This window comes from Stenotrophomonas sp. YJH_SMC_37, from assembly GCF_059370035.1.
The window spans coordinates 1-57360 of sequence record NZ_JCAFTG010000017.1; the positions used below are offsets into that span (position 1 = coordinate 1).

Sequence of the window (57360 nt, forward strand, 5' to 3'; positions counted from 1 at the left end):
GCTGCTTACATCCACGGCTTCTACAATCCAGCCCGGCTACACTCGGCGCTGGGCTACCACTCGCCTAACAACTACGCCCGGCAGCTCCGGGCTGCCGCCTGAAACGGCTTCATGGCGTCCGTTTTCAGGGGGCCAGATCAGTCAGCCGCATGGATGCGGCTGCCAAGCCTACAGGGACGTACTTGCGGCGTCCCCGCGCTGCGACACCGCCCCGCCAACCCACGGAATGCCGCTTTGGCTGTTGCTGTTGCCGGCCAGCGGCCGGCACTACCGCGGGTGCAGGGCCGCAGGCCCTGCCGAACCACCCTCACTCCGCGACGTGCTCGACCTGCCGTGGCTCCGGCTTGGTATCCGGCAGCTGCCAGAAGATCATCGTCGAGGTCAGGGTGATCGCGCCCACACAAAGGAACGTGGCATGCAGCGCGGCGGTCGCGCTGTTGCTGTCCAGGTGGTTGCCGAACGCGGCCAGCAGGCTGCCGGCCGCCGCAGCACCGAAACCGGCGGCGAGCATCATCACCATCGACAGCAGGCTGTTGCCGGAACTGGCGAACTCGCGGTCCAGGTCGCGCAGGGTTACGGTGTTCATCACGGTGAACTGCAGCGAATTGACCGCACCGAAGAACGCCAGCTGCAGCAGGCGCCAGGCCAGGTGCTGGCCCGGTGTCATCAGGATGAAGCTGGCCATCGCCAGGCCCACCAGCACGGTGTTGACCATCAGTACGCGGCGGTAGCCGTAGCGCTCGACCAGCTTTACCGCCAGCTTCTTCGACACCATGCCGGCCGCCGCCACCGGCACCATCATCAGGCCGGCGTTCATCGGGCCCAGGCCCAGGCCGACCTGCAACAGCAACGGGATCAGCATCGGCATGGCGCTGCTGCCGATGCGCGAGAACAGGTTGCCGAGGATGCCGATGCGGTAGCTGGGCACGCGGAACAGGGCCAGCGAGAACAACGGCGCGGTGGAGTTGGCGGCGTGCAGCCAGTAACCCACCAGCGCAGCCAGGCCGGCCACGGTCATCAGCATCACCAGCGCATGTGGCGTACCCAGGCCGGAGATGCCGTCCAGCGCCAGCGACAGCACCACCATCGCGAAGGCCAGCATGATGTAGCCACGCAGGTCGAAGCGGGTGCGATGGCTGGCGTAGTGGTCGGGCATGATCTTCATCGCGGCGATGAAACCGATCACGCCGATCGGCAGGTTGATCAGGAACACCCAGTGCCATGAGGCGATCTCGACCAGCCAGCCGCCCAGCGTGGGGCCGATCAGCGGGCCAACCAGCGCGGGGATGGCGATGAAGCTCATCGCGCGCAGGAAATCCTCGCGTGGCACCGACCGCATCACCGCCAGCCGGCCGACCGGCAGCAGCATCGCACCGCCGATGCCCTGCAGCACGCGCGCACCGACCAGCTGGTGCAGGTGCTGGGCCAACGCGCAGGCCAGCGAGCCGAGGGTGAACAGGATGATCGCCACCAGGAAGGTGCGCCGGGTGCCATAGCGGTCGGCAATCCAGCCCGAGGCGGGAATGAAGGTGGCCACCGCCAGCGCATAGCTGAACACCACCGACTGCATCTGCAGCGGGCTCTCGCCCAGGCTGGCCGCCATCGCCGGCAACGCCGTGTTGACGATGGTCGAGTCCAGCATCTGCATGAAGATCGCCAGGGACACCAGCCACAGCAGGGGACGGTGGCGGTTGTAGGTCGATGACGATGTAGGCATGGCGTGCGGCCGGTGCAGCGTGGGGGCCGCCATGATCGCGCACTGCGGGTCACGGCGCGATCAAGGTCGCGCCGTGATGGCCTGCGGAATGCTCAGCGCTGGCTGTGCGCGTGCACCGCGTCGACCAGCACCTGGACGTGTGCCGGGTCCATGTCCGGCGACATGCCGTGGCCAAGGTTGAACACATGGCCCTCGCGCGAGCCGCCGTTGCCGGCGGCATAGGTGTCGAGCACGCGTGCGGCGGCCGCGGCGATCGCATCCGGCGAGGCGTACAGCGTGGTCGGGTCGAGGTTGCCCTGCAGGGCGACGCGGCCACCAGTGCGGCGCAGTGCCTCGTCCAGGTCCAGCGTCCAGTCCAGGCCCAGCGCATCGGCACCGGTGTGCGACAGCGCTTCCAGGTGCAGGCCGGTGCCTTTGCCGAACAGGATCAGCGGCGTGCGCTCGCTGCCTTCGCCGCGCTCCAGCTCCTCGGCGATGCGCTGCAGGTAGCGCAGCGAGAACTCGCGGTACATCGACGGCGACAGTACGCCACCCCAGGTGTCGAACACCTGCAGCGCCTGTGCACCGGCCGCGCGCTGCGCGCCGAGATAGGCGATCACGGCGTCGGTGGTGACCTCCAGCAGGCGGTGCAGGGCCTGCGGGTGGTTCAGTGCCATGGCCTTGATGCGCGCAAAGTCCTTGCTGCCACCGCCTTCCACCATGTAGCAGGCCAGTGTCCACGGGCTGCCGGAGAAGCCGATCAGCGGCACCTGGCCGTCCAGTTCGCGGCGGATCAGCCGTACCGCATCCATCACGTAGCCCAGGTCCTGTTCCATGTCCGGCACCGCCAGCCGGGCGATGGCGGCTTCGTCGCGCACCGGGTGCCGGAACTTCGGGCCTTCGCCTTCGACGAAGTACAGCTCCAGGCCCATCGCATCGGGAATGGTGAGGATGTCCGAGAACAGGATGGCCGCATCCAGCGGGAAGCGGCGCAGCGGCTGCAGGGTGACTTCGCAGGCAATCTCCGGGGTCTTGGCCATGGCCAGGAAGCTGCCGGCCTTGGCCCGGGTCGCGCGGTACTCCGGCAGGTAGCGGCCGGCCTGGCGCATCAGCCAGACAGGGGTGCAGTCCACCGGTTCGCGGCGCAGGGCGCGCAGCAGGCGATCGTTGCGGAGAGGGCTGGTCACGATGGGCATTCCTTGGACGAAAGTTGGCAGCGGCGTCAGTCGCCGTGCGAGAGGATCTGGAAACCGCGATGCAGTTCGGCATCGCGGGCCTTCTCGAAGGCATGGCGGGCTTCGTCGGCCTGCAGGAACAGCTCGCGCCGCAGCTGCGAGCGGCCACCGACGCGACCGCTCTCGCGCAACAGTTCCCAGCCGCCGAACAGGTCCGGCTGCAGGCTCAGGCGCAGGAAGCGCGGTGCCTGCGCGCCGGCGTCGGGATGTTGCAGGTAGACGTGCATGCCGACGATTGTAGCGGGGCCAGAGTGACCCCGGCCGCAACGCGGCCGTGCCGGCCGCTGGCCGGCAATCCTGCCGCGCAGCCCGGTCGTGCCGGCTGCTGGCCGGCAATCCTGCCGCGCAGCCCGGTCGTGCCGGCTGCTGGCTGGCAATCCTCCCGCGCATCCCGGTAGTGCCGGCCGCTGGCCGGCAATCCCCTCGCGCATCTCGGCTCTACCGGCCCGACAGCACCTTCAGCACCGCCGCCTCATCCACGTCCGGCACCACTTCGGCACGCCCCATACCGCGCCACAGCACCAGGCGCAGGCGGCCGGCCACGTTCTTCTTGTCCAGGCGCATGCGGCCGAGCAGGGCCTGCGGGTCGAGCCCGGCCGGGATTGCCACCGGCAGGCCCAGGCGTTCCAGCAGTGCCTGCAGGCGCACGCGGTCGGCATCGTCGGCCAGGCCCAGCTCGGTGGACAGCTTCGCCGCCAGCACCATGCCCACCGCTACTGCCTCGCCATGGTTCAGCGCATCGCGGCCGGGCGCGGAGTAGCCCTGCTCGGTTTCGATGGCATGGCCGAAGGTGTGGCCGAGGTTGAGCAGGGCACGTTCGCCCTTCTCGAACGGATCGCGCTCGACGATGGCGGCCTTGTGCCGGCAGCTGCGCGCGATGGCTTCGGCCAGAGAAGCATCCTCGCCGGCCAGCAGCGCATCGGCATGCTGCTGCAGCCATTCGAAGAACACGGCATCACCCAGCGCGCCGTACTTCACCACTTCGGCCAGGCCCGCACGCAGCTCGCGCGGCGGCAGGGTGGCCAGTACGCGGGTATCGGCGATGACCGCGCGTGGCGGATGGAAGGCGCCGACCAGGTTCTTGCCGGCCGGAATGTCGACCGCAGTCTTGCCACCGACTGACGAATCGACCATCGCCAGCAGGGTGGTGGGCAGCTGCACGCAGTCCACGCCACGCATCCAGCAGGCCGCGGCGAAGCCGGCGAGATCACCGACCACGCCGCCGCCCAGCGCGAACACGCAGGCATCGCGGGTGGCGCCGAGCGCAGCCAGCGCTTCGATCGCACGGCCGAATTCGGCCAGCGTCTTGGAGGCTTCGCCGGCGGCCAGCACGTGCTCGCCGACGATCAGGTCGGGGCGTGCGGCCAACAGCGTCTGCTTGGCCGACGCCAGATAGCGCGGAGCCACTTCGCTGTCGCTGAGCAGCAGCACATGGCGGCCGCGCACGTGTGAAACCAGTGCAGCGCCATCGGCCAGGGCACCGGCGCCGATGGTGATGGAGTAGGGGCGATCGCCGCCAACGGCGACCTGCAGCAGGGCGGGGGAAGTCATGTGGTCATGTCCTGGCGCTGCCATTGCGTGGCCAGCTTGACTACCAGTTGGGCAGTCGCGTCGGCAGCGGTATACGGGTCGGTATCGAGCGTGAGGTCGGCCAGTTCTCGGTACAGCGGGTCGCGCTGTGCGGCCAGATCATGCAGCACCTGCTCGCGGTCCGGGCGCTGCAGCAGCGGCCGGCCCTTGTCGCGGGCCAGGCGTTCCAGCTGCGCGGCCACGCCGACCCGCAGGTAGACCACGAAGCCGCGCCGGGCAATCAATGCGCGGTTGTCCGGATCCAGCACCGCTCCGCCGCCGGTGGAGACCAGTTGGCCGCGGCCTTCCAGCACACGGGCCAGGGCCTGGCGTTCATGGTGGCGGAAGCCGGCTTCGCCGGCGTGCTCGAAAATGGTCGGGATGCTGGCGCCGGCGGCGTCGACGATGGCCTGGTCGACATCGACGAAGTCCAGCGTGAAGCGCTCGGCCAGGCGGCGGCCGATGCAGGTTTTGCCGGCGCCCATCGGGCCGATCAGGATCAGGTTCGGAGCAGGATTCATGCCCTCTGATGCTAACACCTCCGTGCCCCGGCCTTTACGTCCTTCACGTCAGGGTAGGCGTTCCTGCGGGGTTTCCCGCGCCAACCGGAGTACAGGCCATGACGGTCGCCAAGGTCATCGAAATCACCGCCTCCTCGCCGAAGAGCGTGGAGGACGCCGTGCGCAGCGGTCTGAAGAAGGTCTCCGAGACGGTCAAGGGCATCCAGGGCGCCTGGGTGAACGAGACCAAGGTGGTGACCAATGGCAGCGGCGAAATCACCGAATGGCGGGTCAACCTGCGGGTGACCTTCCTGGTGGAATAGGCGCGCTCAGCGCACGTCCTGCACCTGTCGCTGGCCGTCCAGCACCACCACGTGGTCGGCCAGGGCGGGCAGGGCATGCAGCGCCTGGCGGCTGACCCGCTCGTAGTACTGCACGAAGCGCTCCAGCTGTGGCCGGCTCATGCCGTGCCGGCCCGGCTGCGCGGCCTGCAGGTTCTGCTCCTGCTGCCAGCGCCAGCGCGGTACCACCGAGAAATCCGGCGGCTGCAGGAACCACAGGCGGTCGCAGCGCTGCCACAGCGCCGGGTAGTCGCGGGCCAGCACCTGGTTGCACCAGCGCCGCCAGCGACCATCGGCGTCGGCTTCGCGCTCCAGTGCGTTCAACGGGCTGTCCAGCGCGGCGTCATCCTGCGCCGGCGTGCCCAGGAACCAGCCTTCGAACACCAGCAGGTCGAGGGGCTGCTCGATACGCGGCCATTGCGCTTCGTGCACGCGTTCGTCGGCCAGCTTGTCGAAGCGGGGCATCGCCAAAGGCTGGCGTGCGGTTACGGCGTCGAGCACCGCGTGGGCCAGCGTCAGGTCGTGGGTGCCCGGCGGGCCGCGCGTGATCAGCAGCGGATGCACCTGGCGGGCCAGCCGTTGGCGCTGTGCGCGGGTGAGGTAGACATCATCGATGGACAGCGTGGCTGCGTTCAGGCCGCGCGACTGGGCGCGGGCCACCACCTGCGCGGCCAGCGTCGATTTGCCGCTCCCCTGCAGGCCGCTGATCGCCAATACTGGAACTGCTGCGCCGCTGCCCAGTGCATCGTCCAGCACCTGTTCGGCCAATGTTTCGGGGAATCCTTTCACCTGGGGCATATACGCAGCAGCGGCCATGCAGCCACAATAGCCCAATCCGTGTGAGAAGAACGCAATCATGAGCGACCTGTACGCAGAAGCCCTGTCCACGTTTGCCGCCCTGTTCGAAGAGGCCAGGCAGAGCCGCGAGGTCGAGCCGAACGCGATGACGGTGGCGACCGCCGATACGCAGGGCCGTCCCTCGGCGCGCACCGTGCTGCTGAAGGCCTTCGACGAGCGCGGCTTCGTCTTCTATACCCACCTGGACAGCCACAAGGGCCGTGAGCTGCAGGCCAATCCGCAGGCCGCGCTGTTGTTCCTGTGGCGCAGCCTGCGCGAGGCCGGCATCCAGGTACGCATCGAGGGCCGTGTCGAGCAGGTCGCCGATGCTGAGGCCGACGCCTATTTCGCCAGCCGCCCGCGCATGAGCCAGATCGGCGCGTGGGCCTCGCAGCAGTCGAAGACGCTGGCAACGCGCGAGGAATTCGATGCGCGCGTGGCCGAGGTCGAAGCGCGCTTCGAAGGCAAGGACGTGCCGCGCCCCGACGGCTGGAGCGGCCTGCGCGTGGTGCCTGACCGCATCGAGTTCTGGTACGGCGCGCAGTTCCGCCTGCACGAACGCTGGTGCTATGAAGCCGGCGCCGAAGGGCGCTGGAGCAAGCGCCTGCTGTATCCGTAAGTCAGGGCGGTGCCGGGCTGCTGTAGAGCCGAGCCCATGCTCGGCTGTTGTCCCTGCAGAAGCAGCCGAGCATGGGCTCGGCTCTACAAACCTTCCGCACGCAGCCACCGCCACAGCGTGGTGCGTGAGACGCCCAGCGCCTGTGCCATGCCTTCGCGGTCATTGCGGTGTTCCTGCAGCAGCGCCTCCAGCTGCGCACGCGGCGGTCGCTTGCCGTTGCTTTCCACTGGCAGTGCCGCGACGCCTTCCTTAACCAGCTCAGGCGCCAGCTGCAGCAGTCGCGCGGCATCAATCAGCCCTTCACCGGGTTGCCAGTGGATGCGTAGTCGATCCACCAGATTGCGCAGTTCGCGCACGTTTCCGGGCCACTGGGCTGCGCTCAGCGCCGCCAGTGCATCCTCATCCAATGGCGCGTCGATGCCACGCAGCTGGCGGAAGAAGTGGTGTGCCAGCAGCGGGATGTCCGAACGCCTCGCCCGCAGCGAGGGCAGGGCAATCCGCAGCGCGGCCAGGCGGTAGTAGAGGTCGCGACGGAAACTACCGGTCGCCGCGCGCTGCTCCAGCGACTGCAGGGTGGCGGCCACCACGCGCAGGTCGACCGGCGTCGGTTCGGTGGCACCGACACGCAGCACCTCGCGTTCTTCCAGCACGCGCAGCAGGCGGGTCTGCAGCGGCAGGGGTAGTTCACCAATTTCATCCAGGAACAGCGTGCCGCCGTCTGCGGCCTCGACCAGGCCAACGCGGCCGCCACGACGTGCGCCGGTGAAGGCGCCATCGCTGTAGCCAAACAGCTCCGCTTCCAGCAGCGATTCGCTGATCGCGCCGCAGTTCAGCGCCACGAAGCGTCCGCGACGACCGCTGGCGGCGTGCAGCTGGCGCGCGACCAGTTCCTTGCCGGTGCCGGTTTCGCCGGTGACCAGTACGGTGCTGTCATGTGGGGCGTACAGCGCGATCTGTGCGCGCACCTGTGCCATGGCCTCGCTGTCGCCGAGCAGTTCAGGCGCGTCTGCACGCGCTGCAGGGCGCGGGCGCGGGGCAGCGCGGTTGCCACCGGAGCGGGCCAAGGCCTGGGTCAGCTCCAGTGCGTGTTCGAACGCCTGCCGTACCGAATCGGCGGAGTACAGCAGCACGCCGGGCAAGCCGGCCTGTTCGGCGTGGTCGATGGCCATGCCGGTACCGACGATCACCTCGATGCCGTTGGCGCGCAGGTCGGCGATGCAGTCGCGCGCGTCCTCGCGGGTGACGAAGCGGCGATGCTCGATATCCAGGCCGAAACTCTGCTGGAAGTTGCTGAACACCGGCACGTCGCTGGCGTGGGTGACCAGGCCGATGCGGCTGGCTATGCGGCGGGCACGGGCCAGCGCTTCCATCAGGTCGAAGCCGTTGGCCTGGATCGGCACCAGTGGCAGCTCCAGCCGCCCGCGTAGCCAGGCGGCATTGGAGCCGCCGGCGATCACTACGTCGCAATGCTCACGGCGCAGCCGTTTGCCGATCACGTCCACGGCTTCCTCGAAGCCGAGGTTGATCTGCTCGATGCGCGCACGGCGGTCGAACTCGGGGATGACGTCGCCGAGCAGGCCGGTCAGGCGCGAAACGCTGACGGTCCAGATCACCGGACGGCCGGGGTCGGCATCGGCGTGGCGCAGCGGGGTGCGGGGCAGGTACATGACGGCAGCAATTGGTCGGAATGTTTCATGATACATCCGTTTCAATGTTTCATATGTTTCACTGTTGCGGGGTGGTCATGTCTGTGAAATCAAAGGCTTGCAGCTTGGCACGGGGCTTGCGCCCTCTGTCCCGTACTTCAACCTGGATCGCCGCATGACCGCTTCCGCCCCTTTCTCCGCCGGTGCCCGCTTCCGTGAGGCGCTGGCTGCCGAATCGCCCTTGCAGGTGATCGGCGCGATCAACGCCAACCACGCCCTGCTGGCCAAGCGCGCCGGCTTCCGCGCCATCTACCTGTCTGGTGGCGGTGTTGCCGCCGGCTCGCTGGGCCTGCCGGACCTGGGCATCAACACCCTGGAAGACGTGCTGGTGGACGTGCGCCGCATCACCGATGTCTGCGACCTGCCGCTGATGGTCGACATCGACACCGGCTTCGGCCCGAGTGCGTTCAACATCGCGCGCACCGTGAAGTCGCTGATCAAGGCAGGCGCGGCCGCCTGCCACATCGAAGACCAGGTTGGCGCCAAGCGCTGCGGTCACCGTCCGGGCAAGGAAATCGTCTCGCAGGGCGAAATGGTGGACCGTGTGAAGGCCGCTGCCGATGCCAAGACCGATCCGGACTTCTTCCTGATCGCGCGTACCGATGCCATCCAGGTGGACGGCGTGGACAAGGCGATCGAGCGCGCCATCGCCTGCGTCGAGGCCGGTGCCGACGGCATCTTCGCCGAGGCCGCCTACGATCTGGACACCTACCGCCGCTTCGTGGATGCGGTGAAGGTGCCGGTGCTGGCCAACATCACCGAATTCGGTGCCACCCCGCTGTTCAGTCGCGATGAACTGGCCTCGGCCGGCGTCGCCATCCAGCTGTTCCCGCTGTCGGCGTTCCGCGCGGCCAACAAGGCGGCCGAGAACGTGTACCAGGCGGTGCGCCGCGATGGCCATCAGCGCAACGTGGTGGAGACCATGCAGACCCGCGAAGAGCTGTACGACCGCATCGGCTATCACGCCTTCGAGCAGCAGCTCGATGCGCTGTTCGCCGCCAAGAAATAAGCAGTACCCTGCACCATCAAGTTTCGGAGGGAAACATGAACGATACGACCGCAACCCCCACCTTCAAGCCGAAGAAGTCCGTCGCCCTGTCCGGCACCGCTGCCGGCAACACCGCGCTGTGCAGCGTGGGCCGCAGCGGCAACGACCTGCACTACCGTGGCTATGACATCCTGGACCTGGCCAACACCAGCGAATTCGAGGAAATCGCCTACCTGCTGGTGCACGGCAAGCTGCCGACCCGCGCCGAGCTGGTTTCGTACAAGGCCAAGCTGAAGTCGCTGCGTGGCATTCCGGCCGCGGTGAAGGCCGCGCTGGAAGAACTGCCGCCGTCGGCACACCCGATGGACGTGATGCGCACTGGTGTCTCCGTGCTCGGCTGCGTGGCGCCGGAGAAGGACGACCACAACCACCCGGGCGCGCGCGACATTGCCGACAAGCTGATGGCCTGCCTCGGCTCGATGCTGCTGTACTGGTACCACTGGAGCCACAACGGCCGTGCCATCGACGTGGAGACCGACGATGACTCGATCGGTGGCCACTTCCTGCACCTGCTGCACGGCGAGAAGCCGCAGGACTCGTGGGTGAAGGCGATGCACACCTCGCTGATCCTGTACGCCGAGCACGAGTTCAACGCCTCGACGTTCACCTGCCGCGTCATCGCCGGCACCGGCAGCGACATGTACAGCGCGATCTGCGGTGGCATCGGCGCGCTGCGCGGTCCCAAGCATGGCGGTGCCAACGAAGTGGCGTTCGAAGTGCAGAAGCGCTACGACAACCCGGATGAAGCCGAGGAAGACATCAAGGCCCGCGTCGAGCGCAAGGAAGTGGTGATCGGCTTCGGCCACCCGGTCTATACCGTGTCCGATCCGCGCAACAAGGTGATCAAGGACGTGGCCCGCGAGCTGTCCGAAGAGCAGTCGAGCATGAAGATGTACGACATCGCCGAGCGCCTGGAATCGGTGATGTGGGACATCAAGAAGATGTTCCCGAACCTGGACTGGTTCAGTGCGGTCAGCTACCACATGATGGGCGTGCCGACCGCGATGTTCACTCCGTTGTTCGTGATCGCCCGCACCGCCGGCTGGAGCGCGCACATCATCGAGCAGCGCATCGACGGCAAGATCATCCGCCCGAGCGCCAATTACATCGGTCCGGAAGACCGCGACTTCGTCGCCATCGACAAGCGCGTCTGATCCACCTGCTGTACTCATCCGGCCGGCCGCGTGCCGGCCGGATGCTTTCGCCGCCGCACCGCCGGCACCCGGCCCGCCCCAAGCATTCCGCCAGCCCATGAATACCGATTACCGCAAGAACCTCCCCGGCAGCGCGCTGGACTATTTCGACGCGCGCGCCGCCGTCGATGCGATCCAGCCCGGCGCCTATGCCACTCTGCCGTACACCTCGCGCGTGCTGGCCGAGAACCTGGTGCGCCGCTGCGATCCGGCCACGCTCGGCGATTCGCTGAAGCAGCTGATCGAGCGCCGTCGCGACCTCGACTTCCCGTGGTTCCCGGCACGCGTGGTGTGCCACGACATCCTCGGCCAGACTGCTCTGGTGGACCTGGCCGGCCTGCGTGATGCGATCGCTGACAAGGGCGGTGACCCGGCCAAGGTCAATCCGGTGGTGCCGGTGCAGTTGATCGTCGATCACTCGCTGGCGGTGGAATGCGGTGGCTACGATCCGCAGGCCTTCGAGAAGAACCGCGCCATCGAGGATCGCCGCAACGAAGACCGTTTCCACTTCATCGACTGGACCAAGCAGGCGTTCCAGAACGTGGACGTGATTCCGCCGGGCAACGGCATCATGCACCAGATCAACCTGGAGAAGATGTCGCCGGTGATCTACGTGCAGGACGGCGTGGCCTTCCCCGACACCTGCGTGGGCACCGACAGCCACACCCCGCACGTGGATGCGCTGGGTGTGATCGCCATTGGTGTGGGCGGCCTGGAAGCGGAGAACGTGATGCTCGGTCGTGCCTCGTGGATGCGGCTGCCGGACATCATCGGCGTCGAGCTGACCGGCAGGCCGCAGCCGGGCATCACCGCCACCGACGTGGTGCTGGCGCTGACCGAATTCCTGCGCAGGGAGCGCGTGGTCGGCGCGTACCTTGAATTCTTCGGCGAGGGGGCGGCGGCACTGACCATCGGTGACCGCGCCACCATCTCCAACATGTGCCCCGAATACGGCGCGACCGCCGCGATGTTCTACATCGACGGGCAGACCATCGATTACCTGCGCCTGACCGGCCGCGAGGAATCGCAGGTGGCGCTGGTGGAGAACTACGCCCGCACCACTGGCCTGTGGGCTGACGACCTGGCCACCGCGCAGTACGAGCGCGTGCTGCGCTTCGACCTGTCCAGCGTAGTGCGCAACATGGCCGGCCCGTCCAACCCCCACAAGCGCGTGGCGACCGCCGAGCTGGCCGAGCGCGGCATCGCCGACGAGGCCAAGCTGGCAGCGGGCAAGGCCGAGCAGGCACAGGGCCTGATGCCCGATGGCGCGGTGATCATCGCCGCCATCACCAGCTGCACCAACACCTCCAACCCGCGCAACGTGATCGCCGCAGCACTGTTGGCGCGCAAGGCCAACGAACGTGGCCTGCTGCGCAAGCCGTGGGTGAAGTCCTCGTTGGCGCCCGGCTCGAAGGCGGTGCAGCTGTACCTGGAAGAGTCCGGCCTGCTGCCTGACCTGGAGCAGCTCGGTTTCGGCATCGTCGCCTTCGCCTGCACGACCTGCAACGGCATGAGCGGTGCGCTGGACCCGAAGATCCAGCAGGAAATCATCGACCGTGACCTGTACGCCACGGCCGTGCTGTCGGGCAACCGCAATTTCGATGGCCGCATCCACCCGTACGCCAAGCAGGCCTTCCTGGCCTCGCCGCCGCTGGTGATCGCCTATGCCATCGCCGGCACCGTTCGCTTTGATATCGAGAAGGACGTGCTGGGCGTGGACGCCGATGGCAACGAGGTGCGCCTGAAGGATATCTGGCCGAGCGATGCCGAGATCGACGCGGTGGTGAAGGCCTCGGTGAAGCCTGAGCAGTTCCGCAAGGTCTACAACCCGATGTTCAACGTGCGCGTGGAGAACGGTGCCGCAGTCAGCCCGCTGTACGACTGGCGCCCGCAGAGCACCTACATCCGCCGCCCGCCCTACTGGGAGGGTGCACTGGCCGGTGAGCGCACACTGGCAGGCATGCGGGCGCTGGCGGTGCTGCCGGACAACATCACCACCGATCACCTGTCGCCGTCCAACGCGATCCTGGCGTCCAGTGCCGCCGGCGAATACCTGGCGAAGATGGGCCTGCCGGAAGAGGACTTCAATTCCTACGCTACCCACCGCGGTGACCACCTGACCGCACAGCGCGCCACCTTCGCCAACCCGAAGCTGTTCAACGAAATGGTGCGCAACGACGATGGCAGCGTGAAGCAGGGTTCGCTGGCGCGCGTGGAGCCGGAAGGCAAGGTGATGCGCATGTGGGAAGCGATCGAGACCTACATGGAGCGCAAGCAGCCGCTGATCATCATCGCCGGTGCCGACTACGGCCAGGGCAGCTCGCGTGACTGGGCCGCCAAGGGCGTGCGTCTGGCAGGTGTGGAAGCGATCGTGGCCGAAGGCTTTGAACGCATCCACCGCACCAACCTGATCGGCATGGGTGTGCTGCCGCTGGAGTTCAAGCCGGGCACCACCCGCCTGACCCTGGGCATCGACGGTACCGAGACCTTTGACGTGATCGGCGAGCGTACCCCGCGTGCCGAGCTGACCCTGGTCATCCACCGCCGCGACGGCCAGGACGTGATCGTGCCGGTCACCTGCCGCCTGGACAGCGACGAGGAAGTGGCGATCTACGAGGCCGGCGGCGTGCTGCAGCGCTTCGCCCAGGACTTCCTGGAAGGCGCCAAGGTGGCGTAAGACATCCGACGGCCCGGCAACGGGCCGTCTTTCTTTGCAAGGAACACATCCATGACCTTCCTCCCGCAACTCCGTATTCCCGCCACCTACATGCGTGGTGGCACCAGCAAGGGCGTGTTCTTCCGCCTGCAGGACCTGCCGGAAGCCGCGCAGGTGCCAGGTGCCGCACGCGATGCGCTGCTGATGCGCGTGATCGGCTCGCCCGATCCATATGGCAAGCAGACCGATGGCATGGGCGGCGCCACCTCCAGCACCAGCAAGTGCGTGATCATCTCCACCGCCTCGGTGCCGGACCACGACGTGGACTACCTGTACGGCCAGGTCTCGATCGACACCGCCTTCGTCGACTGGAGCGGCAACTGCGGCAACCTCAGCACCGCGGTCGGCCCGTTCGCGATTGCCAATGGCCTGATCGATCCCGCCCGCGTGCCGCGCGATGGCCTGTGCACCGTACGCATCTGGCAGGCCAACATCGGCAAGACCATCATCGCCCACGTGCCGATGCGCGATGGCGAAGTGCAGGAGACCGGCGATTTCGAGCTGGATGGCGTGACCTTCCCGGCGGCCGAGATCCAGCTGGAATTCATCGATCCTTCCGATGACGGCGATGCGGGCGCGATGTTCCCGACCGGCAATCTCGTCGATACCCTGGAGGTGCCCGGCGTGGGCAGCTTCGAGGTGACCATGATCACGGCCGGCATTCCGACCATCTTCCTCAATGCGGCCGACCTGGGCTACACCGGCACCGAGCTGCAGCCTGCAATCAACGAAGACAAGGCGGCTCTGCAGAAATTCGAGGCCATTCGTGCTTACGGCGCGCTGCGCATGGGCCTGATCCCGAAACTGGAAGACGCCGCGACCCGCCAGCACACGCCGAAGGTGGCATTCGTTGCACCGGCTCAGGACTACGTGTCGTCCAGTGGCAAGGCGATTCCGGCGTCGGCCATCGACCTGCATGCGCGCGCGTTGTCGATGGGCAAGCTGCATCACGCAATGATGGGTACCGCCGCCGTAGCGATCGGTACCGCCGCGGCGATTCCGGGCACGCTGGTCAATCGCGCCGCCGGTGGCGGCGAACGCGAAGCGGTTACGTTCGGTCATCCCTCGGGCACGTTGCGCGTGGGTGCGGAGGCAGGTCTCGTTGACGGCCAGTGGACGGTGACCAAGGCCATCATGAGCCGCAGCGCCCGCGTATTGATGGAAGGCAAGGTGCGGGTGCCGGCCGAGTGATGCGTTGGTAAACGCCAACCAAGGTTGGCGACTACCGGGCCGCAGAGATCGATTGCTTTGGTAGATGCCAACCTTGGTTGGCATGGTGCACGGGCAACCGTGCACCGCAACGAGGAGATCGACGATGTCCGACAGCCACACCCCATCCAACGAGCGTGCAGCGTGGGATGCGCTGCTGGTGGACATCGTCGATTACGTACGCGACGCCCGCATCGACTCGCCTCTGGCCTTCCAGACCGCGCACTACTGCCTGCTCGACACGCTGGGCTGCGGCCTGGAAGCGCTGGCCTTCCCGGCCTGCAGCAAGCTGCTCGGTCCACTGGTGCCGGGCATCAGCGTGGTCAACGGCGCGCGCGTGCCGGGCACGCACTACGTGCTGGACCCGGTGCAGGCCGCCTTCAACCTCGGCGCAATGGTGCGCTGGCTGGATTTCAACGACACCTGGCTGGCTGCCGAGTGGGGCCATCCTTCCGACAATCTCGGCGGCATCCTGGCTGTTTGCGACTGGCTGGGACGCAACGCGCAGGCCCTGCGTCGTCCGCCGCCGACCGTGCACGACGTGCTGCTTGCGATGATCAAGGCGCACGAGATCCAGGGCGTGCTGGCGCTGCAGAATTCCTTCAACCGCGTCGGGCTGGACCATGTGGTGCTGGTCAAGGTGGCCACCACCGCGGTGGTCTCGCAGCTGCTCGGGCTGGATCGCGAACGCATGCTCAATGCAGTGTCGCTGGCCTGGATAGATGGCCAGGCGCTGCGAACCTACCGTCACGCGCCCAATACCGGCTCGCGCAAGAGCTGGGCCGCTGGCGATGCGACCAGTCGTGGCGTGCGTCTGGCGCTGATGGCAGCCAGCGGCGAGATGGGCTACCCCAGCGTATTGAGTGCACCGACATGGGGTTTCGAGGCCGTATCCATGCACGGTCAGGCACTGACGCTGGGGCGACCGCTGGGCAGCTATGTGATGGAGAACGTGCTGTTCAAGATCAGCTACCCGGCCGAGTTCCACGGCCAGACTGCAGTGGAGGCGGCGGTCACGCTGCACCAGCAGCTGCGCGCGATGGAACGGCGGGTCGAGGACATCGCGCACATCGCCATCCGCACCCAGGAAGCCTGCATCCGTATCATCGACAAGCAGGGGCCGTTGCATAACCCGGCCGACCGCGATCACTGCGTGCAGTACATGGTCGCCATCGCGTTGCTGCACGGGCGGTTGGTGGCCGAGGATTACGAGGACGACGTTGCTGCCGATCCACGCATTGATGCGCTGCGCGCGAAGATGGCCTGCAATGAGGACCCGCAGCTCAGCGCCGATTACCTGGACCCGGGCAAGCGCAGCATCGCCAACGGCCTGAGCGTGCGCTTCAGCGACGGTACTGAGCTGCCCGAGGTACTGGTGGAATACCCGCTGGGCCACGCGCGCCGACGTGAGGAGGGCATTCCGTTGCTGATGGACAAGTTCCGCCGGCACCTGGCCCACCGCTTCCCGACCGCCCAGCAGCAGCGCATCTGGGCCGCTTCACTGGACCCGGTGGCGCTGGCCGCGATGCCGGTGACCGACTACGTGGACCTGTACCTGCCGGGGTAGTTTGATCGGTAGTGCCGGCCGCTGGCCGGCAATCCCATCCAACCTGCCATGCCGGTTGCCGGCCAGCGGCCGGCACCACCCGCACCCGGGGCGATTGCCGAATTCGCGTCAACACCTTGACGCGGCCTGCCTATAATGGCCACCTCGATCAAGGAGTGACGACATGAGCGGTCCGGCACGGCGGAAGCGGTGGGGATGGGCGGCGGCGGTACTGGCAGGAGGCCTGTTGCTGGGCCTGGCCGGCTGCCGCAACGACAGCGGGCAGTTGCCCAAGGCCAGTGGCGAGGCGATCACCACCAAGGCCGAGCAGGTGAAGGAATTCACCCTTCTGCGCGCCTACCCGGACCAGAAGAATGACGGCCTGTCGCTGGCGCTGGAGTTCTCGCGCCCGCTGGTCGGCACCCAGGATTTCGACACGCTGGTGCGCTTCGAGGAGAAGGTCGGCACCGACGACAGCAGCTGGACGCTGTCCGATGACGGCCTGACCCTGCGCTACCCGTTCGTCGAGGCCGGCAAGGAATTCAGCCTGGTGGTCTCGCCGGACCTGCTGGCCGCCGATGGCAGCCGGCTGGGCAAGGAACTGAAGCAGAAGGTGTTCAGCGGCGAGCTGAAGCCGGTGGTTGGGTTCGCCTCGCAGGGCAGCGTGCTGCCGGCCAAGGACAGCCGTGGCCTGCCGGTGGTCTCGGTGAACGTGCCGGAAGTGGACGTCGAGTTTCTGCGCGTGCGCGAGAAGGACCTGCCGACCTTCTTCAGCCAGTACCAGCGCGGTGGCCGCCGTGGCAGCTGGGAGCTCAGCAGCGACTACGAGCGCAGCCCGATCAACAAGCTGGCCGAGCCGGTCTACGTCAACCGCTTCATCCTTGGCGGCAAGCAGAACGAGCGGGTGCTGACCTACCTGCCGACCCAGGACATCAAGGAACTGCAGGAGCCGGGCCTGTACTTCGCACTGCTCAAGCGCACCGGCGACTATGAGGGCGAATTCGATACCGCGTTCTTCTCGGTCAGTGACATCGGCCTGCACACCCGCGCCTACAAGGACAAGCTGTTCGTGCATACCGCCGGTCTCAAGGACGGCGCGCCGCTGAAGGGCATCGACCTGCGCGTGCTCGACGCCAAGGGCGAGGTGGTGCTGAAGGGCAGCACCGACGGCAACGGCAATGCGCTGCTGAACTACACCCTGGATGCCACCCACGTGCTGGTCGCCAGCAGCGGCAAGGACACCAGCTTCCTGCCGTTCAACCAGCCAGCGCTGGACCTGAGCGAATTCGCCGTGGCCGGCCGCGACAACGCATGGTTCGATGTCTATGCCTGGTCCGGCCGCGACCTGTACCGCCCGGGCGAGACCGTGCGCCTGTCCGCGCTGCTGCGTGATAACGATGGCAAGCCGGTCAAGGCGCAACCGGTGTTCCTGCGCCTGAAGCAGCCCGACGGCAAGACGTTCCGCGAGACCCGCCTGCAGCCAGGCGACCAGGGCTACATCAATTTCGAGCAGGTGATCCCCGCCGAGGCGCCGACCGGGCGCTGGCAGGTCGAGTTCCGCACCGACCCGGCCAGCAAGGAAGCGATCCAGGGCATGACCCTGCGCATCGAGGAGTTCCTGCCCGAACGCATGAAGCTGGACCTGGACAGTGCGCAGAAGACGCTGAAGCCGGGTGAGGACCTGCGCCTGCAGGCCAATGGTGCCTACCTGTATGGCGCACCGGCCGATGGCAACCGCTTCACCGCACGCATGGCGGTGGCCGCCGAACAGAAGCCGGTGGACGGCCTGCCGGGCTATTTCTTCGGTGACCCGACCCTGCAGCTGCCGCGCGAGGCCAAGGACGTGATCGATACCGCGCTGCCGGCCAATGGCCAGCTGCGTGAGGATGTGGCGTTGCCGGAAGAGGCGGCCAAGGCCAAGGCACCGATCGCCGTGGTGCTGTCCGGCAGCCTGTATGAAACCGGTGGCCGCACGGTCACCCGGACCCTGAAGCGGGTGATGTGGCCGGCCAACGCGCTGGTCGGCGTGCGGCCGCTGTTCAACCCCGACGATGGTGCTGATTCCAACGGCAACGCACGCTTCGAACTGATGCGCGTGGATGCCGCCGGCACACCGCAGCCAGCCAAGGGCCTGAAGATCACCCTGGTGCGCGAGCTGCGCGACTACCACTGGACCTTCAACGACAACCGCTGGGACTACGACTTCACCCGCCGTTTCGAGAACAAGGAAACGCGCACCGTCGATGCCGGCGGCAGCGCGGTCGCCTTCGATTTCCCGGTGGAGTGGGGCGAGTACCGCGTGGACGTGTTCGATCCGTCCACCGGCCTGACCAGCCGCTACCCGTTCCGCGCCGGCTGGAGCTGGGGCGATGACAACCGCGGCCTGGACGCGCGCCCGGACAAGGTCAAGCTGGGCCTGGACAAGACCGGCTACAAGGCCGGCGACACCCTGGAAGTGACGGTGACCCCGCCGCATGCCGGCAAGGGCATCCTGATGGTCGAGACCGACCGCATGCTGTACGTGCAGGACATCGAGGCCAAGCCGGGTTCGACCTTCAAGATTCCGGTCACCGCTGACTGGGAACGCCACGACGTCTACATCACCGCGCTGGTGTTCCGTGGCGGCAGTGCGCCGAGCAAGATCACTCCGGCCCGTGCCGTGGGTGTGGTGCATGTGCCGATGGACCGCAAGGGCCGCACCGTGGCCGTCGGCCTGGCCGCGCCCAAGCAGATGCGCCCGGAGCAGGACCTGCCGGTGACGGTCAGCGCACCACAGTTGGCCGGCAAGATGGCGCACGTCACCGTCTCGGCGGTGGACGTGGGCATCCTCAACATCACCCGTTTCCCGGTGCCCGACGCCGGCGCGCACTTCTTCGCCCAGCGTCGCCTCGGCATCGATGCCTATGACATCTACAGCCGGGTGATCGAGAGCTTCGATGGTGGCAGCGGCAAGCTGAAATTCGGTGGCGACATGGCACTGCAGGCATTGCCGCAGGCCAAGCGCCCGACCGCGCGCGTGCAGACCGTGGACCTGTTCTCCGGCCCGGTGCAGCTCGATGCCAAGGGCAATGCCCGCATCCGCCTGAAGGTGCCGGATTTCAACGGCACCCTGCGGGTGTCGGCGCTGGTCTACAGCGATGACCAGTACGGCAAGCGCGACGTGGAAACCATAGTACGCGCGCCGATCCTGGCCGAAGCCAGCATGCCGCGCGTCCTGGCCCCGGGCGACCGCAGCACCGTGACCCTGGACGTGCAGAACTTCACAGGCAAGCCGGGGCAGTTCAACGTGAAGGTGGAAAGCGAGGGCCCGTTGAACTTGGGTGAGGGCAGCCGCAGCGTGCAGTTGAATGCCGATGCTAAGACCACGCTGAGTTTCCCGCTGTCCGCGCGTGAGGGCCACAGCGTGGCCAAGGTGCGGGTGCGGGTGGACGGCAACGGCTTCAAGGCCGATCGCCGTTACGACCTGCCGGTGCGTGCGGCGTGGCCGCAGGTGCTGCGTTCGCAGGTGCGTACGCTCGATCCGCTGGCGGCGGTCAGCCTCGACAACAGCCTGACCGATGGCCTGATGTCGGAGTCGGTCAATGCCCGCCTGCTGGTCAGCCCGCTGCCGCCGATTCCGTTCGCCAGTGCACTGCAGGGCGCGCTGAATTATCCATATGGCTGTGCCGAGCAGACCACCAGCAAGGGTTACGCGGCGCTGATCCTGGACCAGGCGACGTCGTCGATGCTCGGTGCCGACGGCCTGGATGCCAAGACGCGTCGCGAGCGCATGGAAGGTGCGTTCGGTCGCCTGGCGTCGATGCAGGTGGCCAACGGCAACTTCTCGATGTGGGGTGACGACGGCTACGTGAACCCGTGGCTGACCCCGTACATCGCCGAGTTCCTGCTCGACGCCAAGGATGCCGGTTTCGCGGTGCCCGACAACGTGCTGCAGAAGGCGCTCAACCGGCTTAGCGAGGATCTGCTGTCCGGCGGCAACCAGTTCTACGGCCAGGACGACCGCGAGAAGCTGAAGTTCGCCAACCAGGCCTATTCGGGCTACGTGCTGGCCCGGGTCAACCGTGCACCGCTCGGTACCCTGCGCACGCTGTACGACAACGAGCGCAGCAAGGCGGTGGGCGGCCTGTCGCTGGTCCATCTGGGCGTGGCGTTGTCGCTGCAGGGCGATGCCAAGCGTGGCCAGGCCGCGCTGGCGGCGGCCTTCGCCAAGTCCAGCAGCGAGCGCCCGTCGTACTTCGGCGACTACGGCAGCGCGATCCGCGATGACGCGCTGATGATCGCGCTGACCCACGAGAACAAGCTGGCCAAGCCGGCCTGGGACGCGCGCGCGGTCGACCTCGGTCGTGGCCTGGATGCGCGCCGCAATGCCGGCTGGATGTGGCTGAGCACGCAGGAACAGGTGGCGATTGCACGTCTCGGCAAGGCGCTCGCCGCCAACCAGAAGGCGCTGGTGGCCGGTGAACTGGTGATCGGTGGCAACAGCGAAGCCATCGGCGAGCGCAAGCTGTTCGGCCGCAACTTCAGCGCCAGTGAGCTGGCCAGCGGTGTGCGCTTCACTCCGCAGGGGCAGCCGCCGATGTTCGCCAGCATCGACGTGGCCGGCATCCCGCGCAGCGCACCGGCGCCGGACAACAGCGTGCTGGGTATTGAACGGAGCTACTTCGGTACCGATGGCAAACCGTGGTCGCCGCGACCGCTGAAGGAAGGCGAAGCACTGATCGTGCGCGTCACCGTCACCGCCGACACCACGATGCCCGATGCGCTGCTGACCGACCTGCTGCCGGCGGGCCTGGAGATCGAGAACTTCAACCTGGGCGACGCCAAGCAGTGGGCCGATGTGGTGGTCGATGGCATCACCATCAGCGACCGCGGTGAAGCGGCCGATACCAAGCACGAGGAGTTCCGCGACGACCGCTATGTGGCCGCGCTGAAGCTCTCGCGTGGCAGCAAGGCCAACGTGTTCTACCTGGTGCGCGCGGTGACCCCGGGTACCTACTCGGTGCCGCCACCGCTGGTGGAGGACATGTACCGGCCGCAGCTGCGTGGCGTTGGCCGCAGCAACCCGACCACGATCACGGTGGTACAGCCGTGACCGCGCGGACGGGCCGCGACGGCGCGGCCCGTCCTGCTGGCAACCCGCAATGAAGAACACGATGACGACCCGGCTGGCGGCCCTGCGCCGCCGGTGGCGGCCGCTGTGGCCGTGGCTGCGCTGGGGCATGGCCGCCACGCTGGCACTGCTGCTGGTGCTGGATTTCGCCTTCCCGCCCCCGCTGCCGAAGCAGCGCGAAACCAGCACTCTGGTGGTGGCCGCCGACGGCACGCCACTGCGTGCGTTCGCCGATGCCGAGGGCGTGTGGCGTTATCCTGCCTCGATCGACAGCGTCTCGCCGCTGTACCTGCAGGCGTTGCTGACCTACGAAGACCGCTGGTTCTGGCGCCATCCGGGGATCAACCCGGTGGCGATGCTGCGTGCCAGCGGCCAGCTGCTGCGCGGCGGCCGCATCGTGTCCGGCGGTTCGACCCTGACCATGCAGGTGGCGCGCATTCTCGACCCGCACTCGCGCACGCCCTGGGGCAAACTCAAGCAGATGCTGCGCGCGGTGCAGCTGGAAGTGCATCTGAGCAAGCAGCAGATCCTGGCCCTGTATCTGGAGCGCGCGCCTTACGGCGGCACCATCGAGGGCGTGGAAGCGGCCAGCTGGGCCTACCTGGGCAAGCCGGCGGCGCAGCTGTCGCATGCCGAGGCCGCGTTGCTGGCGGTGCTGCCGCAGGCGCCAAGCCGGCTGCGCCCGGACCGCCATCCGGAAGCGGCGCAGAAGGCGCGCGACAAGGTGCTGTCACGCATGGCCGAACTGGGTGCGTGGACGCCGGAGGAAGTGGAGGACGCGCGCATCGAGAACGTGGTGGCGCGCTCGCTGCGGCCGCCGCTGCATGCGGCACTGCTGGCGCAGCGACTGCATTCAGCGCAGCCGGGCAAAGCGCGCATCCAGAGCAGCATTGATATCGGCCTGCAGCGCACGCTGGAAGAGCGCGTGGCCAGCTACTTCTCGACGCTGCCAGAACGCACCTCGGCTGCCCTGCTGGTGGTCGACAACCAGACCCTGCAGGCACGTGCCTATGTGGGCACCCTGTCCTTCGGCGACCGCCAGCGGCTCGGCCACGTGGACATGGTGCAGGCCTGGCGCTCGCCGGGCTCCACGCTCAAGCCGTTCCTGTATGCGATGGCGCTGGATGATGGCCTGATCCATTCGGAAAGCCTGCTGGTGGATGCGCCGCAGAGTTTCGGCAGCTACCGCCCCGGCAACTTCGACATGGCCTTCAACGGGCCGATCGGCGCGTCCAGCGCTTTGCGGTTGTCACTGAACGTGCCCTCGGTGGACCTGCTGCAGCGGGTCGGTGCCGCGCGCTTCGCTGCACGTCTGTCGCACGCGGGCATCCAGCTGCGCTTCCCGCCAGGCAGTACGCCCAATCTGTCGCTGATCCTGGGCGGCACCGGCGCGCGGTTGGAAGACCTGGTCGGCGCGTTCGCCGCGCTCAACCGCAACGGCATCGCCGGGCGCGTGCGCTACGCCGATGACGAACCGATGATCGAGCGGCGCCTCGCTTCGCCCGGCGCCAGCTGGATCGTGCGCGAGATGCTGGAATCGAATCCGCGGCCGGGGTACAGCGTCGGGACGTTCGATGTCGGTGGCCGCCCGCGCGTGGCGTGGAAGACCGGCACCAGCTACGGGTACCGCGATGCGTGGGCGATTGGCAGCACCCGCCACTACACCGTGGGCGTGTGGGTGGGCCGACCGGACGGCACACCGCTACCGGGCCAGTACGGCGCGGTGACCGCGGCGCCGCTGATGTTCGAGGTGGTGGACAGCCTGCCGCGCCAGCGCGGTGATTCGGCGGCCGCGCCGATGCCGGCCAGCGTCAGCCAGGAAGACATCTGCTGGCCGACTGGTGAGCGTGCCGAAGGCCTGCCTGCTGCGCTCTGCCAGCGGCTGATGCCAGCCTATCTGCTGGAAGGCGCGGCACCACCGACCTTCCCCGAGCGCGAAGCACGGCGCTGGCAACCAGGTCGGCAGCGCTACCTTGCCGATGCGCGTACCGGTCTGCGCGTGTCAGCCGATTGCCGCTTGCCGCACGAAGAAGTCGCGCGCGAGATCGCGCGCTGGCCAGCGTTGCTGTCGCCATGGCTGTCCAAGGCCACGCGCGAAGCCTCGCAGCTCCCGGCGCTGTCGCCGGACTGCCGTGATGATGGCCGCGAGGCCAGCGTTGCGCTGCACATCGATGGGCTCAACGATGGCGCCACGCTGGCGCGCGCGCCGAATTCGGAACATGGCGTACGCCTGCAGCTGCGCGCGCTGGGCAGCGAGCAGGCGGTGGAGTGGCTGCTGGATGGACGCTGGATTGCACAGACCCACGGCGCGCAGCTGATGCAGCGAGAGTTCGCCGAACCCGGCACGCACACCCTGACCGCGTTGGCAGCCGACGGCGCCTGGACGCAGGTGCGGTTCAACGTCCTGCGCTAGATGCCGACCTTGGATGGCACTTCCCGCATGTTGTCACGCTGCTGTAGAGCCGAGCCCATGCTCGGCTGCTCCTGCGACGTGCGTGCAGCGGTCAGCCGAGCATGGGCTCGGTTCTACAACGCCGTAGATGGCAGCGATCGCGTGGCGTAGCGACTACTCCCCGATCCACCCATCCAGCAGGTCGGCGAACTCGTCGGCGTGCTCTTCTTCCTGCGCCAGGATCTCTTCAAGGATGCGCTTGGTGGTGGTATCGCGGTCACCGATGAAGTTGATCATCTCGCGATAGCTGTCGATGGCGATGCGCTCGGCCACCAGGTTCTCGCGCACCATGTCGCGCAGGTCGCTGCCTTCCTTGTATTCGGCGTGCGAACGCGCGGTCAGCGTATCCGGGTTGAGATCCGGCTCGCCGCCCAGCTGGACGATGCGCTCGGCCAGCTTGCCGGCATGCGCCTGCTCCTGCTGTGCATGCTCGAGGAACTCGGCTTTCACCGCGTCGGCCAGCATGCCCTTGGCCATGAAGTAGTGCCGGTAGTAGCGCAGAACGCAGACGTACTCGGTGGCCAGTGCGTCGTTGAGCAGCTTGATCACCACCTCGCGGTCAGCGCTGTAGCTGTCGGTGATCGCACCATCTTCGATGTTGCGCCGGGCGCGTTCGCGCAGGGTCTTGCGGTCGCTGATGCCGGCAATTTCCGCGGCGGGCTTGCTGGCTTTGGCTGGCTGCGTGGACATGGCTGGCCGTTTCCTTCTGCGGTGGGGAATCAGGTGGGGAGATGCTCCAGCACGTACTCGGCCGAAGACACTTCGAACTGGCCGGGCTGTTCAACCCAGGCCTCTCGAACTACGCCGTCGTCGACGTACAGGGCAAAACGACGCGAGCGGATTCCCATGCCCGACGCGCTCGCATCAAGCTCCAGACCCAAGGCGCGGGTCAGCTCGGCATTGCCGTCGGACAGCATCAGAAGGCCGTCGGGCACGCTCTGGTCGGCGGCCCAGGCCTTCATCACGAACGGGTCGTTGACGGCCATGCAGTAGACGTCGACGCCGCGCTGGCGGAAGGCCTCGAACTTTTCGACGTAGCCGGGAAGGTGACGTGCCGAGCACGTCGGGGTGAACGCGCCGGGCACGGCGAACAGCACCACCTTGCGCGCATCGAACAACGAATGCGTATCAAGCGTTTCAATGCCCTCGCGGATGCGCTTGAGGGTCACTTCCGGAATGCGGTCGCCGACATGGATGGTCATGGGAACTCCTTGCTGGGGCAGGCTAGTGGGCCGGATGGGAGAGGGGCGTCAAGACATTGGAAACCCGGTGTGCAGGCTCCATCTTCCGGCTTTGTGGCAGGGGCTTCCAGCCACAGCGTGGCGCACGGGGATGGCAGCCGCATTGCGCAGGATCAGTCGGCCTCACCGGGGCCGCACGAGGGGCGGCGTAGCCTCGCAGGCGCGTAGAATGAACCCGGGGCGGCGCCACCGGCGCGGCCGAAGCGAATCGAGGTAGCTGGATGGAATTCAAGGATTACTACGCCACCCTGGGGGTGGAACCGAGCGCGGGCGAGGCGGAGATCAAGACCGCCTACCGCCGGCTGGCACGCAAGTACCACCCGGACGTCAGCAAGGAGGCCGGGGCCGAAGACAAGTTCAAGGCGGTCAACGAGGCCTACGAGGCGCTGCGCGATCCGGAAAAGCGTGCGGCCTATGACCAGCTGCGCGCGCAGGGCTATCGCCCGGGCGAGGAGTTCAACGTGCCGCCGAACTACGGCGGCGCCGGTGGTTTCAATTTCGAGGAAGTGTTCGGTGGCGGCGGCCCCAACGGCGGCTTCAGCGACTTCTTCGAAAGCCTGTTCGCGCGCCAGCGCGGTGGAGCGGGCGCGGGGGGCGGTCCGGGCTTCAGCAGCCAGGGCCATGCGCCCAACCGCGATACCCGCGCCAAGCTGTCGGTGCCACTGGAAGCGGCCTACAGCGGCGACAGCCTGCGCATCACCGTCAACGGCAAGCAGCTGGACGTGCGCGTGCCCAAGGGCATCCGCCCGGGCCAGGTGATCCGCCTGGCAGGGCAGGGCAACCATGGCGGCAATCTGCTGCTGGAGGTGGAATACGCCGCCCACCCGCAGTTCGAGGTCGATGGTCGCAACATCCTCTATACGCTGCCGCTCACGCCGTGGCAGGCCGCGCTGGGCACCAGCATCAGCGTGCCGACCCTGGGTGGTGCGGTGGAACTCAAGATTCCGGCCGATTCCGATGCCGGCCGCAAGCTGCGCCTGCGTGGCCGTGGCCTGCCGGGCAGCCCGGACGGCGACCAGATCGTCGAAATCGAGATCGTGGCCCCGGCTGCGACCGATGAGGCTCAGAAGAAGGCGTACCGCAATCTGGCCAAGGCGTTCGGCGAGACCATTTGAAGGTGGTGCCGGCCGCTGGCCGGCAACTTCATTGCCCTGGACGGTGATGCGTGGTTGCCGGCCAGCGGCCGGCAACACCGCGCGCGTCTCAGCCCTGGCCCGCGAACACGCGCTCCAGCACCTCGGACAGCTCGTCCTCCGAGAACGGCTTGGTGATGTAGGCCTTGGCGCCCTGGCGCATGCCCCACATGCGGTCGGTGTCCTGGTCCTTGGTGGTCACCAGGATCACCGGGATATGCCGGGTCGCCTCGTCGCGGGCGAGGGTACGGGTGGCCTGGAAGCCGTTGAGGTTGGGCATCACCACGTCCATCAGGACCAGGTCGGGCAGCTCGGCCTTGGCGGTTTCGACCCCGGCGGCGCCATCGGTGGCGGTCAGGATCTGGTGCCCGAGCTTCTCGACGATGCGCTGTATCCCCAACAGCTGCGACGGTGAGTCGTCGACGATCAGAATGCGTGCCATGTTGTTCCCCATGTAATGCCCGCAGTGTAGTGCGGGCCCATTACCGGCGGGAGGGCCGCGTCTGCCGTCCGTCGCCTGCCTGCGACGTTCAGTCGATCCGTACCACGGTGCGACCCAGCGAACCGCCCGCCAGCATCCGTTCGAATACGGCAGGAAGGCCATCGAGGCCGACTTCGGCGGTGCAGATGCGGTCCAGGTGCTGCGGCTTCCAGTCACTACCCAGCCGCGACCACACTTCCTCACGCAGTCCGCGTGGCGCATTGGCCGAGGACACGCCCAGCAGCGAGACACCGCGCAGGATGAACGGCATCACCGTCATGTCCAGCGTCGGACTGGCTGCCAGGCCGGCACTGACCACGCTGCCGTAGGGCACGGTCTGCGCCAGCAGGCTGGCCAGCATGTCGCCTCCGGCATTATCGAGGCCACCCCCGAAGCGCGCCGACTGCAGCGCTCCGGTGTCGGCCAGCGCGTCGCGCGGCAGTACCTCGGTGGCGCCGATGCTGCGCAGGAATCCTGCCTGGTCCGGCTTGCCGCTGACCGCGTGCACGCTGTAGCCGGCACGGCTGAAGATCGACAGCGCCAGCGCACCGACGCCGCCGCTGGCACCGGTGACTGCCAGCGGTCCGAGTTCCGGGGTCTGCCGGTTGTCCTGCATGCGCAGCAGGGCCAGCGCCGCAGTGAAGCCGGCGGTGCCCAGCACCATCGCCTCGCGTGGGGTCAGCCCGGCCGGCTGGGCGATCACCGCGCGCGATTCCAGCCGCACGTACTGGCTGTAGCCGCCGTCGCGGGTCTCGCTGAGGCCGCAGCCGGTGGCCAGCACCGCGTCGCCTTCACGCCAGTCCGGGTCGGTGCTGGCGACCACGGTGCCGGCCACATCGATGCCGCCCACCAGCGGGAAGCGGCGCAGGATCTTCCCTTTTCCAGTACCGGCCAGCGCGTCCTTGTAGTTGACCGAGGACCAGTGGGCGCGGATCAGCACCTGGCCGGGGTTGAGGTCGTCGACCCCGAGCCGGACCAGGCCGCTGCGATAGCCGGCGTCGTCGTTTTCGATGCGGAAGGCGGTGAACGGGGTGGTGGGGGCCATCGGCGTTGCCTGACTTCGAGGAAAACGCCACCTTACCCCGTTGCCCCCCTTTCGATCCTGCCGATCCGCCCCATCTTGTATGATCGGTGATGGTTTCACGGCTGGCGGTGCGGGAAGGGCCCGCGCCGCAGCCCAAATCTTGATGGAGCGTGCATGGCCTGGAATACACCCGGCGGCAATAAGGGCGGACAAGGCCCCGAGGACAATCGACGCGGGCCGTTCGGGTCACGCGGCGGTGGCAATGGTGGTGGCTGGGGCGGTTTGCCCGGGCCGCTGAAGGACCTGTTCGACGGCGGCATCGTGCGTTGGGTGGTGGCAGCCGTGGTGCTGCTGGTGCTGTTCTCCAGCTTCCAGCTGATCGGCGAACAGCAGCGCGGTGTGGTGCTGCGCTTCGGCCAGTTCTCGCGCATTCTGCAGCCCGGCCCGAACTTCAAGCTGCCCTGGCCGATCGAATCGGTCACCAAGGTCAATGCCACCGAGATCAAGACGTTCTCGATCCAAGTGCCGGTGCTGACCCGCGACGAGAACATCGTCAACGTCTCGCTGAACGTCCAGTACCGCATCGACGACCCGCAGCAATACCTGTTCGGCACCGTGGATGCCAACCAGGTGCTGGAGCAGTCGGCGCAGAGCGCCGTGCGCGAGGAAGTTGGCCGCGCCGACCTCAACGCCGTGCTGAACAACCGTGGTCCGCTGGCGGTCGCCGCCGAGGAGCGCCTGCAGGCGCTGCTGAAGGCGTTCAAGACCGGCCTGACCGTGACCGGCCTGACCCTGCAGGACGCCCGTCCGCCGGAGGAAGTGAAGCCGGCCTTCGACGAGGTCAACGGTGCCCAGCAGGTCAAGGAACGCCTGATCAACGAGGCCCAGGCCTATGCCGCCAAGGTCGTGCCGGAAGCCCGGGGCCAAGCCTCGCGCGCCCGTACCACTGCCGAAGGCTACAAGCAGGCCGTGGTGTCCAAGGCCGAGGGTGACGCGCAGCGCTTCAGCCTGTTGCAGGCCCAGTACAAGGACGCTCCGGAAGTGACCCGCAAGCGCCTGTGGCTGGAGACCGTGCAGCAGGTGCTGAGCGAGAACCGCAAGGTGATCGGTGGCGATGGCCGCCAGCTGATCTACGTGCCGATGACCGGCGATACCCGTCCCAGCACGTCGGCTCCGGCCGCAGTGGCCAACCCGGACGTGGTGATGCCGTCGCTGCCGGGTGCAGCGGCGGAAGCTTCCCGTGATCCGGGCCGGCCGGTGGGCCGCCCGACCGGGCGACCGAGCGGCCGTGAGGAGGGCAGCCGATGAAGAGTCCTATCTGGATCGCCGTGATCGTGGCGGTGGTGCTGGGCCTGCTCGGCTCGGTGTACGTGGTCCGTGAGGACCAGACCGCCATGGTGCTGAACCTGGGCAAGGTGGTGCGTTCGGACATCAAGCCGGGCCTGCACTTCAAGGTGCCGGTGGTGGAAACGGTGAAGGTCTTCGACCGCCGCTTCCAGGTGCTCGACACTGCGCCGGCGCGCTACTTCACCGCCGAGCAGAAGGACGTCAGCGTCGACTTCTTCGCCATCGGCTACATCTCCAACGTGGGTGACTACTTCCGTGCCACCGGCGGCGACCCGCGTGTGGCCAACGCCCGCCTGGCGCCGATCATCACCGACTCGCTGCGCAACCAGATCAACTCGCGCACCCTGCAGCAGCTGGTGTCCGGCGACCGCAGCGAGCTGATCGCCGAGCAGCTGAAGGGCATCAACGAAGCGGTGGCTGGCCTGGGCATGCAGATGATCGACCTGCGCATCAAGCAGGTGGACCTGCCGACCGACAGCCAGGTGATCAACGACGTGTACGAGCGCATGCGCGCCCAGCGCAAGCAGGAAGCGGCCAAGCTGCGTGCGGAGGGCGAGGAGCAGTCGCTGACCATCCGTGCCCAGGCCGACCGCGACAGCACCGTGCTGATCGCCGAGGCCGAGCGTGATGCGCAGCGCCTGCGCGGTGAAGGCGATGCCGAGGCGGCCCGCATCTATGGCAAGGCCGGCTCGGCCGATCCGTCGTTCTATGCGTTCTACCGCAGCCTGGAGGCCTACCGTGGCTCCATGACCGACGGCAATGGCGTGATCGTGCTCGACAAGAACGACCCGTTCCTGCAGTACCTGAAGAACGACCGCTGAGGTCGCAGGGCAGTACCCCACGGGGCCCGGCCAGACGCCGGGCCCCGTGCTTTTTCCGGAGTTCCCGATGAAAGATCTGTTTGCCGCCGTCTGCCTGGTCGCGGTGCTGGAAGGCCTGTTCCTGTTCGTCGCCCCGTTCGCCTGGAAGCGCATGGCCGAACGCCTGCTGGACCTGCCCAGCCCGGCCCTGCGCAGCTTCGGTGGGCTGGTGCTGCTGGCCGGCCTGAGCCTGCTGTGGTGGGCGCGGCATTGAGAGGGTAGTGCCGGCCGCTGGCCGGCAACCCGGGATTGCCGGCCAACGGCCGGCACGACCGGGCGGGGCGGCTGACCGGCCGGTGAAGCCGTCCGTCGGAAAGGTGGCACCCGACCCCGGAAACCCGGATAATGCACAAAAGCCGGACGGGCCTCCCCGTCCGGCTTTTTCCGTGTCTGGGCCTTCCATCGCCGGCCGCTCCCCGTTTGGAGCCGCCCTCCAGGTGCTGGCCAGCCCCGCCACGGTTTACCCGTCCGCGGCCCCGATGGCCGCTACAAATCGAGGAGCCCGTCATGGGTCAGTCTGTCGTAGTGTTGGGTGCCCAGTGGGGCGATGAAGGCAAGGGCAAGATCGTCGATCTGCTCACTGAGGAAATCGGCGCCGTCGTGCGCTTCCAGGGCGGCCACAATGCAGGCCACACCCTGGTCATCAACGGCAAGAAGACCGTCCTGCACCTGATCCCGTCGGGCATCCTGCGTGACGACGCGCTGTGCCTGATCGGCAATGGCGTGGTGATCTCGCCGTCCGCGCTGCAGAAGGAAATCGCCGAGCTGGAAGGCTCCGGCGTGGAAGTGCGTTCGCGCCTGAAGATCTCCCCGGCCGCGCCGCTGATCATGCCGTACCACATCGCCCTGGACCAGGCGCGCGAGCGCGCTGCCGGTGGCAAGGCAATCGGCACCACCGGCCGTGGCATCGGCCCGGCCTACGAAGACAAGGTGGCGCGCCGCGGCATCCGCATCGCCGACCTGCACTACCCGAAGCAGCTGGAAGAACTGCTGCGCACTGCGCTGGACTACCACAACTTCGTGCTGACCAAGTATCTGAACACCGATGCGGTCGACTTCCAGAAGACCTTCGACGAGGCGCTGGCCTTCGGCGAATACGTGCAGCCGATGAAGTCCGACGTGGCCGGCATCCTGCACGACCTGCGCAAGCAGGGTAAGCGCGTGCTGTTCGAAGGCGCGCAGGGTGCGCTGCTGGACATCGATCACGGCACCTACCCGTACGTCACCAGCTCCAACACCACCGTCGGTGGTGCGCTGGCCGGTTCCGGCGTCGGCGCCGATTCGATCGACTACGTGCTGGGCATTGCCAAGGCGTACGCCACCCGCGTCGGCGGCGGCCCGTTCCCGACCGAACTGGACGACGAAGTCGGCCAGGGCATCCGTGACCGCGGCGCCGAGTACGGCGCTTCGACCGGCCGCCCGCGTCGCTGCGGCTGGATGGACATCGTCGCGCTGAAGCGCGCCGTGGCCATCAACGGCATCAGCGGCCTGTGCATCACCAAGCTGGACGTGCTGGACGGCATGGAAAAGCTGAAGGTCTGCATCGCCTACGAATACAACGGCAAGCGCACCGAGTACGCGCCGCTGGACGCGCAGGGCTGGGAAGAATGCACCCCGGTGTACCTGGAGTTCCCGGGCTGGAGCGAGAACACCCACGGCATCACCCAGTGGGACGACCTGCCGCCGGCCGCACGCGCCTACCTGCGTTCGCTGGAAGAGCTGGCCGGCTGCCCGATCAGCATCGTCTCCACCGGCCCGGACCGCGACCACACCATGGTCCTGCAGGATCCGTTCGCCTGAGGGCGTGACTGGTAGCGCCGGGCCACGCCCGGCGTCGCTGAAAGAAGAAGCCCCGCGAAAGCGGGGCTTCTTCATTACCGTGTGGGCAGGCCAGCGGGGAAGCGACGCGATGACCAGCATGCCAGCGTGAAAGGCGAGACGGTTCTGTTCGTGCTGGTCCCAGGGGCTGCCTTGGCGGTGTTCACCTTCACCTTGCGGCGCTGGCAGCGCCGGCCGTCGAAGCAGGCGGCTTCAGCAACGGGTACGGGTTGATGGATTTGCCCTTCCACCACTGTTTTTCCGGTCCCAGCACGTGCACCTCGAAGTGCAGGTGCGGCGCCTCGGCGCTGGCGTTACCGGTGCTGCCGACGTAGCCGATCACCTCCCCGCGCTTGATCACCTGCTTCTCGGCCAGGCCATCGGCATAGCGCTGCAGGTGCGCGTAGTAGTAGCACCAGCGTCCACTGGGCTCGAACTGATAAATCGTCAGGCCACCGCGCTTGCTGTCGAACAGCTTTTCTACCGTGCCGTCGGCCACCGCGAGTACCGGAGTACCCGCATCGGCCATGATGTCGATGGCATCGTGCACGCGGCCCTCGCTGCGTGCATCGGTGAACGTGTCGCGCAGCTGGGACGCCTGGATGCCCTGCACCGGCAGCAGCAGACCGGCTGGCGCATCGGTGGCGTTGGACGGCGGCACAGCCGTGGGAGCCGGGGCGTCCACGCCCGGCGTTGCAGCCGCAGCCACCGCAGGTTGCACTGCGGGCGGGGCAACCGCCACCGGCTCACCTGCATCGCGGTGCAGCCACCAGCCCACTCCCACGCCCAGCAGCACGCCCAGCACGATCAGCTGCGAAAGGCGCATCGGCTCACTCCTGCATCACCACGGGCACCGAAGTATCCACCGCATCGGCCACGCGCAGCGCATCCCAGTTGGTCATGCGCACGCAGCCATGCGATTCTGTCTTGCCGACGTGGCCGGGTTCGGGTGTGCCATGCAGGCCGTAGTGCGGCTTGGACAGGTCGATCCAGACCCGCCCGACCGGATTGTTCGGGCCGGGCGGCAGCGTCGCCTTCTTTTCGCCCTTGCGCGCATCCCAGAACAGCTTCGGGTTGTAGTGGAACGGCGGGTCGCGATACACGCCGAGAATCTTCCATTCGCCGATCGGCAGCGGATCGTGCTGGCTGCCGGATGAGACAGGCACCTGTGCGATCACTTTGCCCTGCGCATCCAGCAATTGAAGTGTGGAGTCGGACTTGTCGACCACGATCTTCGCCGCCTTCGGCAAGTCCCCCGTTCCGATGTTGGGCACCTGGATGCGGCTGCCGGCCTTGGCCAGATCGACGCCGGGATTGAGTGCCTTCAGCAGCTCAGGGGAGGCGTGGAAGCGCTCGCCCAGGCCTTCTTCCACGCTGCTGAAGCCCAGCGACTTCAGCTTGGCCTGTGCGGCGGGCCCTTTCGGTATGGCCTGGAACGGGCCGGCAACATCTTCAGCCGTGAGCGTATAGCTTGCCAGCGGCGTGATCGTATCGGCCTGCAGGGCCTTCCAGGTAGCGTCATCCAGTTCACCCGTTACGCTCAGCCCATGCGCCGCCTGGAAGCCCGACACCGCGCGCCGCTGGTTGCTGCCCACTTCGCCATCGATCTGGCCGGGGGAAAAATTCGCGCGATCCAGCAGCACCTGGGCGTGCAGGACAGAGCGGGGTGCGGTGTCCGGTCCTGCCTTCTCGGCAATGGGGGCAGGCAGGCTAGGCGGCGGCGCCTGCGCGAAGGCAGGTGATGCCAGCAGCGAGAGAGCGAGCAGGGCGGATCGGGGCATGGGTAACGGCATCGGGGACTCCAGCAGGGAACGCCACCACCTTGCCCGCAGACGGCGCCGAGCCACCGTGAAAGGGATCTGATGCCCGCATGAGCAGGCATGTCATTGCGGCCGGGTTGCACCGGCAGGTGCCACTGGGACGGCGACTCACCAAGGTGAACAGTGGCCGACGCCATTGGTGGATGGCGATCAAGATTGCCTGCCGTGCCGCCGATAAGGGCGCATCCCCCCGTTTTGGATATCCCCATGAACTACTTGAGGAACGTCAGGGTTGCCTGGCGTCTTGGGCTGGGCTTTGGCCTGTTGCTGCTGCTGGTTGCCGCCGTGGTGGCCACCGGCGCCACTGCCAGTGTCGTGCAGAAGCGCGCGATGCAGCAGGTGGTCGACGTCAGCGTGGCCAAGGTGCGCCTGTTGTCGCAGATGCTTGATGCCAACAACCAGATGATGGTGGTGCGCCGCGAGATGCTGATCCGCCAGGGTGATCACCGCACCAGCGACGAGAAGCGCATTGCTGATCTCGTCAAGCGCTACGAGGCCAGCTGGAGCGCCTACCAGGCGCTGCCCAGTGACGCCGAAGGCAAGGCCATCGCTGAAACCATCGCCGCCAAGCGAGCCGTTGCTCGCCCGCTCAACAAGCAGACCAGCGAACTGATGGAGCAGGGCGATTATCCCGGTGCCGTGGCGCTGACCCTGGGCCCGGTGCAGGACGCCGCCAACGGCTGGAACAAGGCGCTGTCCGATGGCGTGGACTTCGAGGAGAAGGAAAGCCGTGAGGCTGCCGCCGAGGCGATCCGCCTGGGCGAGCGCAGCCTGCTGCAGTTGCTGGTGCTGGGCGGCGTTGCGCTGCTTGCTGGCATCGGCGCCTCGGTGATGATCGGTCGCAGCCTGACCGGTCCGCTGGCGCGCGCGGTGAACCTGGCCGAGCGCCTGTCCAAGGGGCAGCTGGACCAGGAGTTCCGCCTCGGTGGCCGCGACGAGCTGACCCAGCTGGGTGAGGCGATGGCCAGCGTGCGCCAGAGTGTGCAGGCGGCGATCGGCGCGCAGTTGCAGATGGCGGAACAGCACGAGGCCGGCGCAATCCGCTATCGCATGGACGCCAGTGCGTTCCCCGGCGATTTCGGCCGCATGGTGCAGGCCACCAACAGCCTGGTCGAATCGCACGTGCAGGTGGAACTGCTGATGGCTGAAGTAATGCAGCGTTACGCCATCGGTGACCTCAGCCGCGACCTGCCGGACTATCCGGGCGAAAAGGGCACGTTGACCCGCACCCTGGCCGCGGTGAAGCAGAGCCTGATGGCGATCAACGCGCAGATCGATGAACTGGCCCGTGCCGCACGCGCCGGCGATTTCAGCATGCGTGGCGATGCCGGGGCCTTCCAGTACCAGTTCAAGACGATGGTCGAGCACCTTAACGGCATGATGGCCAGTTCGCAGGCCAGCATCGCCGATGTTTCCGACGTGCTGCGCGCGATCTCGCATGGCGACCTGACCGCACGCATGGAGGGCGAGTACGAAGGCGTGTTCGCGCGCATGCGCGACGATGCCAACACCACCACCGCGCAGCTGACCGGCATCGTCCGCGGCATCCAGGTGGCTGCCGACAGCATCAACAACGCGGCGCAGGAACTGGCCGCTGGCAACAACGACCTGTCGCGCCGAACCGAGCAGCAGGCGGCCAATCTGGAAGAAGCGGCCGCGTCGATGGAGGAGCTGACCTCCACCGTACGCCAGAACGCCGAACTGGCGCGTCAGGCCGACAGCGAAGCGCACGCTGCCGGCGCCGCCGTGCGCGAGACCGAGCAGGCGATGGCACAGATGGCATCGGTGATGGGCGAAATCGATCAGTCCTCGGCGCGCATCTCGGAAATCTCCACGGTGATCGACGGCATCGCGTTCCAGACCAACATCCTGGCGCTGAATGCTGCAGTGGAAGCCGCGCGCGCGGGCGAGCAGGGGCGTGGCTTTGCGGTGGTCGCCAGCGAGGTGCGTACGCTCGCGCAGCGTGCCGGTGTCGCCGCCAAGGAAATCAAGGAGCTGATCGAAGACGCCGCTGCCAAGGTGAAGAGTGGCCTGGCGGTGACCGTTGAATCGGAAGCCGCGATCGCACGCGTGGCCCAGGCCAGCTCGCGCACCACGCAGCTGATGAGCGACATCGCAGCGGCCAGCAAGGAACAGGCCGCCGGCATCGAGCAGGTCAACCAGGTGGTGGTGCAGATGGACCAGGTGACCCAGCAGAACGCTGCGCTGGTGGAAGAAGCCACTGCCGCCAGCCGCGCGCTGGAGGAACAGGCGCATGCACTGACCACGTCGGTGTCGGTGTTCCAGATCGAGCAGGACGGTGCAGCCCGCGCCGTGGTGGCGCGCGCGGCCTGACCGTCACCGCGTCGGCACGGCAAAGTGCCGTGCCGACCGAGAAGCCCTCAGCGCTTGAACAAGCGCTCGTGCATCCAGCCGTCGTTGGTCAGCACGAGCGTCGCTTTGCCATCGATTTCGTCCTTGGCTTGATCCGCTAGGTTACGGTAGCTGGCCTGGACCTCTTTCGATCTGGCCCAGCTGTCCGCATCTTCGACCTTGTAGCGGAAGTTCACCTGAGACAATTTCACGCCCATCATCTCGCTGGGCTCGGTAAAGGTGTCCACCTCTGTCACCCTGAACTTGCCGGTGCAGAACGCTGCTTGACCTGCAATTGTTTCTGCGCCGCCTTCTACGAGGAACTTCTTTCCTTTGGAAGTAAGCGCGTACTCGCCAGCCGGTACGGTCGATGTGCCAAACATCGATTTCATTTCAGATGCTTGGCGGCTCAGCAACCCGGCCTCGACCAAGGCGTTGGCCTGCAGGCGCGCGCGCTCTCCCAAGCTGCCATCGTTGGCCAGTCTGAAGGGGAGTTCCCGCGCGGGCAAAGCAGCGCAGAGTCCGTTCTTGGTATCAAGATATTTCTGAATAGCCTTGCCGAAATTGCCCTTGTTGGCGGTCTGGGAACTGCTGCATGCCGCCAGTACAAGCATCAGCGCGCTGGCCGCCAGAACTCGGTTCACATTCTTCATCTCAACTATCCCTGTCAGTGGGTCAATCAACGTAGCCGCTACCACCGAGCGAAGCTACAGGGTGGTGGATGTCGATGATCTGTCCTTGAGGGAGCCCAGCGAGGAGGCCCTGACGGCGATCAGCAGTGCCAGGTGACTTCCGGATTGCTCTGCACGGGATATAGCCGTTTACGACAAACTGCGCGACATGCACTGCCTTCATCGGTGTGCCTGAGCCACGAGTGTCTCTGGATGGCAGAGCAGGTGAGTCGCGCTGTCACCGATGCCGTACGGCCGTTATCGCTCGGTCTTCACTCCTCCATATGAGAGGACGTAGGCCGGCGCCCGCTGATCACGATGACCCTGGCGTGGCCGCCTTCATGGCGCTGGGCGCGGCGAACTACGTGACGGTGCGCGGGGGGCAGATCCACAACGCTGGCAGCGGCGAAGTGATCCGCCTGCAGTTGAACGGCGACCGCGCGCCTTTGCCGGGCACTGCGCGCCTGCTCGGTTCCAGCAGCGCGTTCCTGTTCGTCTGGTGGCCGCAGCAGCGGCGTGCCGAGGCCATTCCGATCGCGGCGTTGCGCACGCTGCAGGCGGCTGCCGTGCCGGTGCCCTCAGCCGCAGTGACGGCGGGGCCGTCCCGCTGAGGTAAGGTGCGCGGGTCGCTTGGGACCGACCCAGCGAGAGTAGGCGCTGCGCCACACATCCCGCGCCTGCGATGCGGGCGCGGGCTGTTCCCCGTTTTCGGGGACGATCAATCTCTGCTCCGCGTTCGGGCAGCCTTTTTCGCTGCGGTCTTGCGTGTCGCTGCCTTTCGGGCACGGGTAGCCGCCGCCTTCTTCGCGGCGGCGCTCCGCGAGGCGGCCGTACTCCCCTTCTTTGCCGCAGCCTTCTTCGCTGTCTTCTTTGCGGCCTTCTTTGTCGCGGTCGTGCGAGCCGGTGCCTTCTTTGCCACCGCCTTCTTTGCCACCGCTTTCTTCGCCGGCGCCTTCTTCGCTGCCGTCTTCCTGGTTGTCGACGTCTTGGCGGTCTTCTTGCGGGTCGCCTTCTTTGTAGTTTTGCGTGCACTGCCGCTACGCTTGCCGCCGCCGTCCTGCTTGTTCACGGTGGCCCAGGCAATGCGCTCGGCGGTGCCTTCACTCGCGCCGCGATCACGTTCGCTTTCCTCGATGTGCTCGGCCTGGCGCTTCTGCTTTTCGGTATATGCGGATTTGTCACCACGGGGCATGACTATTCTCCTGTCGTTGTGGTCAGGCCAGCAGGCGCAGCTTGGGCTCACGCGCCCACTGGCGGGTGGCGGCCGCCGCCAGGAATGCCTTGGCGTCTTCCGCTTCGACGATGCCGGCATCGTTGCCGACCCGCGCCGCCTTCAGCAGCGCTTGGCCTCCCGCGTCGCTGGCGATGGCCTTCAGGTGTGCCCACGCCTGGCTGACGAACTCCAGCGCGGCGCTCTCTTTCGACAATGCCTTTGATGCCTCTACGCTCAGCACCACGGCCACCGCATCGAACACAGCCGATGGCGTGCCTGCCAGTTGCCCATCCGCCGCCTGCATCGCGCCATCGCTCAGCGTGGCGCCACCGACTTTGGGCGCGACCAGCTTCACGTCTGCACCTGCTTTCCTGGCTGCCTTGCTCAGGCTGGCAATGATGCGGGCGTCGGAGCCTTCGTCGAACAGAATGCCGATGCAGCGACCCTGCAGGGTAGGCTTGTTGCGTCCGATCACACGCACCTCGGGAGCGGGAGGCATGTCCCGCGCCGGGGTGGCGGTGGGTGCCGGGTCGGGCAGGGCGGGCAAGGCCAGACCATCGGCCACGCGCCGCGCCAGTGAGTCATCGATGTTGCGCAGGTGGCTGACGGTACGTACCCGCACCTTCAGCGTTTCCACCTTGGACAACTCGAACACCAGCGCCGATGCCAGGTGCGCCTGCTCCGGCGTTTCAAGGCTGCGGAAGAACATGCGGGCCTGGCTGTAGTGGTCGGCGAAGCTCTCCGCGCGGGTACGGCCCTTGCAGCCATCGTCGGCGCTGGCGTGGCTGCGGAAACCCGCAGGCGTCTCACGCGGTGAGTCCTCCTGCAGCGAGCTGGGATCATAGGCGACGCGGCCCTTGGGCACCTGCATCTGCATGTGGCCGTCGCGCTGATGATTGGCGAATGGGCACTTCGGGGCATTCACCGGGATCTGGTGGAAATTCGGGCCGCCAAGGCGCAGCAGTTGGGTGTCCAGGTAGGAGAACAGGCGGCCCTGCAGCAGGGGGTCGTTGCTGAAGTCGATGCCCGGCGGCACGTTGGCCGGGCAGAACGCCACCTGTTCGGTCTCGGCGAAGAAGTTGTCGGGCCAACGGTCCAGCACCATGCGCCCGATCACCTGCAACGGCACCAGCGATTCGGGAATGATCTTGGTCGGGTCCAGGTGATCGAACGGGAATGCGTCGGCTTCTTCTTCGGTGAACAACTGCACCGCCAGCTCCCATTCGGGAAAGTCGCCGCGCTGGATGGCCTCGAACAGGTCGCGGCGATGGAAGTCATTGTCGGCTGACTGCAGCTTCAGCGCTTCGTCCCAGACCGTTGACTGGATGCCCAGCTTTGGCCGCCAATGGAACTTGACGAAGGTCGACTCGCCTGCCTCGTTCAGCAGGCGGAAACTGTGCACGCCGAAGCCTTCGATCATGCGCAGCGAGCGCGGAATGGCACGGTCGCTCATTGCCCACATGATCATGTGCATCGACTCGGGCATCAGCGAAATGAAGTCCCAGAAGGTGTCGTGGGCCGAGGCGGCCTGCGGGAAGGCACGGTCCGGTTCCATCTTCACTGCGTGCACCAGGTCCGGGAATTTCATGGCGTCCTGGATGAAGAACACCGGAATGTTGTTGCCGACCAGGTCCCAGTTGCCCTCCTTGGTATAGAACTTGACCGCGAAGCCGCGCACGTCGCGCGGGGTATCCACCGAGCCTGCGCCACCGGCCACGGTCGAGAAACGGGTGAATACGGGTGTCTTCACCCCCACCTCGGTCAGGATACGCGCGCGGGTATGGGAGGCCAGTGACCGGGTCAACTCGAAGTAGCCATGTGCCGCGCTGCCACGTGCGTGCACGATGCGCTCGGGAATGCGTTCGTGATCGAAGTGGGTGATCTTCTCGCGGAGGATGAAGTCTTCCAGCAGCGTGGGCCCCCGAGGCCCCTGTCGCAGGGAGTTCTGGTTGTCTGCCACCGGGATGCCCTGATCGGTGGTCATCACCGGATGGCTGCCCCCGGCCTGCTGGTGGAGCTCATCGCCATTGCCCCGTGGGTGGCTTTCGGGCGGGGTGGTTGCGCGCTTGCCGGTCGGCTTGCTGGCGGCCATGGAGGGTGGCTCCGGATCGTCAAAGGGAACCACGACACTGGAACCGAGCCCGTTAAACCCCGGTCCGGCAAAGGTGAACGTACGGGCAAAAGCGGGCTCGGGTATGCTTGCCGCATGCGAGTCGAGCCCGCCGACATCGAAGCCTTGTTCGACGCCATCCCGGACGTGCTGTTCTTCATCAAGGACCGCCAGGGGCGGTACACCCACGTCAACCAGACCATGCTGCGACGGCTGGGCCTGCGCGCGCGCAAGGACGTCATCGGGCGGACCGCGGCCGAGATCTACCCGACCGGCCTCAGCGCGGACTATGTCGACCAGGATGCCCGCGTGCTGTCCGGCGAGGTGATCGAGAACCTGATGGAGCTGCACCTGTTCGCCAACCGCGAACCGGGCTGGTGCCTGACCTGCAAGCGCCCGCTGCTGGTCGATGGCGCCATCGAGGGCCTGATCGGCATTTCCCGCGACCTGGGCCAGAAGGACAGCCTCGGCACCCAGTACGAGCAGCTGCGGCTGGCGCTGGCCCACCTCAACGCGCACTACGCCGAGAACGTGCGCATGCAGACCCTGCTGGACATCACCGGCTTCTCGCTGTCCAAGCTGGAGCGCAGCTTCCGCAAGGTGTTCCAGATGACCCCGCAGCAGGTGCTGACCCGGCTGCGGATCCAGATGGCCATGCACCTGCTGCACGGTGACGAGAGCATCGCCAGCATCGGCCAGGCCTGCGGTTTCAGCGACCAGAGCGCCTTTACCCGCAAGTTCAAGGCTGAAACCGGTTTCTCGCCGCGTGCCTACCGCGCCCGTATTGGTGGCAGTGTCGGAGAGCCGGCACTGGCCTGAGCCGCCTGCTGCGCTGTGCCTATCCCCGCGGGCATGGGACAGGGTAAGGTGTCGCCCCTGTAGCCCGCCGCCAGCCCTGCCGATGCCCAACTCGATTCCGACCGCTTCGCCGTCCCGCCTCGGACATTCGCTCAAGCCCCGCCAGCTGATCATGATGGGCCTGGGCAGCGCCATCGGCGCCGGGCTGTTCCTCGGCTCGGGCGTGGGTGTGCAGGCGGCCGGTCCGGCGGTCCTGGTGTCGTATCTGGTCGCCGGCGCGCTGGTGATCATCGTGATGAACGCTCTGGGCGAAATGGCGGCGGCCAAACCGACCAGCGGCGCGTTCTCGGTCTATGCCGCCGATGCCATGGGCGCCACCGCCGGTGCCACCGTCGGCTGGTTGTGGTGGGTGCAGCTGGTGATCGTGATCGCCGCCGAGGCGGTGGGAGCGGCCGGTCTGCTGGCCACGGTCTGGCCAGCAGTACCTGTACCGATGGCGGCGCTGGCCTTCATGCTGTTCTTCACCGCCATCAACCTGTTGGGGGTGAAGAACTTCGGCGAGTTCGAATTCTGGTTCGCCATCCTGAAAGTGGCGGCGATCCTGGCGTTCATTGCCATCGGTGTGGCGCTGCTGATGGGTTGGCTCCCGCAGGTGACCTCGCCTGGGCTGAGCAACTTCACCGAGCATGGTGGTTTTGCGCCGAAGGGCCTGGCCGGGATCGGCGCGGCGTTGCTGGTGGTGGTGTTTGCCTTCGGCGGCACCGAGATCGTGGCCGTTGCGGCGGCGGAGACCGAAGATCCGGAGCGCAGCATCGCCCGTGCCATCCGCACCGTGGCGTGGCGCATCCTGGTGTTCTACATCGGCTCGCTGAGCGTGATCATCGCCGTGGTGCCGTGGACCAGCGAAGCGTTGAAGTCGCCCTTCGCCGCGGTGCTGGACATTGCCCGTATTCCGGGTGCAGGCACCGCCATCACCCTGATCGCTGTGATCGCGCTGCTGTCGGCGCTCAATGCCAACCTCTACGGCGCCTCGCGCATGATGTATTCGCTGGCGCAGCGACGTGAAGCCCCGGCCGTGCTGGGCTGGACCGATCCGCGCCAGGTGCCGGTCATCGCCGTGCTGGCCAGCGTCCTGTTCGGTTTCGCCGCCACGGTGATGGAACTGCTGTTCCCGGACCGGGTGCTGCCGGTGCTGCTGAACATCGTCGGTTCGACCTGCCTGCTGGTGTGGACGCTGTCGCTGGTCTCACAACTGGTGTTGCGCCGCCGCGCGGATCGCCTGGGTACCCGGCTGCCGTTCCGCATGGCGGGCTTCCCGTGGCTGACCGTGTGCGCGCTGGGCATCCTGGCGCTGATCTTCGGCCTGCTGCTGAGCGAGGCGCACACCCGTCTGCAGTTCCTGTCGATGGTTGCGCTGACCGCCACGATCGCCGCCGGCAGCGCCATCGCGCGGCGCATGCGCGAGGCGTGATTCTGTAGAGCCGACCCTACGGTCGAGGCTGCTGTTTGCGCGATCGCCAGCCGAGCATGGGCTCGGCTCTACAACAGGCACACACTCCGCGTGGCACTGTGCGCAGGTGGGCCGCCAGCGGCCCGTCGACCGGGAGTACCGCATGCTGCGCAGTCGCCCCTTCCTGATGTTCACCGGCCAGGCCGAGGCCGCCCTGGCCCTGTACGCCGAGGCCTTCGCCGATTTCCGCCTGCTGGCAATGCAGCGCCATCCGGACGGCGCCGGTGCCGGCGTGCCCGGGCAGGTCCGACAGGCCATCTTCCTGCTCGGTGGCACCCACTACCTGTGCTTCGACAGCCTGGACGTGCACGACTTCACCTTCAGCCCGTCGATCTCGCTGTTCGTCGAGTGCTCCGGCGCCGAGCAGTTCGAGCGCGCCGCGCGCGTGCTGGGCGAGGGCGGCCATTGGTTGATGCCGGTGGGCGAGTACGATTTCAGCAACCGCTACGGCTGGGTGCAGGACCGCTTCGGGGTGTCGTGGCAGTTGAGCCTGGGGCAGATGCCGGATCCGTGATCGGTTCAGCCGCTGCGCTCGCCGGGCATGGCCCGGCGCTACCGTAAACGAAAACGGTCCGCTTGCGCGGGCCGTTCCGTCAATCACGCTTCGACTTCATCGTCCTTGTAGGCATCGACCGGGATGCAGGCGCACATCACGTTCTTGTCGCCGTACACGTTGTCGACGCGTGCCACCGGCGGCCAGTACTTGCTCTGCTTCAGGCTGGCCAGCGGGAAGGCAGCCAGTTCGCGCGGGTAGGCGTGGGTCCACTCGCTGGCGGTCACTGCGGTGGCAGTGTGCGGCGCGTTCTTCAGCGGGTTGTCCTCGCGGTCCAGGCGGCCGTCTTCGATCGCGCTGATTTCCTCTCGGATCTGGATCATGGCGTTGATGAAGCGGTCCAGCTCGTGCAGCGACTCACTCTCGGTCGGCTCGACCATCAGCGTGCCGGCCACCGGGAAGCTCAGGGTCGGGGCGTGGAAGCCGAAGTCGATCAGGCGCTTGGCCACATCCTCGGCGCCGATGCCGCTGGTCTTCTCCAGCGGGCGCACGTCGAGGATGCACTCATGCGCCACCAGGCCGTTGCGGCCGGTGTACAGCGTCTTGAAGTGCGGCGCCAGGCGCTTGGCGATGTAGTTGGCGTTGAGCTGCGCGACCTGGGTGGCCTTGCGCAGGCCTTCGCGGCCCATCATCGCGATGTACATCCAGCTGATCGGCAGGATCGAGGCGCTGCCGAAGCTGGCCGCGCTGACCATGCCGACCGGACCGTTGTCACCCAGCTTGCCCGGCAGGAACGGCGCCAGGTGCTCCTTGACCGCGCACGGGCCGACGCCCGGGCCGCCACCGCCGTGCGGAATGCAGAAGGTCTTGTGCAGGTTAAGGTGCGAAACGTCCGAACCCCACTTGCCCGGCTTGGCCACGCCGACCAGGGCGTTCATGTTGGCGCCGTCGGTGTACACCTGGCCGCCGTGCTTGTGGATGATCTCGCAGATCTCGACCACCTCTTCCTCGAACACGCCGTGCGTGGACGGGTAGGTCATCATGATCGCGGCCAGGCGGTCGCTGTACTTCTCGGCGTTGAGGCGGATGTCCTCGACGTCGACGTTGCCGTTGGCATCGGTCTTGGTCACCACCACCTTCATGCCGCACATCTGCGCCGAGGCCGGGTTGGTGCCGTGCGCCGAATCCGGGATCAGGCAGATGTCGCGGTGGCCTTCGCCGCGCGAGCGGTGGTAGGCGCGGATCGCCAGCAGGCCGGCGTACTCGCCCTGTGCGCCGGAGTTCGGCTGCAGGCTGACCGCGTCGTAGCCGGTGCATTCGACCAGCATCGCTTCCAGCGAATCAATCAGTTCCTTGTAGCCCAGCGCCTGGTCGGCCGGCACCAGCGGGTGGATCTGCGAGAACTCCGGCCAGGTCACCGGGATCATCTCGGCGGTGGCGTTGAGCTTCATGGTGCACGAGCCCAGCGGGATCATCGTGCGGTCCATCGCCAGGTCCTTGTCGGCCAGCGAACGCAGGTAGCGCAGCAGTTCGTGCTCGCTGTGGTGGGTGTTGAACACCGGATGGGTCAGGAACGCAGACTGGCGCAGCAGGCCGGCCGGCAGCGCGTCGGCGGTGCTTGCGTCCAGCGCATCGATGTCGGCCTGCGCGCCGAACACGGCGGCCAGCGCGACCACGTCGGCGCGGGTGGCGGTCTCGTCCAGGCTGATGCCGACCGAGTCGCTGTCGATCGCGCGCAGGTTGTAACCTGCGGCGCGTGCCTTGGCGTGGATCTCATCGGCGTGCACGCCGGTGACGTGCAGGGTGTCGAAGAAGTCGCCACCGACCTGTACGCCGGCGTTGCGCAGTGCCGCTGCCAGGATGGCGGCCAGGCGGTGGGTGCGGCGGGCGATGCGGGTCAGGCCTTCCGGGCCATGGTAGACCGCATACATCGAGGCCATCACTGCCAGCAGCACCTGTGCGGTACAGATGTTGGAGGTGGCCTTCTCGCGGCGGATGTGCTGCTCACGGGTCTGCAGGGTCAGTCGGTAGGCCGGGTTGCCCTGGGCATCGACCGAAACGCCGATCAGGCGGCCCGGCATCGAGCGCTTGTAGGCGTCACGGCAGGCCATGAAGGCGGCGTGCGGGCCACCGAAACCGAATGGCACGCCGAAACGCTGGCTGTTGCCGACCACGATGTCCGCGCCCCATTCGCCCGGGGCGGCCAGCAGGGTCAGTGCCAGCAGGTCGGTGGCCACGGCCACCAGGCCGCCGCGCGCGTGCACGGCATCGACCAGCGCCCTGTAGTCGCCGACCTGGCCGAAGGTGTCCGGGTACTGCAGCAGCAGGCCGAAGGCTTCCGCTTCCAGTGCTTCGGCCGGGGTGCCGACGCGCAGCACGATGCCCATCGGTTCAGCGCGGGTGCGCAGCAGTTCCAGGGTCTGCGGGTGCACGGCGTCGTGCACGAAGAAGGTGTCCGACTTCGACTTGGCCGAACGCTTGGCCAGGGTCATCGCTTCAGCGGCGGCGGTGGCTTCGTCCAGCAGCGAGGCGTTGGCGATCTCCATGCCGGTCAGGTCGGCGCACAGGGTCTGGAAGTTGATCAGCGCTTCCATGCGGCCCTGCGAGATCTCGGCCTGGTACGGGGTGTAGGCGGTGTACCAGGCCGGGTTTTCCAGGATGTTGCGCAGGATCACGTTCGGGGTGTGGGTACCGTAGTAGCCCTGGCCGATGAAGCTGCGCAGCACGGTGTTCTTGTCGGCGATCGCACGGATCTTCGCCAGTGCCTGCACTTCGGTCATCGACTCCGGCAGCGCCAGCGGCGCCGGCGACTTGATCTTGGCCGGCACGATGGCATCGGTCATCGCATCCAGCGACGCGTGGCCGACGACGTCGAGCATCTGCGCGATCTCGGCATCGTTGGGGCCGATGTGGCGCTCGACGAACGCATTGTGGTGCTCGAGCTCACGCAGGGAAGGGGTGTTCTGGGACATGGCGAAGGATCCGTCAGGAAAGGGCACACGCACGGGCACAAGCCGCCGGTCGGCGGTCTGCGGGGCGCCCCTCTGTCCTTTTGCCTGAGAGTTTGGAAGCGCGGAAAACCGCGGCTTCGTGCCCCTTCGGCGCCGGATCGAACCGGTCTCTCCAGAGTTCTGTTACGGGTGGTATCGGGCCTGAGCGATTACGGGCGTTGCGCCTTCGGCAGCGGTGTTCCGCTTCTCCCACCGTGTTGCCCGCCGATTATAGCCCGTTGCGGGCCCGCTGGCCGCGCCCCGGCGCGGGCCCGCGGCTGAATGGCCGATGGCCCGGCCGTGCGTTTTGTGCACCGCTGCATGGCATCGGGCGCAATCCCCACCTATGATGGGCGGATACCCGAATTCATCTGGCGCCGTCCCCGTTGCAGCGGGACCGGCGCCCGCCGTGCGTGCCGCGCATGGCCCTGCCGGACGCTTCCTTCATGACCGCCGCCGTTGCTCCCTCCACCCGCCGCATGGCCCTGCTGCTTGCCGGCCTGGCCATGTTCGGCCCGTTCTCGATCGATACCATCTTCCCCGCGTTCCCGCAGCTGGCGCAGCGCCTGTCGGTGGACGAGGTGGCGGTGCAGCAGACCATCAGCGTGTACCTGCTGTTCTATGGCCTGATGAGCCTGGCGCATGGCCCGCTGTCCGATGCGTGGGGGCGCAAGCGGGTGATCCTCGGTGGCCTGGTGGTGTTCGTCGGCGCCTCGGTGGGCTGTGCGCTGTCCACCGATCTGGCCACGCTGCTGGCGTTCCGCGCGCTGCAGGGCCTGTCGGCGGGTGTCGGCATGATCGTCGGCCGCGCGGTGATCCGCGATCTCTACCATGGCCACGACGCGCAGCGCCTGATGAGCCAGGTGTCGATGCTGTTCGGCATCGCCCCGGCCATCGCGCCGATCATCGGTGGCTGGATCCTGCTCAGTGGCGCCGGCTGGCCGCTGATTTTCTGGTTCCTGGTGGTGTTCGCGCTGGTCCTGCTGGCAGCCACTGCACGCTACCTGCCGGAGACCCATCCGGTCGAAGCGCGCGTGCCGTTGTCGCCGCACGCGTTGATGCGCGATTACGTGCGCATCGGTTTCAACCCGCGCTTCCTGCGCCTGGCGCTGGCCGGCAGCATCGGCTTCGGTGGCATCTTCCTGTACATCTCGTCGGCGCCGGTGTTCGTGATGCAGCACCTGCACCTGGGCGAGGGCGGTTTCGCCTGGTTGTTCATCCCCACCATCGGCGGCATGACCACCGGCTCGTTCCTGTCCGGGCGCATGGCCGGGCACACCACGCCCACCCGCCAGGTCGCCATCGGTTTCAGCCTGTGCGCGCTGTCGGCGCTGCTGAATGTCGGCTACGTGGCGCTGTCGCCGCAGTTCGTGTTGCCGTGGGCAGTGCTGCCGATCTTCCTGGGCGGCATGGGCATGGCGCTGATCTTCCCGATCCTGGCGCTGGCGGTGCTGGACATGTATCCGCACCAGCGCGGCCTGGCCTCGTCGCTGCAGGCCTTCGTGCAGCTGATGATCAGCACCGTGGTGGCCGGCGTGGTGTCGCCGTTGCTCAGTGCCAGCCCGCTGCACCTGGCGCTGGGCCAGGCCGCGTTCTTTGGCGCCGGCTTCGTGTTCTGGTACTGGGAGCACCGGCTTGAGCGCGCGGCGCAGGCAGCCTGCACGGGCGATTGAGCAGCGCGCAGGGGTAGGGCACGCCGCGATGCCCGTAACGCTTGCGGCGAGGAACGACCGGACTAGGCTGGGGACTCCAGCCAGCCGGTGCGTGGATGCACGACAGCCAGCCGATCCGATGTCGTTGCATGAGGTTCCCCCATGGCTGCGCAGCAGACCTACCGCCTGTTCGAGGTGGCGCTGAAGGAGCGCCGCGTTCTTTCTCCTTCCCTGGACCGCATGGTATTCACCGGTGCCGACGTGGCGCGGATGAAGACCGAAGGCCCGGACCAGCGCATCAAGGTGTTCTTCCCCTTGCCCGGCCAGGACGTGCCGCCGGTGCCCAGCGGCGAGGACTGGTATCCCCGCTACCGGGCACTGCCGGACGACCAGCGCCCGCCCATGCGCACCTACACGATCCGGCAGTTGCGTGCCGAGCAGGGCGAGGTCGACGTTGATTTCGTGCTGCATGGCGAAACCGGGCCGGCCTCGCGCTGGGCCGTCCACGCTCGCCCGGGCGACCGCGTAGTGCTGCTGGCCCCCGATGCCGACTGTGCCGACAGCAGCGAAGGCTGGGAATGGAAACCGCCGATGGGAGTCGGCCAGGTGCTGCTGGTGGCGGATGAAACCGCGCTGCCGGCGGTGGCCGGCATCCTCGAGGAACTGGCGGCCATGGTCGATCCGCCGCGCACGCTGGCGCTGCTGGAGGTGGCGCAGGCCGGTGATGCCGTGCACCTGAAGGCGCCCTCCAGCGCCGAGCTGGTCTGGCTGCCGCGCGGGCGGGCCGCCTACGGACAGCCGTTGCTGCAGGCGGTCCAGGCGCGGTTGGCAGCGGCCCCGGGCGCGGCTGCCGGCGATGCGCTGGAGGAGATCGACGTCGATACGCAGATCCTCTGGGAGCAGGCCGATACCCGCGTGGCCGGGCCGCTGTATGCCTGGGTGGCAGGCGAGGCGGCGGCGGTAATGGCGATCCGTCGCCACCTGGTCCGCGACTGCGGGCTGGACCGCCGCGCGATCACCTTCATGGGCTACTGGCGGCACGGCAAGGTGCTGGACTGACCGTGCTGGATCGAGCACGCGTGAAGCAGCGCTGCGGGCGGGGTGCGTTATCCTTGCGCCCCCTTCGCAGCGGTACCGCACCATGTCCACCAGCTCCAAGACCCGCCGCGACCAGCGCCGTCGCCAGGAAAAGCAGGCCGCCAACAAGGCAGCCGCGCAGGCGTCGCCGGTGGAGCCGCATGCCGAACTGCGCGACGCGCAGCGCACCCTGCTGGCCGGTGTCGTTCGCCGCGATGGCGAATGGGTGCTGGGCATGGATGGCCGCATCGCCGGCCACAGCGAGAGCGCTGCGCAGGTGCTGGCGCTGATCATGCAGGCCGGTGAGCTGCACGAACGCAATGGCACGCCGGTGCGCCTGATGTACTCCGATGCACTTCGTGATGCCGCACAGGCCGAAGCAAAGGAGAAGGGCCAGACCTTCGAGGAGTTCAAGGCCGAGCTGGCCGCGGCGATGGCAGCGAAGAAGAACAGCTGATCCGCCGTGGGTAGCGCCGGGCCATGCCCGGCGAGCGCAGCGGTGCGATGAAGAGCCGCCGGGCATGAATCACTCTCACTGCTTGGCGAAAGGCTCCGCGCGCATGGCGATGCGTTCGCTGCAATGGCGCCCACCGGTCACGTGGGCGCGGCCCGGCGCTACATCAGGGGCGGATCCTCGCGGACCCGCCCCTTTTCTCATTTCGCCGCCGGGGCCGCGTTGGCCTGCCAGCCGCACATCTGGCCTTCGTTCTGCTGCTTCAGCCACTCGTTGACCGGTGTGAAGTACTCGATCATCGGGCCGGCATCGAGCTTGTCGGTGCCGGTCAGCTCCTTCAGCGTGGCCTGCCACGGCTGGCTGGCACCCTTGCTCAGCATCGCCCAGTACTTCTGGCCGGCTTCCTTGTTGCCGTAGAAGGTGCACTCATGCAGCGGGCCCTTGTACCCCGAGGCGTCGCACAGGCCCTTGTAGAACTGGAACTGCAGGATGCGCGCCAGGAAGTAACGGGTGTACGGGGTGTTGCCCGGCACGTGATACTTCGCGCCCGGATCGAAGAATTCTTCGCCACGGCTGCTGGCCGGGGCCACGCCCTGGTACTTGGCCTTCAGGTCCCACCATGCCTTGTTGTAGTTGTCGGCGGTGATCGAGCCATCGAACACGCCCCAGCGCCAGCGGTCGATCATCAGTCCGAATGGCAGGAACGACACGCCCGACAGCGCCATGCGCATCTGGTTGTTGATGACCGCCTCGCGGCTTTCGGTCGGCGCGTCGACCAGGCCGATCGAGCTGAGGTACTTGGGCGTCATCGCCAGCACGATGGTGTCGCCGATCGCTTCATGGAAGCCGTCGTTGGCACCGCCCTGGAACAGCGGCGGCAGCGGGTTGTAGGCCAGGTCGTAATAGATGTGGCCCAGCTCGTGGTAGATGGTGGTGAAATTCTCTTCGTTCGGCTTGATGCACATCTTTGTGCGCACGTCGCCTTCCATGTTCATGTCCCAGGCGCTGGCGTGGCAGACCACGTCGCGGTCGTCAGGCTTGATGAACTGGGTTTTTTCCCAATACGACTGCGGCAGTGACGGCATGCCCAGCGACACGTAGAAGTCCTGCGCGCGCTCGGTCATCTGCTTGGCGGTGCGCAGTTCGGCTTCGCGCTGCACCTTGTACTGGGCCGCCACACTGGCGTCCTTGCCGGCCTTGGCCAGCGCCGCGCTCAGGTTGGTCTGGTACTGCTTTTCCAGTGCAGCGGTGATGTCCAGGCTGCCGGCACCCGGGTATGGTTCCAGCTGGTCCCACAGGTTGGACCAGTCCTGCTGCCACATGTTGCCCAGCAGGTGCGCGGCGATCAGGCCATTGCCCACTTCGGCCTTGTCCTTGCCGTAGGTCTTGTCCAGCTTGGCGCGCGCATAGCAGTGCAGCTGTTCGTACATCGGCTTGACCTGTTCCCACAGGCGATCGGTTTCCGGGCCGATCTGCTCCGGCGGCATGTCATAGCCGCTGCGCCACATCTGGCCGGCATCGGTGAAGCCCATGCCCTTGGCGCCTTCGTTCACCAGGCCGACGAACTTCTGATAGTCGCCGCGCATGTTCTTGGTGGTGCTGTGCCAGCCCTGCCAGGCGTCGAGCTGCTTGTCGTAGTCGCGGCTGCGTGCCAGCACCTGCTCCAGCTCGCCCAGCTGCCGGCAGGAGTTCGGGTCGTTGGCATCGGTGCAGTACTTGCCGGCGCCATAGCTGCCTTCCATGCGGGTGGCGATCTGGGTCAGCTCGGCCAGTTTGGCCGGGTCGCGCGGCGCCGGCATCGAGGACATCAGCTTCAGCAGGTGGATCGCGCGCTTGCTGTCCTCGCTCATCGGCTTGCCATCGAACTTGGCTGCCTGTTCGATCCAGCTGTTGAGCTGGGTCAACGAGCGTTCGTTGGCTTTGGCTGCGATGCGTTCGGAATCACTGTTGATGTAGGTGGAGGACAGCCATTGCGCCGAGGTCATCTCCGGGTAGGCGGCCTTGAACTCGGCATTGATGCGGGCCACGAACTGGTCGGCGGTTTCGCCGGCCGGGGCGCTGCTGCTGGCGGTATCGGTGCCTGGGGCAGCTTCCTTCTTGCAGGCGGCCAGGGCCAGCGTGGCGGCGGCGATTGCCGAGGCCAGCAGGAGATGACGGTGTTTCACGGGCGGTCCTTGGGTGGTGAACGACGGCCGAAGGCTAGTGGGCCGTCGCTGCCACCGCAAGTGGCGGAAGTCGGCCGGGCCGCGCCCGGCACCCGCAGAGGCTTTCAAGCAAGGGCAAAGGCCGAAGCAACAGCAACAGCGGACTATCCGTGGTTTGGCGGGGCGCGTCCGGTTGCGGGGGGCGCCGTAAATCCGTCCATGAAGGCTCGGTCGCGCCATCCATGGCGCTCACGCCCCCGCAACCGGACCCACCCCGCCTTCGACAGATTTCCGCGACCTGTCATTGATCCACGCCATGCGTGGATGCTTTTCGAATTCAATTCGACTATTCGATTCCGATGGAAATTCATCCACGCATGGCGTGGATCTACCAGATCGGGACAATCTGTCAGAGGTGGAGCGGTGTCGGAGTGCGGGGTGTCAGCCGCATGGATGCGGCTGCCAAGCCTACATGGACGTACTTGCGGCGTCCCCGCATTCCGACACCGCCCCGCCAAGCCACGAATCGCCTGCTTCTGCTGTTGCCGTTGCTTGTGCAGTGGCCTCGGCGGGGGCAGGGCGCAGCCCTGCCGACAAACCCTCAACTCTCGCAGTTGGCGAAAACGTCGCGGTCGCGCTCGTATAGCGAGGTCTTCACCTGCATCAGGCCCAGCACCGACGGGAACAGGTTGTCATGGTCGGTATATGCCGTCGAGCGCTTGCGCACGCATTGCAGGTCCAACCCGCGGCTGCTCGCGAAGCCCGGCGAGAACCACATCGTCATCGGTACCCGGGTCTGCTCGGCCGGGGCGATGGCGTAGGGCACGCCGTGAAGGAACAGGCCTTTTTCGCCCAGCGACTCGCCATGGTCGGACAGGTAGATCATCGCCGTGTCGTAATCCTGCATGCCCTGCAGCGTGCCGATGGTCTTGCTCAGGAAGTGATCGGTGTACAGCACGGCATTGTCGTAGCTGTTGGTGATCTCTTCGCGCGAGCAGCGGCCGATGTCACGGGTGTCGCAGGTTGGCTTGAAGCGGGCAAAGGCGGCCGGATAACGCTCGAAGTACGCAGGGCCATGGTTGCCCAGCTGGTGCAGCACCACCACCCGGTCGCCGGGCCTGGCCCGCACCTGGGTGGCCAGGTCCTGCAGCAGGATCTCATCCATGCAGCGGCCATCGGCGCACAGGCCCGGCGTGGTGGCATCGGACAGCGACTGGAAGTCCAGGCCTTCGCACACGCCCTTGCAGCCGGACTGGTTGTCACGCCACAACGGCACGATGCCGGCGCGGTCCAGGACGTGCAGCAGCGACTGGTGCGCACGGATCTTCTTTTCGTCGTAGTCGTGACGACCCCATGGCGAGAACAGGCACGGCAGCGAAACCTCGGTGCTGGTGCCGCACGAGTGCATGTCCGGGAAATTGATCACGCTGGCCTGCGCCAGTTCCGGGGTGGTGTTGCGGCCACCGTTGAGCCCCCAGTTCTGCGCACGCACGGTCTCGCCCATGACGATCACCAGCAGGCGCGGCTTGCTGGCCGGCGCGCGCGGGGTGGCCTTGGCATCGGTTCCGATCGGCAACTTCGGTGCGCGCTGCACCGGGTTGTCGCCACGCAGTGCACGCGGCATGCCCAGCAGCACATTGGCGGGCGTAGCGAGGTAACGCACTTCGCGCTGGTTGCGCATCAGTGCCGAGACATCCTGGAACGAGATCAACGCGCCGCCGACGGAGGTCACTGCGGCTACTGCAAGGAAGCCCAGCCGCCACAGCAGGCTGCGGCCCCAGCTGCGGCGGCGCAGCTGCACGCGCCACAGCACCAGCATCGGCAGCACCGCCAGCAGCAGTACCGGCCATATCAGCGACACGGTCATCAGCTCGCGGCTTTCCTTGGGGTCGGTCGCCAGCACGTTGCGCAGCATGTCCGCATCCAGGTAGATGTGGTAGCGGCCCATGTAGTGCGCGGCGAACGCGGTCACCAGCAGCAGCAGGCTGATCACCACCTTGGCATTCCAGCGCCAGACCAGGATGCCGAGCAGCACGCCGTGCGCACCCAGCAGCAACAGCAGCAGCGACAGCGCGTAGCGCAGGCTGCCCGGATGGCTGGCCATCGCGCTGTGCCAGAACAGGCCGTTGCCGGCCACCGCGAAGAACAGGCTGGTCAGCGCGATCAGCGCTTCGGTGGACAGCTGTGGCCGCCAGTGGCGAAGACCCGCCAACGCAGAAGGGCCGGCGGGGCGTTGGACCGATGCACTCATGCGTTTGCCTCCTGGCGGTTGGGACGGTCCAGCGGATGGCGGATCAGGATGCCTTTGACGATCAGGTACAGGCCGAGTGACAGCAACCAACATATCAACGCGGTGGCAACATCATGCGAAAGGAAATGCGCGCCGCGCAGCTGCTGGCTGATGCCGAACACCAGGCCGGTGCCGAGGCCGATCCACAACCCAGCCCAGCGCCACGACGGGCGCCACAGCAGGGCGAAATAGTACAGGCACAGCCACGCATAGCCCGCGCTGGCGTGGCCGGCAGGGAAGCACGCCTGGGCGGGCATTCCGGCCGGGCGCTGCGTGAAAAGGCCGATATAGGGCTGATGGCCACCGTAGCGCAGCAGGTCCCAGGGACATTCCATCGGCACCAGGGCCTTCAGCAGGGAGATCACGCCCGTCCCCAGCGCCATGGCAATTACGACATAAAGCAGCGCCCATCGCAGGGTGCGATCGCCTCCCTTGCGCCAGTGGTGCACGCACAACAGGATCGCGACCAGCGCCGCCGACGTGCTCAGCCATTTGCCGGCCTTGTGCACCACTGTGCGGGTGACCCAGGCGTCCTGCAACGCCCAGTGGCCACCTTCAAGACGGAACAGGTGATCGGCGACCCATTGATCGCCGCCGAAACCCATCAGCAGCGTAAACAGGGGCAGACCGATTGCGACAGGCAGCCAGAAGTGAGTTACGGCGAATCTTGACGCCAGTGGCGATGTCGCAGGCGGCGCAACCGCATCAATGGGACGAACGGGCATGCTGGGAAGGGGCGGTTCGGGAATCCGCGCTCATGCTCGTCACCTTGATGTCGGAGAAGGGTCGGACGCCCGTTCGCGCCGGGTTAATGACTCCCCGGCGCACGTCAACGTTCAGTCTTCGTCTGCGGTCGATCCTGTCCGTTCGGCGTGGCATTCCGGGTTCCACGCGGAGCCGGGAAGCAGTTGCCAACGATTCCTGTTGGCCATGCCGATGTCGATCACTTTGGCCGGGTCCACGCAGGGACTCATTGCATCGTCCAGCACCAGCAGCCAGCGCTTGTCCGGCGCTTCGGCGAGCCAGGGGCCGGCATCGTGCCATTGCTCGGCCCAAGGCCGCTTGAAGCCGAACTCGCGCACCGCGCGGTCGGCCTGCAGCAGGTTCTGCTCGCGCCAGGCGACCAGCGCCAGTTCGGCGTCCGGCCCGATCCGTGCGCCGACCCGGCGCATCAGCGCCGATGCCGAAGCGTAGGGATCCAGCGCCGGAATCAACACCAGGCCGTAGAGCATCCACAGCATGCCGTGGGTCAGCAGCACCAGCGTTGCGGCGCGGCGCACCCGCAGCCACACGATCAGCGTGGCCAGGGCGATGGCGAAGGTCAGCAGGCCATCGCCCAGCACCGGCAGCAGCGTATCGGGCATTGCCCGGCGCTCAAGCTGCGCAAGGGCCCAAGGGTGCTCGGTCAACAGCATGACGCCGAGCACGCCGGTGGCCAGCATCAGCACCACGCTGTAGCCGAACAGGTAGCGGCGCACGCACAGCCGGCGCAGCAGGCCCGGCAGCAGTGGCGCCGCCGCCAGTGCCATTGCCGGCAGCATCGGCAGCACATACACCTCACGCTTGCCCGGGCTGGCGCTGAAGAACACCAGCACCAGAATGGCCCAGCCGAGCAGCAGCCACTGCCGGCGGTCGCCTCGGCGGAGGCGGCGCCACCAGGGTCTGAACAGCATCGGCAGCAACAGGCTGCCGGGCAGCCACAGGGTCAGGATCACCTGCAGGTAGTACCAGACCGGTTGGCGGTGGTGCCAGGCGTTGGCATAGCGGGTACCGGTCTGCTTGAACAACAGCTCATGCGCGTAGGCCTGCAGTTCGGCGCTGGGCGTGTGCAGCAGGGCCCAGCCCAGCGGCGCAAGCCACACCGACACGCCCAGCAGGAAGGCCGGGATCAGCCACAGCAGCGTTGCCGGGTGCGGACCATCCCCCCTGAGGCCGCGGCAACGCTGGTACAGCCACCAGCCGAACCATGGCAGCACCATCAACAGCGGCAGGAAACCCACACCCTTGGTCACTGTCCCCAGGCCGGCCGCGAAACCCGCCAGCCACAGTGCGGGCAGGTTGCGGCGCTCGCAGAGATGGCGCATCAGGCCCCACAGGGCCACCGTGGTCATGCCCACCAGCACCATGTCGATCTGCGCGCGCTTGGCCATCAGCCCGAACTGCAGGGTGCAGAACAGCGCCGCCAAGGCATACAGGGAATGCCGCGGTGACCACAGCCGGCGTGCCAGATCCGACACCAGCCACAGGCTGAGCAGGGCGCCCAGCAGCGACGGCAGCAGGAACGACCACTGCCAGCTGCCGACGATCTCGTAGGCCGCCGCCTGCAGCCACATGAAGACCGGCGGCTTCTCCGCATACAGCTCCACGCCCCGGTGCGGCAGCAGCCATTGCCCGCTTTCGACCATGGTCCGGGCCGCCAGCACGAAGCGCGGCTCGTCCGGCGGCTGCGGCTGCCGAAGGCCGATCCCCGCTGCCAGCGCAGCAACGATCAACAGCCACAACAGGGGCAGGCGCCAACGGCGGGGCAGGGCTACGGGCACGGCAGGCTCCGGGAGCAAAACGGCCATTCTGAGGTGGCGGGGGTGGGAAAAGCGTCAGAGCGGGGCCGGGGCGACCGCATTCCGACATGCGCGGCGCTACCATGGTACGAACTTCCGTGGGTGTTTCGTGCATGCGTCTGTTGGTGATCGAGGACAACCGCCAGCTGGTAGCCAACCTGTTCGACTATTTCGAGTCGCGCGGGCATGTGCTTGACGTGGCCCCGGATGGCATCACCGGCCTGCACCTGGCCGGCAGCCACCCTTACGACGCCGTGATCCTGGACTGGATGCTGCCGCGCATGGAGGGCCCGGAGGTGCTGCGCCGGCTGCGCGCCGAGCAAGCATCGGAAGTGCCGGTGATCATGCTGACCGCGCGTGACGAGCTGCCGGACAAGATTGCCGGCTTCCGCGCCGGTGCCGACGACTACCTGACCAAGCCGTTCGCGCTGCCAGAACTGGAGGTGCGGCTGGAGGCGCTGTTGCTGCGTGCGCAGGGCCGCAACCCGCGCAAGCGCCTGCAGGTGGGCGACCTGGTACTGGATCTGGCAACGCTGGAGGCCCAGCGTGGGGGCCAGCTGCTGCACCTGTACCCGGCCTGCCGCAAATTGCTGGAAGTGCTGATGCGGGCCAGCCCGGGGGCGGTGACACGACAGCAGCTGGAGTTCGCCCTGTGGGGCGATGAGCCGCCGGATGGTGACCTGCTGCGCTCGCACGTCTACGAGTTGCGTCGCAGCGTCGACGGCCCGTTCGCCAAGAAACTGATCCACACGCTGCCGCGGGTGGGCTACCGGTTGGCGGTGAGTTCCACCAGCGATGCCGGCAAGGATGACGATGAAGGCGCGTAAGCCGGGCCCGTTGTACCGTCGGGTCGTGTGGTGGTTGCTGGGCTATCTGGCGCTGCTTTCACTGGCGGTGTTCAGCGTTGGCAACTATGTGCACGAGCATGCCGAGCACGCCGCCTGGCGCGCACTGCTCAACTCCGAACTGGACAGCATCGTCGAGCACGTCGAGCATGAGCCGCATTACCGCTGGCAGGATTCGGACACGCTCAGCCTGTATCGCTTCGATGCGGTCAACCTGCCCGACGCTCTGCGTACGTTGCATCCGGGGCTGCATGACGGCGTAATGATCAAGGGCCGTGAGACGGCGGTGATGGTGCGCGAAACCGAGTCGATGGGCCGGGTCGCGCTGGTTCTGGACATTTCCGATTTTCATGACTTGGAACAGTTCGCCACGCGCTGGGTGATGCTGGCCGGGGTGATCATGATCTTCGTCACCGTACTGATGGCGTCGTTCGGCATGGAACGCATGGTGCGCCCGCTGAGCCTGCTGGCACAGCACATCGCCGCGTTGCGGCCGGGCGTGCAGGGCCAGCGCATCGAGGTCGATCCACGCGGCAGTTCCGAACTGCATACCATCGCCGATGCACTGAACGATTACCTTGACCGCAATGAGCAGTTCGTCGAGCGTGAGCGGGTCTTCATCAGCACCGCCAGCCACGAACTGCGCACGCCGATTGCCGTGATGACCGGTGCCGCCGAACTGGCACTGGAGCAACCGGGCCT

General features: G+C 67.0%; 45 protein-coding genes and 1 riboswitch (1 of these 46 only partly in view). Of the genes, 24 read left to right on the forward strand and 21 right to left on the reverse strand.

Translation table 11 applies throughout. From position 1 onward, the window contains the following. Nucleotides 1–307 precede the first annotated feature (307 nt). The 5 genes from mdtD to AC5P8J_RS18305 all read right to left on the reverse strand — a co-directional run bounded on the left by mdtD (nt 308) and on the right by AC5P8J_RS18305 (nt 5021). A complete protein-coding gene (mdtD, locus tag AC5P8J_RS18285; RefSeq protein ID WP_103282599.1) occupies nt 308–1717 on the reverse strand; it encodes a multidrug transporter subunit MdtD in 1410 nt (469 codons plus the stop codon). Nucleotides 1718–1809: 92 nt separating this feature from the next. Next, a complete protein-coding gene (hemE, locus tag AC5P8J_RS18290; protein WP_049468774.1) occupies nt 1810–2892 on the reverse strand; it encodes a uroporphyrinogen decarboxylase in 1083 nt (360 codons plus the stop codon). A gap of 26 nt (nt 2893–2918) precedes the next feature. Then, nucleotides 2919–3158 carry a WGR domain-containing protein gene (locus AC5P8J_RS18295; RefSeq protein ID WP_019660053.1) on the reverse strand — a complete coding sequence of 80 codons (240 nt, stop codon included), beginning with the start codon at nt 3156–3158 and terminating at the stop codon, nt 2919–2921. Between the two features lie 211 nt (nt 3159–3369). Then, on the reverse strand, nt 3370–4482 hold the full coding sequence (gene aroB, locus AC5P8J_RS18300) for a 3-dehydroquinate synthase (protein WP_111102330.1): 1113 nt from the start codon (nt 4480–4482) through the stop codon (nt 3370–3372). Next, nucleotides 4479–5021: a shikimate kinase gene (locus AC5P8J_RS18305; RefSeq protein ID WP_111102331.1), complete on the reverse strand. Its 543-nt coding sequence runs from the start codon at nt 5019–5021 to the stop codon at nt 4479–4481. The genes aroB and AC5P8J_RS18305 overlap by 4 nt, the downstream gene beginning before the upstream one ends. A gap of 98 nt (nt 5022–5119) precedes the next feature. On the opposite strand from AC5P8J_RS18305, the gene AC5P8J_RS18310 reads away from it, so the two are divergent. Then, a complete protein-coding gene (locus AC5P8J_RS18310; RefSeq protein WP_005410663.1) occupies nt 5120–5323 on the forward strand; it encodes a dodecin family protein in 204 nt (67 codons plus the stop codon). Nucleotides 5324–5329: 6 nt separating this feature from the next. On the opposite strand, the gene AC5P8J_RS18315 is transcribed toward AC5P8J_RS18310, so the two are convergent. Further along, nucleotides 5330–6157, reverse strand: coding sequence for a D-glycerate 3-kinase (locus AC5P8J_RS18315; protein ID WP_021204427.1), 828 nt, complete (start codon nt 6155–6157; stop codon nt 5330–5332). A 40-nt stretch (nt 6158–6197) separates the two neighbouring features. On the opposite strand from AC5P8J_RS18315, the gene pdxH reads away from it, so the two are divergent. Continuing rightward, nucleotides 6198–6797, forward strand: coding sequence for a pyridoxamine 5'-phosphate oxidase (gene pdxH, locus AC5P8J_RS18320; protein WP_019660049.1), 600 nt, complete (start codon nt 6198–6200; stop codon nt 6795–6797). Nucleotides 6798–6880: 83 nt separating this feature from the next. Here pdxH and prpR read toward each other — a convergent pair whose 3' ends face one another. After that, entirely contained in the window at nt 6881–8464 is a 1584-nt protein-coding gene (gene prpR, locus AC5P8J_RS18325) for a propionate catabolism operon regulatory protein PrpR (protein WP_031270801.1), read from the reverse strand. Nucleotides 8465–8618: 154 nt separating this feature from the next. On the opposite strand from prpR, the gene prpB reads away from it, so the two are divergent. From prpB to pbpC, 7 genes are all read left to right on the forward strand, one after another. Then, complete coding sequence (prpB, locus tag AC5P8J_RS18330; protein WP_005418360.1) at nt 8619–9512, forward strand: methylisocitrate lyase; 894 nt, start codon at nt 8619–8621, stop codon at nt 9510–9512. A 35-nt stretch (nt 9513–9547) separates the two neighbouring features. Continuing rightward, nucleotides 9548–10705 (forward strand): bifunctional 2-methylcitrate synthase/citrate synthase, encoded by a 1158-nt coding sequence (gene prpC, locus AC5P8J_RS18335; protein WP_005418357.1) that lies wholly within the window; start codon nt 9548–9550, stop codon nt 10703–10705. A gap of 97 nt (nt 10706–10802) precedes the next feature. After that, a complete protein-coding gene (acnD, locus tag AC5P8J_RS18340; protein WP_021204424.1) occupies nt 10803–13421 on the forward strand; it encodes a Fe/S-dependent 2-methylisocitrate dehydratase AcnD in 2619 nt (872 codons plus the stop codon). A gap of 51 nt (nt 13422–13472) precedes the next feature. Next, nucleotides 13473–14651, forward strand: a complete 1179-nt coding sequence (prpF, locus tag AC5P8J_RS18345; RefSeq protein WP_227854357.1) for a 2-methylaconitate cis-trans isomerase PrpF — start codon at nt 13473–13475, stop codon at nt 14649–14651. Between the two features lie 124 nt (nt 14652–14775). Further along, nucleotides 14776–16236: a bifunctional 2-methylcitrate dehydratase/aconitate hydratase gene (locus AC5P8J_RS18350; RefSeq protein ID WP_021204422.1), complete on the forward strand. Its 1461-nt coding sequence runs from the start codon at nt 14776–14778 to the stop codon at nt 16234–16236. A 163-nt stretch (nt 16237–16399) separates the two neighbouring features. After that, nucleotides 16400–21307, forward strand: coding sequence for an alpha-2-macroglobulin family protein (locus AC5P8J_RS18355; protein WP_227854358.1), 4908 nt, complete (start codon nt 16400–16402; stop codon nt 21305–21307). Between the two features lie 49 nt (nt 21308–21356). Further along, complete coding sequence (pbpC, locus tag AC5P8J_RS18360; protein ID WP_495217024.1) at nt 21357–23738, forward strand: penicillin-binding protein 1C; 2382 nt, start codon at nt 21357–21359, stop codon at nt 23736–23738. A 153-nt stretch (nt 23739–23891) separates the two neighbouring features. Here pbpC and AC5P8J_RS18365 read toward each other — a convergent pair whose 3' ends face one another. Both AC5P8J_RS18365 and AC5P8J_RS18370 read right to left on the reverse strand, forming a co-directional pair. Continuing rightward, nucleotides 23892–24467 carry a ferritin-like domain-containing protein gene (locus tag AC5P8J_RS18365; protein ID WP_019660039.1) on the reverse strand — a complete coding sequence of 192 codons (576 nt, stop codon included), beginning with the start codon at nt 24465–24467 and terminating at the stop codon, nt 23892–23894. A 29-nt stretch (nt 24468–24496) separates the two neighbouring features. Beyond that, complete coding sequence (locus tag AC5P8J_RS18370) at nt 24497–24979, reverse strand: peroxiredoxin (protein WP_021204419.1); 483 nt, start codon at nt 24977–24979, stop codon at nt 24497–24499. A 260-nt stretch (nt 24980–25239) separates the two neighbouring features. Here AC5P8J_RS18370 and AC5P8J_RS18375 point away from each other — a divergent pair, with 260 nt between their 5' ends. Beyond that, nucleotides 25240–26133: a DnaJ C-terminal domain-containing protein gene (locus AC5P8J_RS18375; protein ID WP_021204418.1), complete on the forward strand. Its 894-nt coding sequence runs from the start codon at nt 25240–25242 to the stop codon at nt 26131–26133. Between the two features lie 88 nt (nt 26134–26221). Here the strand turns inward: AC5P8J_RS18375 and pilH are convergent, their stop codons facing one another. After that, a complete protein-coding gene (gene pilH, locus AC5P8J_RS18380) occupies nt 26222–26593 on the reverse strand; it encodes a twitching motility response regulator PilH (RefSeq protein WP_005410644.1) in 372 nt (123 codons plus the stop codon). A gap of 88 nt (nt 26594–26681) precedes the next feature. Further along, entirely contained in the window at nt 26682–27677 is a 996-nt protein-coding gene (locus AC5P8J_RS18385; RefSeq protein ID WP_005410643.1) for a YhdH/YhfP family quinone oxidoreductase, read from the reverse strand. A gap of 153 nt (nt 27678–27830) precedes the next feature. Between AC5P8J_RS18385 and hflK the strand changes: the two genes are divergently transcribed. The 4 genes from hflK to AC5P8J_RS18405 all read left to right on the forward strand — a co-directional run bounded on the left by hflK (nt 27831) and on the right by AC5P8J_RS18405 (nt 31663). Continuing rightward, nucleotides 27831–28964: an FtsH protease activity modulator HflK gene (gene hflK / locus AC5P8J_RS18390; protein WP_005410642.1), complete on the forward strand. Its 1134-nt coding sequence runs from the start codon at nt 27831–27833 to the stop codon at nt 28962–28964. Continuing rightward, on the forward strand, nt 28961–29824 hold the full coding sequence (gene hflC, locus AC5P8J_RS18395) for a protease modulator HflC (RefSeq protein WP_019660037.1): 864 nt from the start codon (nt 28961–28963) through the stop codon (nt 29822–29824). Before hflK ends, hflC begins: the two co-directional genes overlap by 4 nt. Nucleotides 29825–29891: 67 nt before the next feature. After that, nucleotides 29892–30077: a DUF2065 domain-containing protein gene (locus tag AC5P8J_RS18400; RefSeq protein WP_005410640.1), complete on the forward strand. Its 186-nt coding sequence runs from the start codon at nt 29892–29894 to the stop codon at nt 30075–30077. A 293-nt stretch (nt 30078–30370) separates the two neighbouring features. Next, the gene (locus AC5P8J_RS18405; RefSeq protein ID WP_494540235.1) at nt 30371–31663 is read left to right on the forward strand and encodes an adenylosuccinate synthase; all 1293 of its coding nucleotides are present in this window, start codon (nt 30371–30373) and stop codon (nt 31661–31663) included. Between the two features lie 187 nt (nt 31664–31850). On the opposite strand, the gene AC5P8J_RS18410 is transcribed toward AC5P8J_RS18405, so the two are convergent. Then, entirely contained in the window at nt 31851–32507 is a 657-nt protein-coding gene (locus AC5P8J_RS18410; protein WP_021204417.1) for a M23 family metallopeptidase, read from the reverse strand. A gap of 4 nt (nt 32508–32511) precedes the next feature. Then, a complete protein-coding gene (locus AC5P8J_RS18415) occupies nt 32512–33474 on the reverse strand; it encodes a L,D-transpeptidase family protein (protein ID WP_494540236.1) in 963 nt (320 codons plus the stop codon). Nucleotides 33475–33708: 234 nt separating this feature from the next. Here AC5P8J_RS18415 and AC5P8J_RS18420 point away from each other — a divergent pair, with 234 nt between their 5' ends. Beyond that, a complete protein-coding gene (locus AC5P8J_RS18420; protein WP_495217025.1) occupies nt 33709–35835 on the forward strand; it encodes a methyl-accepting chemotaxis protein in 2127 nt (708 codons plus the stop codon). Between the two features lie 47 nt (nt 35836–35882). Here the strand turns inward: AC5P8J_RS18420 and AC5P8J_RS18425 are convergent, their stop codons facing one another. Next, nucleotides 35883–36506 carry a hypothetical protein gene (locus AC5P8J_RS18425; RefSeq protein WP_061478844.1) on the reverse strand — a complete coding sequence of 208 codons (624 nt, stop codon included), beginning with the start codon at nt 36504–36506 and terminating at the stop codon, nt 35883–35885. A 347-nt stretch (nt 36507–36853) separates the two neighbouring features. On the opposite strand from AC5P8J_RS18425, the gene AC5P8J_RS18430 reads away from it, so the two are divergent. After that, the gene (locus tag AC5P8J_RS18430; protein ID WP_134734757.1) at nt 36854–37135 is read left to right on the forward strand and encodes a hypothetical protein; all 282 of its coding nucleotides are present in this window, start codon (nt 36854–36856) and stop codon (nt 37133–37135) included. A gap of 107 nt (nt 37136–37242) precedes the next feature. Here AC5P8J_RS18430 and AC5P8J_RS18435 read toward each other — a convergent pair whose 3' ends face one another. Both AC5P8J_RS18435 and AC5P8J_RS18440 read right to left on the reverse strand, forming a co-directional pair. Further along, complete coding sequence (locus tag AC5P8J_RS18435) at nt 37243–37716, reverse strand: hypothetical protein (RefSeq protein ID WP_134734758.1); 474 nt, start codon at nt 37714–37716, stop codon at nt 37243–37245. A 22-nt stretch (nt 37717–37738) separates the two neighbouring features. After that, on the reverse strand, nt 37739–39829 hold the full coding sequence (locus AC5P8J_RS18440; protein WP_495217027.1) for a catalase: 2091 nt from the start codon (nt 39827–39829) through the stop codon (nt 37739–37741). A gap of 114 nt (nt 39830–39943) precedes the next feature. Here AC5P8J_RS18440 and AC5P8J_RS18445 point away from each other — a divergent pair, with 114 nt between their 5' ends. From AC5P8J_RS18445 to AC5P8J_RS18455, 3 genes are all read left to right on the forward strand, one after another. Further along, entirely contained in the window at nt 39944–40666 is a 723-nt protein-coding gene (locus AC5P8J_RS18445) for a helix-turn-helix transcriptional regulator (protein ID WP_021204412.1), read from the forward strand. An 82-nt stretch (nt 40667–40748) separates the two neighbouring features. Next, nucleotides 40749–42116, forward strand: a complete 1368-nt coding sequence (locus tag AC5P8J_RS18450; RefSeq protein ID WP_134734760.1) for an amino acid permease — start codon at nt 40749–40751, stop codon at nt 42114–42116. A gap of 142 nt (nt 42117–42258) precedes the next feature. After that, a complete protein-coding gene (locus tag AC5P8J_RS18455; protein WP_058980986.1) occupies nt 42259–42669 on the forward strand; it encodes a VOC family protein in 411 nt (136 codons plus the stop codon). Nucleotides 42670–42752: 83 nt separating this feature from the next. On the opposite strand, the gene gcvP is transcribed toward AC5P8J_RS18455, so the two are convergent. Next, nucleotides 42753–45620, reverse strand: coding sequence for an aminomethyl-transferring glycine dehydrogenase (gcvP, locus tag AC5P8J_RS18460; protein WP_495217028.1), 2868 nt, complete (start codon nt 45618–45620; stop codon nt 42753–42755). A gap of 62 nt (nt 45621–45682) precedes the next feature. Next, nucleotides 45683–45785: riboswitch (glycine riboswitch) on the reverse strand. 299 nt (nt 45786–46084) lie between these two features. On the opposite strand from gcvP, the gene AC5P8J_RS18465 reads away from it, so the two are divergent. The 3 genes from AC5P8J_RS18465 to AC5P8J_RS18475 all read left to right on the forward strand — a co-directional run bounded on the left by AC5P8J_RS18465 (nt 46085) and on the right by AC5P8J_RS18475 (nt 48824). After that, nucleotides 46085–47311, forward strand: a complete 1227-nt coding sequence (locus tag AC5P8J_RS18465) for a multidrug effflux MFS transporter (protein WP_134732050.1) — start codon at nt 46085–46087, stop codon at nt 47309–47311. A gap of 141 nt (nt 47312–47452) precedes the next feature. After that, complete coding sequence (locus AC5P8J_RS18470) at nt 47453–48349, forward strand: siderophore-interacting protein (protein WP_207050023.1); 897 nt, start codon at nt 47453–47455, stop codon at nt 48347–48349. Nucleotides 48350–48431: 82 nt separating this feature from the next. Beyond that, nucleotides 48432–48824, forward strand: a complete 393-nt coding sequence (locus AC5P8J_RS18475) for a hypothetical protein (protein ID WP_008265644.1) — start codon at nt 48432–48434, stop codon at nt 48822–48824. Nucleotides 48825–49021: 197 nt separating this feature from the next. On the opposite strand, the gene AC5P8J_RS18480 is transcribed toward AC5P8J_RS18475, so the two are convergent. From AC5P8J_RS18480 to AC5P8J_RS18495, 4 genes are all read right to left on the reverse strand, one after another. After that, on the reverse strand, nt 49022–50986 hold the full coding sequence (locus AC5P8J_RS18480) for a M2 family metallopeptidase (RefSeq protein ID WP_134732054.1): 1965 nt from the start codon (nt 50984–50986) through the stop codon (nt 49022–49024). Between the two features lie 580 nt (nt 50987–51566). Continuing rightward, on the reverse strand, nt 51567–53216 hold the full coding sequence (locus AC5P8J_RS18485) for a phosphoethanolamine transferase (protein ID WP_495217029.1): 1650 nt from the start codon (nt 53214–53216) through the stop codon (nt 51567–51569). Next, a complete protein-coding gene (locus tag AC5P8J_RS18490; protein WP_021203176.1) occupies nt 53213–53980 on the reverse strand; it encodes a phosphatase PAP2 family protein in 768 nt (255 codons plus the stop codon). The genes AC5P8J_RS18485 and AC5P8J_RS18490 overlap by 4 nt, the downstream gene beginning before the upstream one ends. A gap of 111 nt (nt 53981–54091) precedes the next feature. Beyond that, complete coding sequence (locus tag AC5P8J_RS18495) at nt 54092–55822, reverse strand: ArnT family glycosyltransferase (protein WP_194445345.1); 1731 nt, start codon at nt 55820–55822, stop codon at nt 54092–54094. A gap of 104 nt (nt 55823–55926) precedes the next feature. Between AC5P8J_RS18495 and AC5P8J_RS18500 the strand changes: the two genes are divergently transcribed. Continuing rightward, nucleotides 55927–56640, forward strand: coding sequence for a response regulator transcription factor (locus AC5P8J_RS18500; RefSeq protein ID WP_019662181.1), 714 nt, complete (start codon nt 55927–55929; stop codon nt 56638–56640). Continuing rightward, a protein-coding gene (locus tag AC5P8J_RS18505) for a sensor histidine kinase (protein ID WP_021203178.1) crosses the window boundary here: on the forward strand, nt 56627–57360 show its 5' portion. The gene runs 553 nt beyond the window's last position; 734 of the gene's 1287 nt are visible here — the first part of the coding sequence; its start codon is at nt 56627–56629; the stop codon falls past the right edge of the window. The genes AC5P8J_RS18500 and AC5P8J_RS18505 overlap by 14 nt, the downstream gene beginning before the upstream one ends.

Excerpts from the sequence above, each read along its gene's own strand:
- mdtD (WP_103282599.1), bottom strand. The coding sequence starts at position 1,717 with ATGCCTACATCGTCATCGACCTACAACCGCCACCGTCCCCTGCTGTGG.
- hemE (WP_049468774.1), bottom strand. The coding sequence starts at position 2,892 with ATGCCCATCGTGACCAGCCCTCTCCGCAACGATCGCCTGCTGCGCGCC.
- AC5P8J_RS18295 (WP_019660053.1), bottom strand. The coding sequence starts at position 3,158 with ATGCACGTCTACCTGCAACATCCCGACGCCGGCGCGCAGGCACCGCGC.
- aroB (WP_111102330.1), bottom strand. The coding sequence starts at position 4,482 with ATGACTTCCCCCGCCCTGCTGCAGGTCGCCGTTGGCGGCGATCGCCCC.
- AC5P8J_RS18305 (WP_111102331.1), bottom strand. The coding sequence starts at position 5,021 with ATGAATCCTGCTCCGAACCTGATCCTGATCGGCCCGATGGGCGCCGGC.
- AC5P8J_RS18310 (WP_005410663.1), top strand. The coding sequence starts at position 5,120 with ATGACGGTCGCCAAGGTCATCGAAATCACCGCCTCCTCGCCGAAGAGC.
- AC5P8J_RS18315 (WP_021204427.1), bottom strand. The coding sequence starts at position 6,157 with ATGGCCGCTGCTGCGTATATGCCCCAGGTGAAAGGATTCCCCGAAACA.
- pdxH (WP_019660049.1), top strand. The coding sequence starts at position 6,198 with ATGAGCGACCTGTACGCAGAAGCCCTGTCCACGTTTGCCGCCCTGTTC.
- prpR (WP_031270801.1), bottom strand. The coding sequence starts at position 8,464 with ATGTACCTGCCCCGCACCCCGCTGCGCCACGCCGATGCCGACCCCGGC.
- prpB (WP_005418360.1), top strand. The coding sequence starts at position 8,619 with ATGACCGCTTCCGCCCCTTTCTCCGCCGGTGCCCGCTTCCGTGAGGCG.
- prpC (WP_005418357.1), top strand. The coding sequence starts at position 9,548 with ATGAACGATACGACCGCAACCCCCACCTTCAAGCCGAAGAAGTCCGTC.
- acnD (WP_021204424.1), top strand. The coding sequence starts at position 10,803 with ATGAATACCGATTACCGCAAGAACCTCCCCGGCAGCGCGCTGGACTAT.
- prpF (WP_227854357.1), top strand. The coding sequence starts at position 13,473 with ATGACCTTCCTCCCGCAACTCCGTATTCCCGCCACCTACATGCGTGGT.
- AC5P8J_RS18350 (WP_021204422.1), top strand. The coding sequence starts at position 14,776 with ATGTCCGACAGCCACACCCCATCCAACGAGCGTGCAGCGTGGGATGCG.
- AC5P8J_RS18355 (WP_227854358.1), top strand. The coding sequence starts at position 16,400 with ATGAGCGGTCCGGCACGGCGGAAGCGGTGGGGATGGGCGGCGGCGGTA.
- pbpC (WP_495217024.1), top strand. The coding sequence starts at position 21,357 with ATGAAGAACACGATGACGACCCGGCTGGCGGCCCTGCGCCGCCGGTGG.
- AC5P8J_RS18365 (WP_019660039.1), bottom strand. The coding sequence starts at position 24,467 with ATGTCCACGCAGCCAGCCAAAGCCAGCAAGCCCGCCGCGGAAATTGCC.
- AC5P8J_RS18370 (WP_021204419.1), bottom strand. The coding sequence starts at position 24,979 with ATGACCATCCATGTCGGCGACCGCATTCCGGAAGTGACCCTCAAGCGC.
- AC5P8J_RS18375 (WP_021204418.1), top strand. The coding sequence starts at position 25,240 with ATGGAATTCAAGGATTACTACGCCACCCTGGGGGTGGAACCGAGCGCG.
- pilH (WP_005410644.1), bottom strand. The coding sequence starts at position 26,593 with ATGGCACGCATTCTGATCGTCGACGACTCACCGTCGCAGCTGTTGGGG.
- AC5P8J_RS18385 (WP_005410643.1), bottom strand. The coding sequence starts at position 27,677 with ATGGCCCCCACCACCCCGTTCACCGCCTTCCGCATCGAAAACGACGAC.
- hflK (WP_005410642.1), top strand. The coding sequence starts at position 27,831 with ATGGCCTGGAATACACCCGGCGGCAATAAGGGCGGACAAGGCCCCGAG.
- hflC (WP_019660037.1), top strand. The coding sequence starts at position 28,961 with ATGAAGAGTCCTATCTGGATCGCCGTGATCGTGGCGGTGGTGCTGGGC.
- AC5P8J_RS18400 (WP_005410640.1), top strand. The coding sequence starts at position 29,892 with ATGAAAGATCTGTTTGCCGCCGTCTGCCTGGTCGCGGTGCTGGAAGGC.
- AC5P8J_RS18405 (WP_494540235.1), top strand. The coding sequence starts at position 30,371 with ATGGGTCAGTCTGTCGTAGTGTTGGGTGCCCAGTGGGGCGATGAAGGC.
- AC5P8J_RS18410 (WP_021204417.1), bottom strand. The coding sequence starts at position 32,507 with ATGCGCCTTTCGCAGCTGATCGTGCTGGGCGTGCTGCTGGGCGTGGGA.
- AC5P8J_RS18415 (WP_494540236.1), bottom strand. The coding sequence starts at position 33,474 with ATGCCGTTACCCATGCCCCGATCCGCCCTGCTCGCTCTCTCGCTGCTG.
- AC5P8J_RS18420 (WP_495217025.1), top strand. The coding sequence starts at position 33,709 with ATGAACTACTTGAGGAACGTCAGGGTTGCCTGGCGTCTTGGGCTGGGC.
- AC5P8J_RS18425 (WP_061478844.1), bottom strand. The coding sequence starts at position 36,506 with ATGAAGAATGTGAACCGAGTTCTGGCGGCCAGCGCGCTGATGCTTGTA.
- AC5P8J_RS18435 (WP_134734758.1), bottom strand. The coding sequence starts at position 37,716 with ATGCCCCGTGGTGACAAATCCGCATATACCGAAAAGCAGAAGCGCCAG.
- AC5P8J_RS18440 (WP_495217027.1), bottom strand. The coding sequence starts at position 39,829 with ATGGCCGCCAGCAAGCCGACCGGCAAGCGCGCAACCACCCCGCCCGAA.
- AC5P8J_RS18445 (WP_021204412.1), top strand. The coding sequence starts at position 39,944 with ATGCGAGTCGAGCCCGCCGACATCGAAGCCTTGTTCGACGCCATCCCG.
- AC5P8J_RS18450 (WP_134734760.1), top strand. The coding sequence starts at position 40,749 with ATGCCCAACTCGATTCCGACCGCTTCGCCGTCCCGCCTCGGACATTCG.
- AC5P8J_RS18455 (WP_058980986.1), top strand. The coding sequence starts at position 42,259 with ATGCTGCGCAGTCGCCCCTTCCTGATGTTCACCGGCCAGGCCGAGGCC.
- gcvP (WP_495217028.1), bottom strand. The coding sequence starts at position 45,620 with ATGTCCCAGAACACCCCTTCCCTGCGTGAGCTCGAGCACCACAATGCG.
- AC5P8J_RS18465 (WP_134732050.1), top strand. The coding sequence starts at position 46,085 with ATGACCGCCGCCGTTGCTCCCTCCACCCGCCGCATGGCCCTGCTGCTT.
- AC5P8J_RS18470 (WP_207050023.1), top strand. The coding sequence starts at position 47,453 with ATGGCTGCGCAGCAGACCTACCGCCTGTTCGAGGTGGCGCTGAAGGAG.
- AC5P8J_RS18475 (WP_008265644.1), top strand. The coding sequence starts at position 48,432 with ATGTCCACCAGCTCCAAGACCCGCCGCGACCAGCGCCGTCGCCAGGAA.
- AC5P8J_RS18485 (WP_495217029.1), bottom strand. The coding sequence starts at position 53,216 with ATGAGTGCATCGGTCCAACGCCCCGCCGGCCCTTCTGCGTTGGCGGGT.
- AC5P8J_RS18490 (WP_021203176.1), bottom strand. The coding sequence starts at position 53,980 with ATGCCCGTTCGTCCCATTGATGCGGTTGCGCCGCCTGCGACATCGCCA.
- AC5P8J_RS18495 (WP_194445345.1), bottom strand. The coding sequence starts at position 55,822 with ATGGCCGTTTTGCTCCCGGAGCCTGCCGTGCCCGTAGCCCTGCCCCGC.
- AC5P8J_RS18500 (WP_019662181.1), top strand. The coding sequence starts at position 55,927 with ATGCGTCTGTTGGTGATCGAGGACAACCGCCAGCTGGTAGCCAACCTG.